The sequence below is a fragment of the Cytobacillus sp. FSL W8-0315 genome (assembly GCF_038002905.1).
Classification (GTDB): Bacteria; Bacillota; Bacilli; order Bacillales; family Cytobacillaceae; genus Cytobacillus; species Cytobacillus pseudoceanisediminis.
Window position 1 is genome coordinate 1 of the sequence record NZ_JBBOOC010000001.1, and the last position, 57671, is coordinate 57671.

Sequence of the window (57671 nt, forward strand, 5' to 3'; positions counted from 1 at the left end):
CTTTTGTTTAATAAGAAAAAGCTGCCTGGTACGGCAGCTGGATCTTAAAGTAATGCACCCTATTGTTGAATAAGCAATGTTTACTTCATAATCATAAAAAGCATATCTATTGTTTGTTATACCTTTCTTTACTGAGACCACATTCGACTATTAAAAGTAACTTGTAATATGAAAAGAATGTGCTCCAACAATTACTTAAAGAATCTTTGTTATATAAATCAAGCCGTTTTTCTTTATAGATATATTGACAGGAATTAATTTATATCATAAATTATACATATAAAAACTATGCATAGATTTACTATGCATTTGGAAGGTGGACTGTTTATGAAGATAAGCAAAGAATTGCTAAAGGGTAGTACCACTACTCTTATTTTGAGTTTGCTTAATTCTAAACCAATGTACGGCTATGAAATTATCAAAGAACTGGAATCGAAGTCTAATGGAATTTTTAGTTTTAAGGAAGGCACAATCTATCCCATCCTTCACAGCCTTGAGGAAAAAGAATTAATTGTATCTTACTGGGGCGAAGGGAACGGAAAGAGAAAGAGGAAATATTACAAGATTAATAACCAGGGCAAAGAATTTATTCAAGAAAAAAAAGAAGAATGGTCCGTTTTCAAGAATGCTGTTGACGAAGTTTTAAGTGGGGAGAAAATCGTATGGGATTAGATAATAAGTTTGAAATGTATATTAGAGATTTGTGTAAACGGATAAAAAATAAGGATGTACATGCCCATATAAAACTGGAAATTAACGATCACCTTCATACGCTCAAAGAGGAGGCCATGAGTACAGGACTTTCAGAAGAAGAGGCTATAGATCAAGCATTGGCACGTATGGGAGATGCAGTAGTTTTGGGAAAGCAGCTTAACAAAACACACAAAGCCCCTATGGATGTGAAAACCTTGTTGCCAGTGCTGACAGCTTCTCTATTTGGGCTACTGGTTATGTATTATTTGCAATTCCATTCGGCTTTTACAGAGCTTCAAGAACTGAAAGTTTTCAATAAAAGTCTTAGCTTCTACTCGTTGGGTGTCGTGCTCATGCTAAGCCTATTTATGTTTGATTACAGAAGATTGATGAAATACTCCAAGCACTTCTATGCGGCAACAATCCTCATACTTTTATTGACCGTTCTCATTGGTGTTAGAGTCGATGATGTGCCATTTTTAAATGTAGGCTTTGCCACTATTAATTTCACCGAAATCACTCCATTCCTTTTGGTCATTGCCTTTGCTGGAATGTTTCATTCCTGGGATTGGAATGATAATCGAAAGTCTTGGTTTGGATTAGGTATTATGTCAATACCAATTTTACTAATGGCGACTACAGGAGCCTTCGCAGCTACTATTATTAGCATCATTGTATGCGCTGTAATCATGCATACGTCAAGGTCCAGCCTTAAACAAACTATAACATTCGCAGTTGTTGCTTCTATATGGCCCATCTGGAATCTGCTGTCTCTTTCTCAGAGATACTCCATGGTAAACTCCTATGCAGATCTTAAAATAGGTGAGGCTTATTTTATAGGAAGTGCCCTTCAGGTGACCCCAAGTTTCATTTCTGAGGTCCATACAGATTTTATCTTGGCGTACATCATCTATTCGTTTGGGTGGCTAGCCGCAATCATGGCTTTAGCTCTGGTTATATTTTTTATTTGTAGAATATCGATTACCGCCAAAAGTGTGAATCCCCCTTATGGAAAATTGCTAATTACAGGATTGGCAGCAGTCTTTTCAGCTCAGTTTATACTAAGCCTACTGATGAATCTCGGTTTATCTCCACTGAGTGGTGTACCCGTACCATTCATGAGTTATGGAGGTTCACATTTATTGCTGGAGATGATATCCGCTGGACTGATTCTAAGCGTATATAGAAGACGAAAAACCAAGGAGACAGTTTCCTTGACTCACGGTCCGCAAAGTAATTAAAAGCAACCCATAATGGATTCAATGCTGCAAGAAGCCATTACTAAAAATCTCAGACTATTTGCCAGTCTGAGATTTTTTAATGGAGTACTTTATTAGTGATAAAAAAGTGCCAGATCCTTTATACTCAAATTGTTCTTACCGATGCGGTCTTTAATTACCTCTTCCACGAACTGCTACATCTTTTAATAAATTCATTATAAAATGTGTTTGTCCTTCTTGAATTAAACCAGCTAATAGGAGTCAAGAACTTCTTATTAAAAATTTTTCTCTTCCGTGTTATACTTTGGAAGGCACGCCAAATAACCCTCCAAATACCTTTTGGAAGGTTTTTCATTAGCTGCTTTTTCTTGTTGATTAAGCCATATCTAGGAACTGCTCATTCCTTTTTAGGATTGCATAAATCCAGTGTAAAAGCTTGTTTACACAAGCTATCATCGCTACTTTTGAAGGCTTTCCTTCATTTCGTTTCCGATCATAATACTCTTTTAGCTTCTTGTTCCTCGAGCTTCTTATACCGCATAATACGGCCATATATAAAGCGTGCCGTAATCGGCTTGAACCTCGTTTGGTAATATGATTTATCGTAGCGGTGAACTTACCTGATGAATGGACACTTGGATCAATTCCTGCGTAAGCCACAAGTTTTTTAGGGTGATTAAACCGGTCAATTTCCCCGATTTCAGAAATAATCGTTGCCGCGATTTTTTCTCCTATACCGGGAATTGATTGGATTATCTTACATTCTTCAATTTCTTCTGCCAGGACATCTATCTGCCTCTCCAAGCTTGATAGGTGTTCTTGGTATTGAAGAAGCATATTGATATACATATCCAAACTGAACAACTGGCTTTCATAAACACCTTGTTGGAATGGATTCCGCTTAGCTGAAGCCATTAATTTGTGTGCCTTCTCCCTCATCCAACTTGGGGATCGTTTAATACGCATTTCCTTAATTCGTGCCAAAATCTTTGCTTCTCCTGCCATCAGTACATCTTCGGATGTTGGAAACTCCTTTAATATTTTAAGAGAAACTTTCGAAAATAAATCCCCGAAGACTCCCCTGTATTCAGGAAATATCTGATCAAGAAGAGTATGAAACTGAAGTTTTGCCTGGATGTAAAGGTTCGTAACGGTTTCGTATTGCCTTGACAATGTTCTCAGGTTTAGAAGTCTCAGTCCTCTTTTCTTATATGGCTCAAATTCTTCCTTGTAGTAAAGAACACAAAGGTGATATGCATCAACTGCATCAGTCTTTACCTTTCTAAGGCTTGTTTTCTTAGCTTGATAAGAAATGATGGGATTTACCAAGATGTATAGATACTGACTTCCCTCAAGACATTGAATAATCGGTGTATGGTAATGTCCTGTAGATTCAAGAATAACTGCTGGCCTAGCCCCAGTATGTCCCTCTATCTCTCTCAAAAAAGAAATAAGCGAATCTAAATCCTCCTTGGTATGCTTTACACTGAAACTTTTCCCGAACGGCTTGTCTTTATCTAAAAAGGCTTGAACCTCACTTTCTCCTTTGGCTACATCTAGGCCAATGACTGGATTCATTAATATCTCTCCCTTAGTTTTACTCACCAGTAACCCCTATACCTTCCTGTAGTTCCATAGCTTCGCTTGTTATACGAGATCATTTGTCCCAACCAGCCTCAAACATCATTCTACAAGTAGGGGGCGAACAGTTTAGTTGACGAGATCTAACTCCCACGCACCCGTACGTTCTACCCTGGCTACTGAAATAATAGGTCCTATAAAAAAAAGAGCAACCAGTAAAAACTGGTTAACTCTATAATACGAACGCACCCGTTACTTGAAGTACGATAGTTCACATACTACGACTAAAAATCCTTATTCCTTAATGGACACCGCCAACATTTTGAAAATTTTGTATGTAAATCAAATATCAAAAAAAAGTCCACCTCTATTAACATAGAAGTGGATTTGTTTTTATATCGATTTTTTATACCTTTTCTTTTCATTCAAAAAATCCTTATAGACTAAAACAGCAACAAAAATAAAATTTAGACTAACAACCCGGAAGATTATCTCTAAACTAATCCATTCAGCTAGAATCCCTAATACAAATGCGCTAACTCCAACACCAACGTCAAAACTGGAAAGAAAGGTCGCATTGGCTGCGCCACTTTTTTCTTGACTTACCTTTTGAACCGTCCATGTTTGTAAACATGGCATAACAGTTCCATATCCTGCACCAAATAAAATCGCTGCAATAATAAGGGAAAGATTATTTGTCGTATAAGACAGCACTACAAGTGACAAAAATCCTAGCAATGCTGACACAACGATGATAGACCAAGGTCCTTTTTTATCATACCATTTTCCAGTAAACGGACGTAGTAAAGTTGAGACAGTCGCATTTATAAGGAAGAATAGAAAAATATGATCCAATCCCTTTTGTTTTCCAAAAAGAACTAAAAAAGTAATAATCGCTCCAAAACCAAGTGTTGTGATAACGGTCAGTAATGCTGGGAACCATGCGTCTTTTTCAAAAATCGCTTCAAAAAATTGAAATAGTTGCTTCTCATGTTTAACAGGAGTAGGTGAATATACAAATTGAAGCGCAATTACTGCCAATAGACTGAGTGCTACTGATGACCAGATTAAAATATTGAAGGAAAAAGCGTCATATATAAGGATACCTATACTCGGCGCAATGATAGCTCCGACCGTTGTTGAAATAGAAAAATACCCTATACCTTCTCCTAACCGTGTCTTAGGAATTAAATCAACTACAATTGTACTATTGGCTGTAGTTGATACTCCCCACGCTGCGCCATGGAAAAGGCGTAACAAGAGTAAAAGCCAAATAATATTTAGAAAAGGATACAGCATTGTAATAAACATTAAAGCTGCACTTGCAATAATGGCAAGGCTTTTCCGTTGGTTATCAATTAAATAGTACCCTATAAAAGGTCTGATTAGAACAGCACCTAGTGTAAATAATGTTGTCATAAGACCTACCTGAATGGAAGATGCATTCATGCTTAACAAATAGGCTGGTAAAATAGGGATCAACATTTCAAACCCTATAAATACTAAAAAGTTACTTATAAATAAAAATAGAAATGATTTATTAAAGAATTTTTGTTTTTTCATATTATTATTCCTCGCTTCTAATTATTTTTCTAAATTAGAAGCGGTTGGAACACTGAAACGTTCCTATATTGCCTAAGTTTTTTAAACAAATGTCTCACCCTTTCTGAAACTTTTTTATTGGGATTACACGAATTATGGTTTTTTCGGTATTTGGTAGTCCCTTAAGTGAACCTCACTTTTTCATAAATTTCATCCAACAAAGAGGCTGTATACACAAATTCATCTCAATTCTTCACCTGTAAAATGCAAAAAGACGCCATATAAAATCTGCGTCTAGTTTTTGCTTAGTATTTAAATCAAAATGCCAACCAATTCAAGGGTTTTCTACACATTCTAAAATAAAAAGACAAAAAGCTTCCGGTAGCTGGTCTCTATATGAAGTTTGCTTAAAAAAGGACAGACTGGTCCCATTGAACTTAAATCTCCTAGATGTAAATATGACTTTACTTCTGTTGCAATTCTACTGAAAACAGTTCCCATGACTTTTTGCCTCCTTTCTTAATACAAGTAAATAGATTTAGGTATTATAATATATGTTGATAAAAAAAGCAAATCCATCTGAGGATCTTTTATTCGCAGTACTATTCACCTTCAATTTTTACTAATCCTTCTTCAACTAACCTGCCGGCGTTTGTTAAACAAGAAAAAAGATCGCTCCAGCGATCCATTAACTTCTTGCATCTGTTAGCCTAATAAATACATACCTCTAATTTTGAAACTAACTCTTTGTATTTAGCAAAAAAATCTCTTGTCGGCAGAACAGCAAAATATGAAGAGACTTGAGCATCGGCTAGTAAACATTCATCATAAATTAAACTAATATTCAATTCCTTTTGTGGTTTTATTCTTTTTTGAACTAGCAAGTTTGCCAAATCCCAATATAGCTTTTGCCCCATTTCATCAATAGATCTTTCTATTGAAAAACGACCTGCAAAGCTGTTCCACCACACTTCGAATGTTTTATAAGTCTCATTAAAATCCATTAAAGTATCTGCATCAATTACAAATAACCTTTGATAAAATAAATCCTTTTCTTCATAAAATATTTTTACATCAATTTTATTATCATCAGAAATTCTTTGTGAAACCTCATTCCACAGTTCTTTATATTTTAATTCAAAGTCTTCTTTAAACATCATTTTTGTTGATAAATAAGGGAATTTTAAATCCTCTTGATTTCGATTTTGATTGAGAAAAATATTTTGTAGGTATATCAAAAAGTTCAAAGCAAAGGATGTATCTGTCTTCATAATTAATGAATTTTCCATAATTCACACTCCTTTTGATTAATGTCATTATTTCAACACTTAGGGAAATACTCAAACATTTCTTCTTTAACTAACCTGCCCCTTTTGTTCAATAAAGAAAAAGACTGGCAAACAGCAGCCAGTCCTTAAGCTCTTACACCCTTTAGATCAAGTAGTTACTTTCTGGCATTGTTATATACTTCTTTTATCAATGGATATATTGTTTTAAAATTGTATACTAAGTCATCTACTGTTTTTATTGGTCTAACGAACCCCACATTGTATACTCCCCATCTCTCGTTGTCAGGTTCAATACACGTAGATATATATGGCTTTTCAGCCAATTCCCATATAATACCTGCCCTGCTACCATTAGGTGCTTGAACAAAGCCATCAAACGTACAGCCTACTACTTCATCAAAATCAAAGTGATCAGTTATTTCACCATATATAAACCCATCTGTTTCTGTCTCCCAAATTAGGGGATGCCTGTAATACACCCTACTAGCAATCATTTGCCTTATTCGGTTCCAAATATTTATTTTCATCACAATTCCCCCATTCGGAACTTCCTTTTGATTTAATATTGTCTTAGCTAACCTGCCCCGTTTCTACAATGAGAAAATTCAAGATAGAAAGGCATTAATCGTTCCTATGTCAATGCCCCCGCTCTCGGTTGAAGCACCTTGAAATCAAATATCACAATTCTCTAAATCAATTTCGTACTCTTTAGGAATATGATTTAACAATTTTATTGTGCTATTGATTTTATTATCGTTTGTAATTACGGTGTATCCAACTTCACGTATTTCAATTAACGCTGCTACCTTATCCCAATAAAGATTAGGGAACTCAGTTGGATGATCCCAATGCACATCTGGATATAAGTCATCATAAAGGATGTTTTCACCTTGGAACATAAACGAACCAAAACCATTACAAGCAAACCACTCACAATATTCGGTTATTAGTTTTAATTGAGCATTAGAATCTACTTTAAGAATCACCCACTTACTTTTTTTATAAATATGATATTCGATTTGAAGCTGTTCCATCTTTCCTGTTTCTTCATCATCAATAAACACCGTTGGTAAAACAAAGAATAAAGGAAACTTGAAAGTACCTTTTATAAAGTTATAAGTAAACCCTTCAAAATCTCTTAACATAACTCCAATACTCAAAACTGCGATATCTTTCTCTCTATACTTAGTTGAGTTAATTATACTTTTATGACTATATTGAATGAATACCGACATTTACATCACTTCCTACCATTACGTTAATCACTCATGCTATTTTTTCATTTATTGAATTATACTGCACCGTATTATTCAATAACTACAAAAAAGACGTTAATCCCTCATGGATCAACGCACCTATTTTCAATAAGAGAATCCCTGAGAGGTTTTTATCTGCTCGGTATCCTCTTCCAATACTCGACATCACGCGAAAGCATATTTGAACAACCCGTAGTACAGAGGTCCGACCATGACAATAAATGTAACTAACATCCAGATTCTCCTCACCACAACCGGCATTTCCTCCAGGAGTTCTTCCCCTTCATAACCTTTTAGAAGCATCGTGAACGATAAATCCCAAACAAAGGCTGCCACGGATACAAACTTCCAGACAGTAGGACTCAGGATAGCTGTTTCCGTTACGTATCCGAAAAGACCAATCCAAGTTATGATGGATACGACGAAATCTATTTTGGAAAGCTTTGTCTTATATTGTCCTCTTATTAAAAAAGTGAGAGATGCTGTCGCTAGCAACCCCAAATAAATTGTCCATAAAACGTCAACCATATATACTCCTCATTTTTTCATATTATTTTGATATTTGTTTGCCTTGCTGTCACGTCCCTCCGCTATTATAGCTAATCAGGCTCATAAACAATATATTAAATTTTATCCATATTCTAAGCATGTCTAGAGAGGGAATGGATATCACAATAAGGATTATTGGGTTGTCCTTATTCAACTAAATGCCCTGTTAGTTTATAAAGAAAAAAAACTGCTCGATTAGCAGTTAATTTTGACAAAAGTACCCTTTAGCTTACGGTGAACCCTTCGCAACTTTCTTATATTTTACTAAAAAAGGCGAGAACAAAGAACCAATAATCGCAGTGGCGATACATATAACAATTGTAGTAAAAACATTACTGAAAGGAGATGCAAACAAACCATATATCCACATTGGTATTATTGTAAAAGAGACGCAAATAAACCTAGAAGGAAATGCTATCTTATATTCTGTGCCGCATCTGTCGCAGTTTATTGTGCTGTAAAACCAATTAGCTCTAAAAATTTTAATCCACTTAAATGGATTGTTGCAAGTATCGCATTTTTGTATTGTAATCACCCCTATATTTCTTTTTAAAAATATATATTCTCAAGTCTTATTCCAATGTCCTACCTTATTTCACTAACCTGCCCCTGTAGTTCAACAAAAAAATAGCCGCCTAGTTCGGCAGCAGTCCTTGTACATAGGGCATTCCATAGCTCAATAAAATCTCAGATTAACTTTGGTGTAGTAGATATTGGTGATTTTTGTTTTTGCCATTCGGTCGGTCCCTCATTAGGTTCTATTTCGAAAAATAGTCTCCACTTTGTTTATCAAAAATAATGATGTTACTATCATTTGGGGAAATTAATTCATACCGAAATTGTTCTTTCTGTGATGTTTTAAATTGATTGGATTGTATAGATTGTAAAATAAACCAAGAACCTACAAGAATACATAATCCTAAGAAGATAATAGAATAAGACATAAGATTTTTATTCCTATGCTGCCCCTTTAAAAAAATAATAAATTCATTATAACATTTTACTTTTATTCTTCTTGCACTAAACTGCCCCTTTTATGGAATAAGAAAAACTGACTGATAAAGAGCTGCTAATCCTAGCTGGATCTTCAACTCTTTCACCCGTTAGCTAAAACACATCGACTTTAAAATGATAAAAATGTTAACCTATGTACTTAGAGAATAAAATACGGTCTTGTCCTTTTCCAGCATAATCCGTTCCTAAAGTAAGAGAAAACCCATTGACTTGTGATATGCAACCGAACCTTCGTTAACTGGAGAAGTGATACATTTAACTGTATCGCACCCTAAATTACGAACTTTTAAAAAGAATAAATTATATAATTCTCTTGCTAATCCTTTATTTCTAAGTTCAGGATTAATACCAACAAAATGTATATAAGCTTCGTTAGGATGAGTTTGAGAGACAAATCCAATAAGGAAAGCCGACAAACTTTTGTCTTCATCTTCAACTATAAAACACGTCGATTGGAAATGTTCGAAGAATAATCGAGGCAACAAATGTTTCATTTCCCGACCTCCCCACCACTCATTTATAACATCTATTACTTTAATATAATCATTTTCAATAACATTCCGAGTAACCATTTTAAGACATCCTCTTTCATTAATATTTATATTATCTTCTCCAATTAAACTGCCCCTTTAGTACAAGAAGAATAAGAGGGCATCCCAACCTAATCTCTTTTCCACCAAGCTCCAGATAGTTGAGGATCTTTTATGTTTAATCTCTTTCTTCCTTGGCTTTATTTATTATTTTTTGGATAAATGGTGCTTTTGCTTTGGTATAAGAAATTCGGTCAAAACGATATTTAGCTGCTAGATTAACTTTTAACTGTTGATATTCTTTTAATGCATTGGGATAAGTTCTTAAATAATCTCTAAACAATATTTGATTGTTCAGTGTTCACCTTCAAACTCATAGAAATGTAAATGATGTGTACCTGCTCTCCATTCTCCCTTTCTAAAGAATCGTCTTTCAGCAAACTCTTTATGGTATACAAATTCATATCCAAGTTTCTCTAAAGGTTCAATAAATTCCATAACTGTCTTTAAATCCTTTAGTCCGATTGCAATATCTAAAATTGGCTTAGCCCCTAAACCCTTAATAGATGTGCTTCCTATGTGTTCAATAGATATTACTTTGTCATTCAAAATCTCCTTTAATTTAACTTTTTCCGCTTCAAATTCTTTTGCCCAATTTGAATTATAACCTTCTATCGATATTTCCTTTTCCATTCTTTTTCTCCTCGGTAATTAAGATATAACTCTTCAACAAACCTGCCCCTCGTATATTATGTTTAACTCCTTAAATACCATTCTCTTTTTCATCTTTTCTATCAATATAAGGTGGTCTGTTTGGACGTCTCGAGATATTTCTAGATAATGGTCTTAGGATCATTTGGGACAATTCTTCCTGCCCCTGTAGCTTGACTACATCTAAAGACTGTTTCTCAGTGTACGTGCGGCACTTCATACTCGCAGGCTGAGCGCACTGCCTCTCGAACTCAGGTGACAAGCAGCCCTGAGGCGGCTTTCGATGCAGATGCAGTTCTGATACACGAGGTTGATGATCGGCGTCCATACTAGAGATATCTCGAGGCGTCCAAGGAAATACCCAATGATTCCACAATGAAAGGAGGGTAACCCCCATGCGATTATTTGTTGGTTTAGACGTAAGTTCGTTTGACATGAAAGGCTGTATCCTTGATCAGGAAGGATCAAAAGTGGATACCTTCACGGTATCAAATGACCTTCCAGGAGCCACAGTTTTGAAGGAACGAATCCTCGGCCTTGCGAAAGGACGTAAAGTTGAAAGCGTTAAGATCGGTTTGGAGTCCACTTCGGTCTATAGCTTCCATCCTTCTATGTTCCTTCATTATGATGAAGACCTTAAGGTCTTTGACACTCAAGTGTTCGTCATTAATCCGAAACAGATTGCCAACTTCAAGAAAAGCTATTCGGATATGAATAAGACGGATGAAATTGATGCATTCGTGATTGCCGATTATGTCCGATTCGGCCGTAACCAGATGTCCATTGTCAAGGAGAGCCAGTATGTCGCACTCCAACAGTTGACCCGTTCACGTTATCACTTGGTTAAGATGATGACAAAGGAGAAACAGCACTTTCTCCAACATCTGAATTTCAAGTGCAGCAACTTTTCCCATGAGGTGGACTCTTCCGCCTTCGGAAATGCGATGATGGACCTCTTCCTCGAAAGATACAGCCTGGAAGAACTGGCCCAGATGCCTTTAGATGAATTGGCTGCGTTCCTTCAGGAACACGGGAAGAATCGTTTCTCTGATCCCGATAAAGTAGCTACTTCCATCCAACGGGCAGTCCGCTCTTCCTACCGCTTAGATAAAGTGGTAGAAGACTCAATGGATCTCCTTTTAGGTACTTCCATTGAGCTGATCCGTTCCTTTCAGAAACAGATCAAGGAAATCGACAAAGCCATTACCCGTCTAATGACAGGCCTTTCCCAGACCTTGGAGACTATACCGGGCATCGGACCTGTATATGCCGCAGGCATTATTGCCGAAATCGGCCAGATTGAACGTTTTGAAGATGAAAGCAAGATTGCCAAATATGCAGGTCTATACTGGCGGAAACACCAGTCTGGCCGCTTTACAGCTGAAGACACTTCTCTTTCGCGACAAGGAAACGAATATCTGCGCTACTACCTCGTTGAAGCCGCCAACTCGGTTAGGAGACAGATTCCCGAATATCGCGAGTTTTACCAAAAGAAATGTCTTGAAGTTCCAAAACATCAACACAAACGTGCCCTCGTCCTAACAGCAAGAAAACTCGTGCGATTGGTGGATGCGCTGCTTCGCAAACGCCAAGTCTTTGCGCAAGAAAGGTGCGTGAAGATCTGACAAATATACTTTGTCAGCGCAAGCCTTCCTGATTTCCAGTAAATTACATTTATTTACTGGTGTAGTTCCTTACGGTCTTTTTTAGTCACAAGTAAATTGAAAACTAAACATCTTTAAACTTTTGGAGTTGACATATTACCGCAGGTCTTTAGTTTAAAAGGGATTTAATATAAAATGCACCAATCCTTCTTATGGATATCAACGCACCGCTCTTTTAATAAAATGTATTTTTCTCGACAAAAATTGTTTCCTTGGTACTTTTAATAATAATGTCGAAATGCTTACTGTATGGATGCATAAATACTTCGTACTGAATACGTCGCTCATTGTGAGATTGATTTAAATAATCAATGTCTGTTCCTCTTTCCTCTATATCTCGACCCAATCGTCTTTCAAGTTCTGTATCGCCATCAGTATAAAAATAAATTAGTAAATCAAATAGCTTAGGATTAGCAAAAGCAACACTCATACCTTCTATAATGGTTAATTTATTTTGTGAAGAGAGTATTTTACTTTTTAAATAATGTGTATCAATCGTACGTAAATTCATATTTTCCTTTAGCATCAGTACATCTCTTTCTAAGGAAGGTACATGATGTGCCGCGGGATGGCATGCTGTCATTTTAAAATGATGTATTGTTTCTTTATATTTATAGTTAATTACTGCGAATTTCCGAATTGATGAACTCACTATGTATGGGTCCGTATTAAGATAGTTTACATCGTACTTTAACTCTTCCATTAATTTATGTGCAAAAGTCGTTTTTCCAGCAGCTCCATGGCCAGAAATTCCAATAATCAGCTTCTTCTCCGAGTTCTCGATCCAGTGTTTGATTTCTTGAATTAATTTAATCATCATTAACTCTCATTTCTCTATTTTAATTATGTCCATTTGAAGAGAGCGTCTTCTTCATCTCGCAAATACGCCCCCCTTTCCTGTTCCACAAACCTGCCCCGTTAGTTTAAAAAGAAAAGCTGCCCGGATTGGCAGCTGGTATTAAGGTCAGATTTCTGAAGGTAAAATTCTTTGGCACTACATTGCATTAAATCTCTTTTACCATTTTTAGAACTTCCGTTTCGTAGTTTAAATGCTTATAGAAATTTACCGCACGATCATTCTTGGCAAAGACATTCAGGATGATTTGATGGTACCCTTTTTGATGAGCCCATTCTTCTGCCTTCTCCATAAGTCTCTTACCGACCCCCTTGCCTTCACCTTTAGATGAAACTGCAATGGCTACAATGTTTCCTTGTTCTATACCACTTAGAAAATCTTTATGTGGCTTTACTTCTATGAAACCTAATAATTCACCTGTCTCTTCCTCTGCCACAAAGATCTCTGTACCAGGGGCAGGATCGTTTAGTGATTCTTTAGCTATTTTTAATTGTGTCTCTTCCATTTTTTCAGGATCACGCCAGCCCATTAGGTTGGATTCAGCAAATCGTGTTGAAAGACTTACAAGAAAATCTTTATCTGTCTCTTTATATGGTCTGATATTCATAGTATTCCCCTTTTATTATTGAAGTTTTTAACCGTCAAGGTTAATAATTCTTCTCTCTATAAAACAATCCCTTTTTTCACTAACCCGCTCGTTAGTCGAATAAGAAAAAGCGATCCTCCATTATTGAAGAATCGCACCGTTAGCTGAAGAACAATTCCTTTTAGGGATAATGTAAATGATTCGGCCCTGTTCCCAGAAATCCTTTCTTAACTAACCTGCCCCTTTAGTTGAACAAGAAATCATTCTTTAACCACTTTCCCTATTATTTCTTCTCGACTTTAAGAACCTTTATTTTGGCAGGATGTGATTCCAATACTTCACCGAACCAAACCTTCATTTTTTGACCTTCTTTATACGGGGAAAAAGAAAATGGAACACTATCTAATTTATAAATTCCTCCATAGCTTCGGATGAATTCTTGATTTGATTGTTCCTTAGCAGTTTTAACATCAAAATCTTCATCTGTAATCAAATACCATACTCCTTCTTTATTTAGGATGTATCCTTCTACTGTCATTTTTTCATTTGCACCGATTTTATTAACGAGGTCACCAAGGATAATAATTACAAATAGAATTACCAAAAGTATCACTAGTTTTTTCATAGCTAACCCATTTATTCACTCCCTTGATTTCAATTATATGAGTATTTCAACTCCTATCCTTAGATTCCTCTTTTACTAAACAGCCTCTTTATTTTAATACTTCATCTTCATTATTTTCATAACAACTTATTATAAAGGGGACCTTCAGTTCTGAAATTGGTTCAAAAGCCACGTTGCATTGTCCTTCGAAATATACGGCAATGTCTAAATAATTGTCTTCTGCACCACATTGTATTATGGTACTTATACCCGCACCAACTTTTTTCACTATCCACTTCAAACCTGCTTCTCCGTCATCACTACTAGACAAACTTTTCGGTGGACAAAAAATTGCACACTCAAAATCTTTTCAAGATAGTATCCAACCTGTTTTCTTGTCTAATAATGCAGGTGAGAAAATTTCCCCATGCATTACAAATTTATACGTCCATTCGAATTGTCATTTATTTTCCCCAAAGTATAATTCTGAGGTTAAAAATTCTATATTAGTTGAAGTAATCCTTTTTCAACTAAATGCCCCGTTTGTTTAACAAGAAAGGCTTTGTTAAATAGTATTGTTGTTTTTCAGGCAAAAAATATGGGAACGTCTGATTTGGACGTTCCCGTTTTTATTCCGTTAAAGGACCCGTTAATGAAATAAGGTAATTTATTGTAATCTTACCAGTGTACTTGAAGTTTATTACCATTTGGGTCATAAAAGTGGAAAAAGGCATGACCATTATCTTCTTTTATATCCTCGACCTTAACTTGATTATCAATTAAGTGTTGATGAAATTTAGGTAATTCTGGACTTGTAAAGCCAATGCTAAATTCTTGTTCATTATCAATTGTAAAATGTGCAAATGTTTCATCTTCAGTAGGAACTAAGATAAGTAAGAAAGGTCCTTCATTTACTTTTAAAATTGCAAGTTCCTCAGTATTGTTTAGTAACTGGAGCCCTAATATATCTCTATACCATTGTGCAGACAGTTCTATATCTTTTACGGGAATTCTAATATAATGTACTTGATCAATAAATGATTTACCCATAGCCTTCTCTCCTTTATTTAATCCGGTAAATCAAATAGTTCCCTTTCTATATACCTTTTTCCTTCCGCTTATTGAATTAACCTGCCCCTTTACCTGAATAAGAAAAAGCCACCTTACTTGGCAGCTGTTCTTGAAATAAAACTCACCATTAGATTAATAAAGTATCTAAATTGATTAAAACATTCTGTTTTAGATAATTATACTGTTTATCATTAGTATCTTTATATGCTTCTTCTCTATTTGAAGGAATATCCATATATAAGATGTCTTCTATAAATTGAGAAGCTGTAAAGTCCTGTCGTCTTCCATTAATCATATTATAAAAATGCCATCCATCAGGTAATTTAGTTTTCTTTATTTCTCCACCTAATAGATCATTTACTACTAATGTGGTTACACCACATTGCCCCTTTGCAGGATTATACTTACTCCATTTTGAACTTGATTCTAAAGACCAAGATTTAGACAAAGCATTCATTATTTTTTCTATTTTAAACGTGTTATTCTCCATAAAAGTCCCTTCTCTTACATCTAAATACTTATCTTAATTCTAATTAACCAGACCTGCCCCGTTAGTATAACAAGAACCAGAACTACCGTAGATAACCTCCATTATTAATATCGAACGTTGCGCCTGTATAATGTTTGGCATTATCTGATAATAAGAAGATAACAGTATCAGCCACATCTTCAGGCAGGACAGGCGTGTCGATGAGTTGATGACCTAAATACTCCTCTTTTCTCCAATTAGGTATCATACATCATTGGCATATTAACCATCGTAGGAGCAACAGCATTAACCCGGATGTATGGTGAGAAATTCATGGCACAGCTTTTAGTTAAACCTAGTATAGCAGCTTTTGATAACCCATAAATTGCATCTGAGCTGCCCTCCATGCCTGACACTGAAGACATATTTATGATGATTCCCTTACGATGGCTTTGGAACAATTTTTTGCCGAACATTTGTGAGAAATAAATAAATCCCTTAACGTTTATATCTAAGACTTTATCAATTTCATCTACTTGATAATCCAATATATTTTTCGCCAAATAAATCCCCGCATTATTAACTAAACCATCTACATCAGAATGTTCTGCTTCAACATATACAAAAAATTTAGCGACCTCTTCATAGTTACTTACATCTAATTGATATGTATGTAGATCAGAGCGATCATCCATTGACCGTTTCATGTCATATAAGGAATGTTCATTAATATCGCATGCAATAACTGAAGCACCCTCATGTAGGCATTGCTTGACAACTTCTTTTCCTATCCCAGAGGCCGCACCTGTTACGATTATTTTTCTATTTTTGAGCACTTATCAAAACTCCTCACTCTATTTATTACTCCAATTAACTAAGTTTTATCAAGAGCGTTACTCTTTTACCTTATTGTACTAACCTCCCCTTTTGTTAATTAAGAAAAAAGCCGCCTGATCAGCAGCTGAACTAATTATTCTCAATTAACTTTTTTATCGCACAGACTACCACTTCCGGTTCATCATTTTGTATATAGTGAGCACTGTTTTCAGCAATTACCAATTCTCCATCAGAGGATATTTCAAGAATTTCTTTCTGCATTTCATTCCATAAATTTTGCGATTCCACAGAATAATGAGCTTTCTTACCCGCTGAAAGAACAATTAATGGTACATTTAATTTTTGTCTAGTGTCTTTCAACTGCTTTAGGCTTTCCATAAATTCATCATAATTTCCTTCGTAAACGAATTGCTTGTTATATGCTTGTTGAAAATCTTGTGACATAGTAGGGAGAAATCGTTCTCTGTAATCTTCGGGAGTAGAGTCAATCAAGACTAGTCCACAAACTTCATTTGGATATTCTGTAGCAAACATCCGCATATTTACTCCACCAAATGAATGACCTGCTAATATGTAGGGAGGTTTAATCTTGGCTTCACTAAGCAGTTCCTTTAATTCTTTTACCATTTCACGGCTGGTTCTGGGATTAGAACTTGATTCACTTTTCCCAAGTCCAGCTCTATCATAAATTAGTACACTAGAGAGCATTGAAATCTCCCTTAATACTGAATTCCAGGCCTTAGAAAAGTCTCCATATCCAGCATCCATTATGACTGTTGGCTTTCCTTTATTTTCTCCCACCAATTTAGCATATAGTTTACATTTACTTATATGTATAAACATCTCCTTATCCATTGGTTCATTCCTCTCGTTTTGCCAACTATCCTTAGTTAAAATTTAACATTATTAAAAACTCTTATTCAAAAAACCTGCCCCGTTTGTTCAATTAAAAAAAGCCGCCAATTGGCAGCTGAATCTTAAAAGTAAGGCAACCGTTTGTTTAAGTACATTAATTCACAAACTCAAAAATATTTTCAGTTATTAAAGGAATACTAATTGATTGCCACTTTGCCAAATAAGTAACTAGATAATGAAGAAACCTCGCTAACTTTACTTTCTAACAGTATATTATGTTCTAATCAGAAGGAAATTCAATAAAAAATATATCGTGTCACTCGAAAACTTCTAATTCATCGAATAAACAGTAATATCTACCGTAACATAACAAAATCAAATTAAGTATTCCTCTAATTTACTGGTTACTGAACTATTAAGTGAAATGACATCTATATCTTCAGTGAGTAGCTTTAAGCAATTATTAAAGTTGTTATAATTACAATAGAATTCCTCATTCTTGGCGTCTTTTGCAAATGGATTGTCGTTCCTTGCTAATTACAGAAAGACAATATATAAGTAAAATGAAATAACTATCCCGTTAACAGAGCTGGCTGTAATGTGCTGATAGATAGAGAGGTGTAATAGGAATGACTATAAATTCTCGTATTAGAATACCGGATGGACTTTGGAGGGGGCTAAAAAAACTTGGAATTAATGCTCATGATTTGGTTCGGAAATCAAAATTGCCTCTTACTGTAATAACTGAACAAGTTGTCACTGTTGACCAATATTACGCATTATGGCAAGCATATTCCGATATCATCGGTGACATGGAAGTTGGAATGCTGCAACTTCCGACAGTATTTGAAACAACGCAGTATCCCCCGTCTGTACTGGCAGCTTACCATGCCCGCGATTATCGGGATGCTCTTGAAAGAATGGCTCGGTACAAAGAAATGTGTCCACCTGAAAAATTACGCATTATGGAGGAAGACACAAATTGTGTAATTGAACTGGAATGGTTTGATACGGAGCATGCGGGACCACCCCTACTTGTTGGGACCACTCTCGCGTTTTTATTGGAACTTGGACGACGAGGCACCGGTTATTCTATAAAAGCGGAATTAGTGGAATTTACACATTCATTTGGTCAAGTACAGGCGCTTGAAGAATACTTTGGCTGCCCTATCCACATTGGAGCAGAACGTAATAGTCTTACATTGCAAAGTGATGACCTTAATCGCCCTTTTACTTCCTACAACGCTGACTTACTGGAGATCTTAACACCAGTATTGGAGCAAACATTAGAGGAACAGCGACACAGTCACTCCATAACAGAGATAGTTAAGTGGATATTGAAACGCAATTTAACAGGAGAACGACTCGACATACAAGATATAGCAAGTGAGCTCGGCATGAGCGAACGAACCTTACAGCGCCAGCTTACTAATGAAGAGACCAGTTTTAAGGAGCTGCTAAAGGAAGCCCGTCATGAACAGTCAAGACAGTACTTGGCTAATCCTAATCTAGATATTAAAGAAGTGGCATTTCTTGTTGGATATAAAGATCAGAGCTCGTTTTATCGAGCCTTCCGTAGCTGGGAAGGTATGACCCCATTAAATTGGCGCGCTGAATATGCACTTATAAACGAACTAAGTTGATAACCAGCTTAAAGGAGAAATGTATCTTGGAAATGGAATTATTGAAAAAAACCGCTTTAGTAACAGGCTCTACAAAAGGCATAGGTAAAGCAATAGCGAAAGAATTGGCTAAAGAAGGAGTTAATATTCTCATAAATGGACGCAATTATGAGGAGGTAGAACGAACTGTACAGGAAATCAAATCAGAATTCCCGCTAACTTCTCCTCAAAATGCTGCAGCCGATATTGTGGATGTTCAACAAAGAGAGGAATTATTTAAAAAATTCCCGAATGTAGACATTTTAGTTAACAATATGGGTATTTACGAAATCATGCAATACGAGGATGTTACGGATGAACTATGGCAAAAATACTTCGAAACTAACGTATTAGCCGCAAATGGATTATGTAAACATTATCTGCCAAAAATGCTGGACAATAATGATGGCCGCATCATCTTTATTGCAAGTGAAGAAGCAGTAATGCCCTCCGGACAAATGCCTCAGTATTGTATGACAAAATCAATGCTGCTATCATTGGCAAAAAGCTTGTCTATACTAACAAAAGGAACAGAAGTTACCGTCAATACGATTATGCCGGGACCAACACTTTCTGAAAATGTCCAGGATATAATTGAGGGTATTTACAGAAATGAAAACATAACCTTTTCAGAAAAAGAAAAACAATTCATGGTCAATAATCTGCCACAATCTGAAATACAGCGATTTATCAGACCGTTTGAAATAGGAAGACTAGTTGCATTCTTATGCAGTCCCTATGCATCTGCATTTAAAGGCTCACCAATCCGTATGGATGGAGGAATGGTCCCGACCATTTTTTAATTTAAAAAGCTGCCAGGAGGAGAATTTTAATATTATAACATAGGTTACGAGTGGCCTATTTAATTTGTTATAACTCTCGTGCAGTACTTACCTTAGAAGTAAACTTCCGAATTTATATGAGCTTTCAAAGTTCACGGCAAAGTTCGGAGCGTTTACTTTTACTAACCCTTTACCTAAAAAAAGGCCTCGTATGGATTCTTTCAATGCCTTTATAATGGTTTCGCAGCGTACCTCCTAACGCAATTTCTCCCCAGTGATACTCATTTAATTTGTTATAACCATATCATTAGACGTTTTCTAAATATAAATATTATTCTATTTTCTTCTCGAGTGCTAAAATTCCCATAATTCGCTCTCCGTAATATTGAGGTATCTATTCCTACTTTCACTGGATATAACATTATCCTTCTTGTGCTAAACTGTCCGTTTTGTTGAATAAAAAAAGCTGCCCAATTCGGCAGCTGATCTCGAATATAAGCACCCTTAAGTTGAATCACCACCTTCTCCGTCTTTTGCCATTTCCAAATAAGCGGCGGTCATCATTTTAAGGCTATTTAACTTCTGACTCATCTAAGGCAATGATCTTTTCTTTTGTTTTTCTAAATCCAACATAAATTATCTCTTTAGTTCTAATTGAAAGTATAATAAGTTCGCTATAAAGGGTAGCGTCAGGAAAACAACGTTAAGGAATTTTCAATATTAAAAAACCTAATTTTTCAGCATTAAATGAGAAATTAGGTTTTTTTATTAATAGAAAAAGACTTATAAGTATTTATCACGAATCACTTTCATATGGTGTAACTCGTGCCCGGCAATGCCATATGCAATGGTACCTACCGAAACTGGGCTGTTCATTACAGTTCCATTACGAACCCACGCTGCATCATCAATGGTTGAAATAAGGCTTAAGGTGTTGGAGCGTATCGTGTCTAAACCAGCTAGTAACTGCTCCCAGGATAATTTGTTGAAGTTTGCCGCAGAAACGTATTGATCCTGATCCATTGCTGGGAGTGGTACACTTTCATTTCGTGCAATGGCAAGCATTCGATACGACATCACACGTTCCGAGTCGGTCATATGCCCAATCACTTCTTTTAAAGTCCATTTCCCTGATGCGTACGCCTTCCTTGCTGACACCTCTGATACGCTGCTTAAGAGGGTAATGGTCTTAGTTCGTTGCTTACTAAGTATTTCTTCAATATCTCCATCTGGCACAAGACTAACATACCTATCCTGCTCTGGATTTTCAATAAATAATGGTCGTGGACGCACAAGAATCCTCCCCATCGGAATAGTTATTTATGGTTCTAGGCTAATATTCGACTGTCAAAAAGATATGTCCTTTATTTTTGATATTTAATTTCATTACCGCAAAATAATTGCAAATTAAACAACTTTATTATCTCTGTACAAATGATTTATGCAGTTAACATAATAATAATAGATTAATTCACTTTTTATTCCACTAACCTGCCCGGTTAGTCGAATAAGAAAAAAGAGCTGCCGATCCAAATTGATCTTCAACTCTTGCACCCTTTAGTTGACCAAGGGCGATTCAAATTATTTGCTCATTATACACGCTAATTGGGTGTATTTTCTCTTGTAATAAGTTATTAATTATTTGCTTTATTACACTGGGTTCTCGCAGGTCTTTGTTTTGAAATGTTACAAGTTCATTTACTTTTATCCACTTGCTTTCAGAAATTACATTTTCTTCGAGATTTAGGGAGCCCCCTGTAACCTCACCAACAAAATGAAATAAAATAACTTGATCGTTTGTACTACTAACAAAATTATATACTCCAGTAGTTCCAATCAGTTTTACTTCAAACCCTGTTTCCTCTTTAACTTCCCTCTGAGCTGAATAAATAATGTCCTCACCGTTTTCGATATGACCACCTGGAAAGTTCCACTTATCAATAGCAGTAGGTTTATTCTCTTTTATAATCAAGACTTTATCGTCATTAAAAATTGACACACTTGCTACTAGAACAATTCCATCTTGCGACATTTGATTCTCCCCATTTCCCTTTTATAGTTACAGTGATTTCTTTACCTGTTTTGCTTTCTTTCACTAACCTGCTTCTATAGTTCAATAAAGCAACTATATCGAGTTAATAACCGAAGTCCATGCTGAAGAAGTTGGTTCAATAATTTTAAAGTGGTCTATATCTGGGAGAATAACTATCTTTACATTTTCCCCCTTTTCAACAGCACTTTTGTAATAATCCTTACTTAATTCTACTGGAACATGTTGATCCATTTCACCATGTATTAATACTTGTTCAACATTCATTGGCAATAATTCAGCTGGAGAAGATAATTTATAACGCTTAGGGACTTCTTCAGGGGACCCTCTAATAGTGCAGCTATGTGACTCTTTATTTTCCTTTGTTCATGTATATTCCACATCTTTACTAAGTCTGTAACTCCTGCTAAGCTAATCACTTTTTGAATAGAAACACTAAGTGGCAGCTGGATCTTAAGGTAATGTACCCGTTTTGTTTAAGTGCATTTTTCACAATCTATTCAACCTTGACTCGTTAGAAAATAGTAATTTTTACCGCCACTATATCTGTTTACTCAGTATTTATTGTGATTTAGTTGTTTATTATTGGAATCAATTTTTTATTTTCTATTGGTGAAGATAGTACTATTAATGTGGTTGAATCTCCGTAGGTACCCATCTCGTTAATTGCAACCTCTAGCGACTGAAGTGTTTCAGTAACTACTTTTACCAAAAAGTTATATTCACCGCTTATTCTATGTAATTCTACTACTTCATTTGATTTATTACAGAAGTCCACAAAGTTTTCACAGCTCTTAGTATGGAATAACAGAAAGGTTGTTATAGGTTTGTTTATTTTTTCTGGCCTTACAATAGCACGATAGTGATCAATAATTCCCTTTTCCTCCATTCTTCGTACTCTCTCGGTAACTGCCGGCTGAGAGAGAGCTACCTCTTTCCCCAGTTCCGTCATGGATATTCTTCCTTTCTCCTGTAATACCAAAAGAATTTCTTTATCCAGTTTATCCATAATGATCCCCACCTTTAATTTCTAAGTAAAATATTTAAAATAAAATTAATTTAAAACTAATTAAGACATTTTAACTGAAATTTTCTATATAACTTCTTTTTAAAATTATATAAGATTATTTACGAAGTTAATACTTCTATAAAGGAGTTAAGGCAAATTGGAAAACACTGAGTTATTAAAATCAATTAATATCGGTAACTGGTACTTGAAAACAAAAATTGTGATGGCTCCAATGACACGAAGTTTTGCAAATAACAATACAGGTACTGTTGGTAATGATATTGTCACCTACTATCGCAAAAGAGCTAAAGATGGTATTGGTCTCATTATTACAGAAGGTATTAACCCTTCCCCTAGAGGCAAAGGAACTTTTGGTGTTCCTGGCCTATACACAACAAGCCAAGTAGATGCTTGGAGGAAAGTAACTGAAGCTGTTCATGAGGAAGGAGGAAATATTGTGGCACAGCTTTGGCATGTAGGAAGATTAACACATCACGAACTGACTGGAGGACTCCCACCACAAGCACCTTCCGTTATAAAGGCTGATGGTTTAGTTCACCGATTGAGAAAACCTTATGAGACACCTGAAGAAATGTCTTTGAATGATATAAAAAATGTCATCCAAGAATATGCTATGGCTGCTAGAAACGCAATTAAGGCTGGATTTGATGGAGTTGAAATACATGGAGCTCATGGTTACTTAATTGATCAATTTAATTCTGAAGTTACCAATAAACGGACTGATGAGTATGGTGGGGATATATTGAACAGGTTATTATTTATGAAGGAAGTATTACATGCGGTTATTCAAGAGGTCGGCCAAGATAGAACTATTATTAGATTTTCTGAAATAAAAGATGATATCCCCGGTTATAAGTGGACCAATCCTGAAGTGAATATAAAGGCTTTAGTTCAAGTGTTTAAAGAAGTGGGAATTCAAATTATACACCCCTCAACAAATAATTTTACTGAAAAAATGGCTAGTGGCATGACTTTTCATCAACTAGTGAGGAAACATTGGGATGGTATTATTATTGGGGTGGGAAATCTAAATACAGAGATTGCTTCTAAGGCGATTAAGGATGGTACAATTGACCTTGCTGCCTTTGGACGCCCTCTACTAGCTAATCCTGATTTTGTTCATAAGATAAAAGAAGGACACCCTATTAAACCCTATCAAGCAGCAATAGATTTAAAATACTTGAAATAGGAAACCTTAATCATTTCGTTGGGCTACTATTATTGTTCAGCGAAATGGTTATTATACTATAAACAAATTTATTAAAATTTTTCTTGTTCAGTAAAAGGAACCGTTATGTAAAAGATTTGGTTAAATAAGAAAAAGCTGCCTTACTTGGCAGCTAATCTTGAGCATAAGCACCATTAGATTAAGTACAAGTATTGACAAAGTCGTTAAAGAGATAAAAAAAGGCAGCTTCTCTGCATCTATCTATATTCTCAAAAACCATTGCTGCAGTGGCCGGTTCTTTTTTAACGGGTTTTCTTTGTCTTAGGAATTAGGAGAGGAGTTTTCCGCTATAGAGTCAGAACTTCTATTTTTCAGAATTTCATTGATTTCGCCAACATCGCCTTTGGCATTTATTATTTCAAATACCTGATTCAGTCCTTCGCTAGTTTCCTGCTCATTGTCTTTCATTCGAATCCCTCCTTTTAGAATTCATTCATTATAGGTTTTCCAACTTTACCTTTTATATCCAGAGCGAATACTATTTTTCAACTCACTTCACAATAGAAACCCATAATTGCTTTGGAAGTTACCTGCCCATTTATAAATAGGAATGAAGATGTTTGTCTTTATTGCTGCACTCTTTGTATTTAATTATTAATAATGAAAATGCTCCTACTACTAAGGAAGATAAAAGCACCCTTATCATATCGGCTCTAGATGCAGATCATAATGAATTTGATTTATTTTTCTGTATTTTTATGGATGCAGGAGGGAAAATGCTATCAAAGCAAATTGCTAACAAAGATTTGGAACAATATAGATATGCCATAACTAAAAGAACTTTGGAGGAAATTGTGGCAGAGCTGTTCTATTTCAAAATATGATTAGCTTAAGAATACCTTTTCTATAAATAATTCCTGGCAATTCCCAAACATCTCCATTTCAATTTAAAATTGTTTTTCTCCATATGCTTTAATAATCCTGTAAAATCTCACCCATAAACTTTGGACCACCAAATAAATAACAAAAGAATAATAGCTGTTATATCCATTCTGATAGTGAAAGATCCCTATGTACTCAGAAAATAGCTCTATCCCAACACTTATAAACGCCCATCCCAAAATGAATAACAGAGATAAATTTGGCTTTATATTAAAGAAGTCATATATATAAAAGAATAGATAGCTGAATGGTGCATACATCACATGAGATAAAAAATCCATCAATTGAAAGGAAGAATTATCATTAATATCATAATAACTAACTGGCAGCACACTTAAAATGTGATCGAAAAAGAAACCAGTAAACACGCCACATAAAAGGTACACACAGGTTGTCTTATTTGTAAAACGTTTTGGCAGTTTTAACACCACTAAAGTTCCAACAATGAGCGAAATGACGATAAACCACTCATTAGCATTAAAATTATGATCATAATAACGAATTCCATTCATGTTTTTTTAAATTCTCCTTTTTCCAGGCAAACAAACCAGCGGGCTATCAACCATACTAAGGCAATAGATACCACATACATAAGAGCAGAGTACAATTGATTCCACCTTTGGAAAGTAATGAGGCCAGCCCACAAATATATCCGGTCTCCCAAGCATAGGGAGATTACGATTGTGGCTGATAAAACCCATCGCCATTTTGCTTTCATGTGCGAATTTAGTATGCATGCTGACAAAAGAATTTGAAAAGGTATCACAATAAAGCGGCAAATATAAATCGCGAAAGACCCTTCCACACTTCGGGTGACTGGAACCCAGTGCAGATTGACATCAAGTATGGTGAATTGGGTAATAGTTAATATTCCGATGATGAAGTACAAAAAAACCATCTCAGTAAGAGTAAATCCTTTGGGAACAATAGCGAATACAATCATTACTAACCAGGCAAACATTGCTAAAACAGCGATTGACATAGTGATCATCCTTTAAATAGCTGTCAGATACATGTATTATTCCCAAAAGCCATACCAACATTTACAAATATAAAAAAACAAGAGCGATACACTCTATTCCCTCCTTTACTAGCCTGCCCCTTTAATTAGACAAGAAAAATAGCCGCCTATTGGCAGCTTGATGTAAAAGTTTAATTCCATGTCTTGTAAGTTGTTATGATTTACGTTTGTGTTTTTCAATAATTATTTTTTTGTTAAGTATTCTAACTTCTCCAACCATAAGCAACCTCATATCCTCTACAATATAATTCGCTAACTCTTCATCAGTAATGTCGTTACCATCAATATCAAGACGAAAATCCTGTCCTTGTAATCCACCGCCATTAGTAAATTCGATTTCAAAGTCGAATATCACTCTTTTATCCATTTTTATCCACCTCGTCTTAGTCTCGGGTTATTATATATATTCTTGTTTAATGAAACCATTACCTTCTTGAACTGCCTGCACCATTTGTACAATAAAAAAAGCCGCCAATTGGCAGCTGGAACTCTATATTAATGCACCCGTTCGTAATATACGAGGCGAATAGGGGCCGTGGAGAGAAAGGATTTCTGACGGACTTTATTAGGAGAAGACCTTTTTAACTATACTGCACCATTTAATGCGAAGAAAGCCCCTCTCCGGCGAGGGGGCTCTCAAAATCATAGCAGTAATTAGGATAACTTGTCTCTATCAGCTGCAGCTGGAGGTTGTTCAAACCATCCTTTCTCAATCATAATTCTTGCAGCATTCTCAACAAAATATGAATTTTTCATAATGGCCTTCAAATAAACCATCCCGATATCATGCCGGCCATTTACAGCCACAGAATTTCCGAAGGATCTAACTTTTATTGAAAACATATCCATCTTATGAAAGAGCATTAACTTATCAGAAAAAGGTGAAAAAGTGGTATTAGTTATTAAGTCATCCAGATAAGGTGGGGAAGGCAAATCTTCATCATGCAGTTTTTGCTTATAATTCTCAATATTATTTGTGGTAAGATCTTTTCCTCGTTCGAACAATTTGCGTATCTTTTCATCCTTTGCTACTTGTGCGAATGCCATAATGAGTGCTTTACTTGTTACATTATTTTCTATGTTATCGTAAAGATGTGTGATTTCCATAGCATGCAAAGGGCGTTTATTTCCAAGATAGCCGTTTAAAAAATCCTTATGAACAAATTCCACTTTTTCTGGAACTGGAATCAATGGGGGTTTACTTATTAGCCCTTTATGCATTAATATTTCTTTGATTTGCTCCATCAAATCCATGGTGGAATCCATACAATGCCTAAAAAATTCTTTTACGTCCTCTCTAAACACAAGAGGTATTGCAATACTGTAAATACTCAATCCAGCTTTTGATGCATACTTCAAGTAGTGGACATAGAATTCATCCAAAAACAGTCTGGGAGCACCTAAATTCACATCCTCTTCCGTAAAACCCTTAGGGATGGGAAATCCATCTTTCTCGAAAATACCTTTAATGGTTTTCATGAATTCTTCTGATAGTTGTAAGGCATTTTCTAATAAGGTCTTAATATGTTTATCATCAACATGCTGCAGAAAGTATTTTAAAATAAATGATGCCATGCTATTTCCCATATAAGTAGCCCAAAGCTTTCCCATTTCTGCTGATGTTAGTTTTTCGGAGGTGTTTGTTTTGTAAGAACTTAATTTAATGGGTTTAATCTTTTTCATGTGAACACCTCCTTTTTTATTTAATATTTCCTCCCTTTAAATTCATATACTTACTAATATCCATTTCGTTTTTTTAGACATAAAAAGCCCTTCTCAAATGAGAAGGGCTTCCTCCTTTTATTTTTATAACAGTTATTAATTCACCTTACCTTTATTATCTGCTTCGTTTTTTTCAGTTTCCAATCGGCATACTTGCCTTTTATTAGTACCCCTTCAAAAAATCCACCCTATTAGGTATGGCATCATTATTTTCGATTCTCTTTAATGTATCCCAAAAGCATGAGATCGCTTCATTCAGCTCTGTCACAGCCGATATATGAGGAGTGATGATGATATCGTCTCTTCCCCATAACTCGGAAGTCCCTGGCAGCGGTTCTGTTTCAAGAACATCTAACACAGCATAACGGACTTTTTTGGAATTGAGCGCTTCAATAAGGGATTGCTCGTCCACTGTTTGGCCTCTGCCGACATTGATGAAGACCGCTCCGTTTAAATGACTGAAAAACTCACGATTAAATAGCTTACTTGTTTCTTTTGTCAAAGGCAATGTGCTGATAATCCAATCTGCCTCTGCAGCCAGCGTGCTTCCAGTGCTGGTTTTTGCCACCTTTTCGAAATACTCCTTTGGTTTCCCGCTTTGCGAGACACCATAGACGGCGGATCCAAAGCTTGAAAATACTCTGGCCGCCTCCTGCCCAATCTCCCCTGTACCATAGATAACAATCGTTTGATCCTTCATCATTTTCGGAGTTTTTGGAGCCCATTCCTTCTCCCTTTGTTTTCCTTCAAAGTAGTGGTGAGCTTGAAGATCTCTTAAAATATAGCTTAAACAATACTCGCTTATTCTTTGTCCAAACGAGCAAACAGTTCTGGTTAGAAGAATCTCATGTTCCTTCCATCCATCAATTTCCAAATAATTATTTACACCCGCATTAAAGGAATGTACCCATTTCATATCGGCCAAGCGGAAGCCACGACACGGCTTGGAACCGACATAGGCATCTGCCCATGATAAATCCTCTTCTGTAATATCAGCAACCTGCTTAAAACGAAAGCTCTGAGATGTATTAGCTGGCAGCTGTTCCTGGAATTCCTTTTCATAGCTTCCTGCAACCAATATATTATGTATGTTCATTCGACTTCCCCCACCCTCTATGATATTTGCCCCCTGCGATTTTAAGTCATTAGACATTATTTTTCACGCTATATAGTTAAAGACTTTCCCATGATTAACAGATAGTGCAGTGCAATTATAGTGTTCGGATTATCTAATACTTCCTTACTCGTTCTGTTGAAGGTAAATAGAAGAAGCCTGCAGGCTCATCCTCACTTAAAATGACAATCCGATGCTGGCCTTCTGTCACTTAAACGCAGCGTGGCCATGCAATGAACTGTTCTTTTAAACTTATGTAATCCTTTTTCATAAACATTGCTGCTCCTTGATTTTTTTATTTCATTTTAACACGAGAACTTACATCCGTTATCTTGTTCCGATTTGTTCCCTGCCTAATTTGGTACTAATAGCCAGTTCTAATCATATTCTTATAAAAGAAAAAAAATGAAGGGGTGCAAAGTCAATTGATAAAAGTTAAGGTTGGTTTACGGCCCATTGCCAGTAAGATAAATTTACCTACTGTTTTGAAAACAGCTATACTTCCTGGTGATTCCAAGGAAAGGCTATTTATTGCAACCCAGGTAGGAGAGGTCTTTTACATAAGAGACTCAAGCATAAGGACTTTTTTAGATATTCGCCCCCGAATCCTAAAACTAGGTGCTTCTGGTGGCGGATATGATGAACGGGGATTGCTGGGACTAGCCTTTCATCCCGAATTTTATTATAACGGTCTGTTTTATCTTCATTATTCAGCAGCCGGAGCACAAGGACCGGGTGCACTTTCTGAATCGTTTAATCCTGACCCTTGTGATCCTAAAACTTTAAACCTAAGGTGGATGAATAGGGAAACACAATATGACCATATTGATACAATCGAAGAATGGATTATACAATCCAATGGCGGGCCCCAAAAACGAAGGACTTTACTTAACTTAAGAAGGCCATTTTCAAATCATAATGGGGTCAATAGTTTAAATTTTTCACCAGAAACAGGCAGACTTGTTTTAACAACCGGAGATGGCGGATCAGGCTATGATCCATTTAACTTAAGCCAGGATGATCTGGAGATTGCCGGTAAAATAATTGAAATTGATGTAGATAAGAATACTTACATCATGAATCCCCCTATTGTCACACGCTTTAATGAACTTCCCGCAGCGATTCAGGAAACCCTCACGGTAATGGCCAAAGGGGTTCGCAATATTCCAGGTATTTCATTTCAAAGATTTTATAATCAGTATATTAAATATGCAGGAAATGTCGGCCAGGATTTGGCCGAGTCGATTTATTCATTTGTTCATTATAAACCCATACCGGTTACTCAGCTTATTCAAGCATCTTTGATGAATTCTGAACCTGACAAGGAAGGATTTATAAACTTTGGCTGGCGGGGCTGGGAAGGTGATTTTCCTGCTTCGATTATAAGAGACTGCACTAATAATCAGAATTTGGATGAGAAGACAATGGCTTTTTACAATGAAGCAGCAGCACTTTCAGCGAGTCGTCTTCAGCCTTTAACTAGTTATTTTCATAAAGATCCCAGACCCGATAAGTTTGGAGGAACTGCACTGACAGGAGTGCAAGTCTATATGGGGAAAAAATCCCTGCTTTAACAGGAAGCGTTGTGTTTACCGATCTTGCCCGGAAAGAATCACAGCCTCAGGTTAGAGGGGCTTTAGCTTATACCATCATTAGACCTAATGGTAAACAAAATGACTTTAGTGTGATACAAACCGATTATAATTTTGGGTCGCAATCAGCCTATTATGTTAATTTGGGGACGAATCTGAAACAGACCAGATTATATTTAGGGGTTTATGGCTCTATGAAAGTGACTGATTTACATCAAGGCACTGTTTTTGAAATAGTTCCATAAGTATAATGATAGAATTATGCTTAATCTGATAAATATCTTATATGGATTGCCATCTAAATGAAAACCACTACATGATCATCATTTTTAATCTTTTAATAATGATTAAAGCAATCTCAACCCATAACCAGCTATAAAGGAAAACAAATAAAAAGATACCTCCCGCTGAAAGAAATGAAAAGGAATCAGAGACGGCTGGACCTAAAACTGGAAAGTGAAAAATAAATAGTAAACCCATAATTCCTAGCATTAAAAGGATTGCACCAGCAGCAATAATACTTATTCTCATCCTGAAAAAGGAAAAAGATACTCCGATGCCAAGCCCTAACAATCCTGTAGTAAAAGGAAAAATAATTAGTTCAGATGGCTGCAGGATCAATAACAACATAATTGTCAGAGAATAGGACATTACTCCAAATGGAATGGAAAACATGGAACATAACAGAATAGGTGCAGTGGCAAGCGGACTTAAAAAATATCCTATACCTGGCAAGAGGCCTCCAGCAGCCTGCAGAATAGCAGCAATACAGGTAAAAATAGACACTAGAATGAGCTTCATTGTTTTTTTATATTTATTCAATATTTTTTGAAATAGATAAACCTCATCCGTGATAGGCTTTAAAAAATACACCTGTTCACCTCTTCTATAATGGTTATATGTTACCCTACATTATATTTGCATTTTATAGAGGCGGAACAACTTTTTATGATCCATTTGCAGAGGAAAGTTAGCTGTTATGGTGCTATCTGGATAATACTATGCAAATACCTGCAACCATAAAAAAACAAGGGCCTTATTGGCCCCGGTTATTATTTGACTATTACGTTTCCAACCATTCCTTCCTGGAAATGGTACCGGCATATCAGTTCATATGTACCGGGCTGTTTTGGCTTCACGGAGATACTCGTTTCTTTTCCTGGCTGAATCTCGGCGTCAATTCCGAGCTTTTCTACTGTAAAGGTGTGCTCCTTCTTACCTTTATTTTTCAATATTAATGTTGTGGATGTTCCATTCGGAATAGTGATGACCTTCGGATTAAAGTAATCATCGTTCAACTCGACCTCAATCGATTTCCCCTTAGTTGAAACATCGGATTCGGCAAATACGCCGAATGAGCCTGGAGTTGACAAAACCACAAGCATTGCAAACACAAAGGCCAATCCTGTTACCCGCTTTTTCACAGACATTCGCAATCCCTCCTTTCCTAAACCTATTTTTTTCTGATTCACAAAATTTTATCACCATAAATTATGTTCAAAAGTGCTTTCTAAAACTGTGAATAGACCAAGATCACTGCAGAAATCCACACTTTAAATAATTTGCTGCCGCTCCTCATAAACGGCTGGGCTCCCAAATCAGCTGGTTCTTTTACGTGCTGGGTGAAGGCTGCTCAAGAGTGTCCTGTGAATTCTCAGTTTGAACGAACATGTTCGCGGTTGGCATTTGTACTTGACTCTTATGAAATAAAGACATTAGTTCAAATCTTACCTGCCTGGACGTTTCAAAATACTCTTCAGGCTTAACCAGGCCAACAATACAAAATTCGTACCCGACATGTTTATGGTTTGGATTTAAGTCTGTAATCCCGATATATTGAAAGGGTTCAACAGCCTCGTCCCCTAGCCTATACAGGCTATGAACTAATTTTTCATTGCAGATCACACTTGCTTTCTCTAACAATTCCTTTATTCTTGCTGGATCTTCCTGATAACTTACCGTAATCCGTTCAATAACCCGCATCCAGCCTTTATTAAAATTTTGTATCGCTCTAATCTCTCCATGCGGGATCGTAAGGAGTTTTCCCGACCATTCCCGAATTTGCATAAAGCGAATACTTATCTCCTCAATGGTACCTGAACTTGTCCCGTTGAAAGTAACAAAATCACCGACACGAAACTCTTTATCCGTTAATCTTGCGAACCCCAAAATAACGTCTTTTAGCATCTGCTGTGCTGCAAAACCGATGACCACACCGGCAATCCCTGCACCTGCAAGAATGCCTTTTATATCAACAAATTGACTTATTAGATAAATAACAAGGCTAATCGCAATTCCATACCTAAAAATGGATCGGGTCACACCTTGTATCGTCTGTTCTACCTCTTCATCAAAGAAATTAGACTTCCTAAAGAACCAATCAATCATACGGTTTATGGCAAATGAAAAGGTGATGAGAACCAAAGCAAATAGAGTAAATCTTAAAAGTAAAAACTCCCTTATATAATTAAAAAATTCCTCTGTAAAAGTTAGCAGGTCCATCCCAGCCACTCCTTAAAAAGGAACATATCAAGGATCATCTGTTACCTTCTCCTTAAATATCGTTTCCTTAACATATATTTTCTTTATCATTCCCCATTCATCTTCAATAATTTGGCCCAAATAAAAAAGACACGTCCTGTGGAAACGTGACCGTAATGTCAATAATACAGTTAAGCTGCTTACTGTCAGCACAATAGAAAATCGGCCTAAGATGGCAGCTGGATCTGTTTTTTATAGTCATTGCAAATAATGTAGTAGTTAATATCTATATATAATACTGGCTCAAGAATTAATTATTGTTTCAGCCCTTCATTCAACAAAGACAGCTTAAGTATCCTAATAAACCTGCCCCTTTTAACAGGAAAACACCTTAAGACCTTTTTATGATTCATCTATGAATACCGCTCACCCTTGTTCATCTTATCTGCCCTGAAGCTTAATGGTGTCTCCACTCTTGCAGAAACGCCACTGTTTGATTAAGTGAGATACTCACTATATTGCCCTCCCGTAATAATAACTAAACTCTTAATGTATAGGGGACACCGAAATACGCCTTCTTTATAAGAAAGGCGCACTATATTAATTTCCCATATTAAATGCTTCACTATAGATTTTACGCAGCTTAATTGAGTTATCGTCCCACTTAATTGGTTCACCATTGACGATTTGGACCAATACATCCAGACACCTATGCCATCCTGCCGCTGTATTAACTGCCCATGAATCATCTTTAAAAGTATGGGTAAAGATCATTCGACATCCTTTCCCCTCTTCCTGCAATGAAATGTTTATCAGATCATCAACTTCACGGAAACCAAATAAATATGGCTTTTCTAATTCTGTAATGATACCCTCATATGTCGTTCCTTCCCCATCATCGAAGGCAATTTTTCCACCCAGTCTGAGATCCATCTCCCCTTTTGCAAAAGGGTACCATTGAGAGAAGGAATTGGGATTTGTAATGACAAGGAAAACATCTTCTGGATTATGGGAAAAAAATCGCTCAAATCTTAAAGCATAACTGCCATTTGACTCATGTAATGCACCAATTTCATTCATCCCTTCATCCTCCTTCTTCTAATCCTTGAGGTATTGCTAAAACAAATAAAATTAAAAATTTGTATAGGTTCAGAAAAAACATCACTATATTCAGAATTGTTTCTTTTACAAAACATTTTTTTAACTAAAAAAACAATAATCATAAAGTGTTCAACAATCTTGCCCTTTAGTATAAAAAGAACAAAACTGCCTGATCAGCAGCAGTTCTTGAAAAACCTGCCAGTGAAGCTTTTATTCTTTAAATGAAAGCCCTTCCTCTTTTAAGGAAGTTCTCATAATAGGTAAGGAAGCTGGTCCAATACCATGAATTTTTAATATTTCTTTTTCAGTGAACTTTGACAGTTTTTTCAAAGTGTCTATTCCTTCGTGAACCAATGCATTCCTTGCAGGAGCGCTGAGCTTCGAAAGGAAGCCACTTTTAGGCTTATTCTCTTTATCACAGATAGGACAGCTTTTACACTCACTGCTTTTGTAAAACTTATGTCCCTTTTCACAAACCCTTAAACTTTTATCTGCTGTCAAAATAATTCCTCCAAACAGTTTCTGATCCAGTATCATATATTATTAATTGTATATTAGATATATAAACTCGACAAAAACTATGAATGGCACTTTTCAACAAATCTGGCCAAGAAAATGAAGGATAACCTTTGTACCTTTACGGCCACTTCTTCGGGTCGTAAGCAAGACTGGAAAACCAGTAGAGAAATCTCCAATCATGGAGACGATGAATTTTACCCAAGTTTTACACCTGACCCAAAATAATAAACCAGAATAGCAGGACCTCCTATATGATCTCAGACAATGATGAGGTTTCCTTCATACGAGAGAAACTGGATGATCCGCCAATGGGTTAGCTAAATATTAAAATGATAGCCTCCTTATGTCTGTATGGAGGCTGTTTAATTAAAAACCAATTAAAGAGGAACGTTTTCAAAATGTTCAACTGCAGGAAACGGATCATAAAAATGATGCAGCTGTCTTTTCCATTCCTGATACTCTTTCGATTGTCTAAACCCAACTGTATGGGCCTCTAATGATTCCCACTTCACAAGTAATAGATATTTCCCCTTAATTTCCATACATCTCTGCAGCTCGTGAGATATGTACCCTTTCATGGAAGCAATAATTTTTGATGCCTCACGGAATGCTTGTTCATATTCTTCCTCCATCCCTTCTTTTACTTGTAGCATTACTGCTTCTAAAATCATGTAAATTATCCCCTTTCCCTGATTGTTCATTTACTGTATAGTTCCGATTTCTGATTAATGATTACAAGAGAATGTTCTAATTATTTTCCATACTTCATTTATTAAAGGAATGCAGCCCATTAGGATAATAATACAGGTGATTCCTCCATTATAGAAGACTCACCCCTTATGTTGATCAAAGTGAAAATTTCAACTTTCATTAAACCATTTGCGTAATTGATTTATATGAGCCTGATGATACCTGCTATGGTCTGCTATATGCCATATACCCCATTGGATTGTTGCTTGGTTTCCATTTTCATATTCAATTATTCGAGTTAATTGCAAATCTGTTAACTGCTGACATAACGTCTTAATCATATCCATAACGTCATCGTATTCTTTAAGCAGCACATCCAGGGGGATTCCATCAAACTGCGGTAATCGGTTGTCTTCATCCAATATTGGTCCATATTTATTCTCCAGATTTAACGGCATTATCTCACCCTTTATTCTAAACACCCAGTTCAGGTCGACCAAAGCTAGATGTCTAAGCAATTGGGCTGTGCTGTTATAATTCTGTTTAGGGCCTTTATAATCCAACTCCCTTTGGGACATACCTCCCACGATAGACTTCAGCCGTCGATAATTCCCATCCACCATAGAATAGAGCAGCCCTACAATAGGTTCCATTGTTAGCTCGCCTTTTAAATCTAAAATCATTCAATAATACACCTCTCGTTCTGTTTTTCATAATTTGTTAATATTGGAAATTAATAGACTCACATATTATATTAACCAACCTGTCCCGGTTGTACAAAAGAGAAGGCCATTTGGAAACAGATTACGATATACGATCAAATTATTGATTTACTAAAAAAAAGCAACATCCCAACCGAAGTTGACATGTTGCCAGTTTAATAAATATTGTTTATCCAGCTTCCTGAACATCCTCTTTGCTTTGCTTTTCCTTCCGATTCATTCTAATCTGACCTAGTCCGAGCTGTTTTGCTTCCTGTTTTAAAGATTTTAGCAAGCTGACTGTCATTAACACTAAAATGACTGAGAATGGAAGAGCTGCGATGATCATGGTGTTTTGAAGAGCCTGCAGGCCCCCAGAATAAAGGAGAGCAATCGCAATAATCGAGAGAAGAACTCCCCAAGTTACTTTTATGGGTGTACTTGGATTTTGCGATCCATTCGTTGTCATCATCCCTAGAACAAATGTACCAGAGTCAGCTGATGTCACAAAGAACGTAACAATGATCAAAATGGCTAACAGAGATATTGCCATGCTGAGCGGAAACCCTTCTAACACGCCAAAAAGAGATTCCTCGGGAGATAATGACGAAATCGAAAGCAGCCCTGTAGATTCAGTGAAAATGGCTGTCCCCCCAAAAGTTGTAAACCAAAGGAATCCTATTAGTGACGGAACGAGAAGGACACCTACAATAAACTCACGAATTGTTCGGCCCTTTGAGACTCTGGCAATAAACACACCAACAAATGGAGACCAGGCAATCCACCATGCCCAATAAAAAATCGTCCATCCATTAATCCAGCTGCGTCCCTCTTCATTCAGGGGTGCTATCCTAAAACTCATGTCAATGAAGTTTTGCATATAAGTCCCGATCGTATCGGTGAATAAATTAAGGATAAAAAGTGTCGGTCCAAAGCTAAAGACAATCAAGAAAAGGACAGCCGCAAGCCCCATATTCAAATTGCTTAGCACTTTAATTCCCTTACTTAGACCTGTTAAAGCCGAAATCATAAACAAGACTGTCACAATGAGGATAATAATGGTTTGGTTTGTTATCGTACTAGGTACATCAAAAAGGTAGGACAGTCCCCCGTTGATTTGCATGGCACCAAATCCCAAAGAGGTAGATACCCCTAAAACCGTAGCAATAACCGCAATGACATCAATTGCCTTCCCGACTGCCCCATCCGCATGTTTTCCAATCAGCGGCCGTAAGGTTCGGCTTATTAAACTCAGCTCCCCTTTTCTGAAAGTAAAATAAGCCAGAGCCATCGCAATCGAACCATAGATAGCCCATGCATGGACCCCATAATGAAAGAAGGTAAATCTCATTGCATCCTTAATTCCCTGATCAGTACCCTCTTGGCCTGTAGGAGAACTTATCATGTAATGGCTAATGGGTTCAAATGTTCCATAGAAAATTAACCCAATCCCGATACCTGCACTAAAAAGCATCGCAAGCCAAGTTGGACGGGAAAACTCAGGCTTATCCTCCTGCTTCCCGAGCTTTATCCGGCCAACTGGACTTACTAATAAATAGAAGCAGACGAACACAAATAGCGAAACAATCACTAGGTAATACCACCCAAACGAATCCGTAATCACGCCTTGTGTACTGCTCGTGACCTTTTCTAACGACGCTGGCATTGTAATTCCCATAAGAACAAGACCAGCCATTATTGCTAATGATACATAAAAAACAGTTGAAGCATTTTTCATATAAAGTTTTAACTCCCATCTTTGATATATTCGCAGTGGGTTACTTCGAATGGTGAACAAATAAAAATGCAAAACAAACAAAAATATTTTTTGTGAAGTATTACGAAACGCACCCTTAAAAAATTTGCGAAAATTCATTTATTATTATCTTCGTCATTCTTACTAACATAAAATCACCATTGTCCATCTTTTGGGTATTGGAAAAATAGATAGATAGATAAATACGGCAGAGGTATTTTGGTTGTGAATTATTTTACAGGCTTGTTGGGGAATATTTAAATTTTAACAAAATGCGCTAAACCAATCACATACAAAAAAGAGGCTTATTTGGGATTCTAGACTTTCATTCCCTGCTCAGAAAGATTCTATAGGACATAATCTTAATATAACTCCCGAATCCTCTAATAGAGTCCATATTTCAAGAGAGAACAGTTTTCAACGGTTTAAAATCCTGATTTCACACGGCTTAAAACCCTCCTGTCTCCTTCAATACTTTCAAAAGTGATTTTATTGGGAGCACTATAAATAATGTTTGAAGTATTTTTTGCAGATAAGGAAATAATGGATATCGGAATTTCACTATCATTTCCAACTGCCGCTTTTTAACTTAATTAAGAAAAGCCCGCTTTTATGAAAAAATTGGGCTCTTCTTTTCTTATCATTATTTAACAATATACCGGCACCTTACCTTTAATGATGGCCAGTTATTGGGTGAGGAAACTTATGGGTCTTCCGGGATTTTTTTACATTCCTCTTTCTTGCAGTGTCTATGCTGTATGAATGCACGTGTGAAAGATGGGCCTCTTTCTGATTGAGTATTCCCGCTCATCCAAATTTCAAACTCCATGATGTACCCCCGACTTTGTCGATATTGTTGAGGTTCAGATTGAATGCAGGAATGGAGTAGTTATTGAGGCTTACATACAATAAACTATACAGGATTGTGACACAGCATCTTGTTTCCGTCAGACTGTCAGCATTGAATCATTTGCTAATTCCCGATGCAATACATCTCCCATACGCTTCATCCCTTCAATGATTTTCTCTTTAGGCATATTAGAGTAATTTAAACGCAATGTATTTGTTTGTGTTCCATTTGGGAAAAAGGAAGCACCAGGTACACAAGCAACATTGTTTTTCAGGCACTCTGTAAATATATGTGCTGAATCAATGCCCTCTGGAAGCTCAACCCAAATAAATAATCCGCCTTCCGGCTTACTGTAAGATATATTATTGGGGAAAAATTCTTCAATGCAAGATAACATAGCTGTGCATCTTTCTTTATAAACAGCTTTTATTTTATGAATGTGCTCTTCGATATCGTAAAGCTCCATATACTTTGCCGTAATTCTTTGAGCAAAACTATCAGTGTGCAAGTCAGCTGTTTGCTTGAAAGCAACATACTTATCAATGAAAAATGGGTGTGCACAAATCCATCCAAGCCGAAGACCGGGAGTGAAAATCTTCGAGAAAGTGCTTAAATAAATGACTCTGCCTTCTGTGTCAAAATGTTTTACTGGAGGGAGTTCCTTTCCAGCAAATCTTACAGCACCGTAGGGATTATCCTCAACAATCAGCACATCATATTGATTAGCAAGCTCAATCATTCTTTTTCGCCTTTCGAGTTTTAAGGTCCGGCCAGTAGGGTTTTGGAAATCAGGAATCGTATAAATAAATTTTGCATTGGGATGCTCCTGCAGCCTTTTCTCCAGCTCTTCCATCAGCATTCCATCATCATCCATTGCCACTTCAATAAATTGGGCCTTATATGACTTGAATACATTAATGGCAGCTAGATAAGTCGGACTTTCGCAAATAATAGTATCTCCCTCATTGATAAATAATCTTCCAGTAAGGTCGATTGCCTGCTGGGATCCTGATGTAATAAGAACATTTTCAAGGCTAGAGTCAATCCCAGCCATTTTCATTCTCTGACAAATAGCATCTCTCAAAGGAATATATCCTTCAGTCGTACTATATTGAAGGGCAGCCGCACCTTCTTCGTTCAATACAGCACTGCAAGCATCCTTTAAAGGGTCTACAGGAAACAGCTCTGGAGCTGGCAGTCCTCCCGCAAAAGAGATTACTTCTGGTCTTTCTGTTACTTTTAATATTTCACGTGTCTCAGAAGATGTTACAAATCGAGCTCTCTCAGCAAATTTATGTTCCATTTATAAACATTCCTTTTATATTTTTTGGAGTTAATGATCATACTGAAAATTCAGTCACTTATACTTATACTTTTCTCTTTTTGATGGATACCTGCCCAAAAAACAATGGGAATCAACAGTAATGAAAGAATAGCACCAGAAATTGAAAGGGCTGCAAAGCTGGAATATGCTACAACTATTCCCGACACACCTCCTCCTAATGCTCCTGATAAAGCAATCCATACATCGATAGAACCCTGCGTCTTAGCCCGAGTAGAAGCGTGAGTTGAATCTACAAGAATGGCCGTTCCGCTAATTAAGCCAAAATTCCAGCCAAGTCCGAGTAAAACAAGGGCTAAATTGAGTGCGGCCATTGAATCAGCAGGTCCCGCTGCAGCCAGAATGCCAGAAGCAAGCAGCGTAATAGCAGAAGCAATAGCCATAGGAGCACGGCCAATTTTATCAACAAGGAAACCAGTAAGTAACGAAGGCAAAAACATCGCACCTATATGAAATCCAATGACAAGCCCAACTTCATTCAAAGCATGGCCATGGTGTCCCATATGAATGGGTGTCATCGTCATAATGGCCATCATCACAAATTGAGTTAAAACCATTACGCCAGCTCCTGCAAAAATGCCTCGCCTTTTTATCGATGCCAAATTAGAACTTTTCTCTAAATGATTCGTTTTATTTCGTGCATCTGATATTGCTTTTGCCACAATAAAGGGATCAGGACGGAGGAACATAAATAGAATGAAACCAGCAAGTATATACGCTGCAGCCGCTAATATAAAGGGACCGGCTAAAGCAGGAACTCCTATGGATATAGCAAAATCCCCCATTACATCCACCAGGTTTGGCCCGGCAACAGCTCCGAATGTGGTGGAGACCATGGCCATGCTAATAGCCTTTGCCCTTTGTGCCGGGTTTGCCATGTCAGTTCCAGCGTAGCGTGCTTGTAAGTTTGTAGCCGTTCCAGCTCCGTAGATGAGCAGTGAAATAAATAATAGCAGAATGCTGTTTGTTAATGATGAAACCACTACCCCAATGGCACCGATGCCTCCAGCCAAAAATCCGGCGGCAAGTCCAGGACGGCGGCCAAACCGCTGAGAAAGCCGTCCTACCAGCAGCGCAGCCCCTGCTGACCCTAAAGTAAATAACGCCGTTGGAATTCCAGTTACACTATCTGTCCCCATCATGTTTTGCGCCAAAAGTGCCCCTACTGTTATCCCGGCTGCAAGTCCTGCTCCACCAAAAATCTGGGATATGACAATGACAATTAATGTTCTTTTGTATAGTTGCTGCTGTTTTTCTGAAGAATTTATGCAGCTCTGCAGCCAAGCAGATTGGGGGGCTAAAACTTTTTCACTATTTTTAACCGGCAAAATCTAACCTCCCTTATTTTCATAATATTCCAACTAGATTTCAATCATCTTAACACGTGCAAAAAAGCCATACAATATTATAATTGTATGGCAAACAATATTAGATAAGACTGTCTAACAGTCGTTTAAGGATAATCAATCCTCTCTCAAGCTCTTCAAGCGTTTCCGGGGCACAAACAGAAACTCTTACTGCCCTCTCCGGACAACTGTTTCCTACTACAAACCGTTCTGCTGCAAATACCTGAATTCCTTGCTGTTTAGCTAACGCTTCAAATTCAGCCCCTGTAATCTTGCCTGGCAATAGCAGCCAGCGAAAGATGCCTGTTTCAGCACCTAAGCACGTAAAGTCTGCCAGGTACCTGTTTACAAGTTGATTTCTGCGAATCGTCTGCTCCTGATGGCCCTCAATCAAGGCTTCAAATTGATTTGATACAATTGTACGTGCTGCCAGTTCTGCCAATAATGGCGAAACGGAAACATTCAAATTATAAAGTGCCCTTGAAATTGGCTCCTTGAATTGACTCGGCACTGCAGCATAGGCCAGCCGCAGACCCGGTGCAAACGATTTGGATAAACTTGCAATATAGATGACCTGTTCAGGTGCAAATGATGCGACTGCCGGCAGTGGTTCTTTGCTGAGAAGATGGTATGAAGCATCTTCGATAATGAACTGATTATACTTTTTGGCAATGGCTGCGATCATTTTTCGAGTCTCAACCGACATAAAGGAAGCTGTTGGATTATGATAATCCGGAATCAAGTAAATGCCTTTAATATTTTCAGTTTTACACGCATATTCAAAAGACGCTGGACACATTTCATAGTTCTCTGTTTTTATTGGCACCAGCTGCACACTAAGCATTGCTGCAGCCGTTTTTAAGCCAGGGTATGTATGCTGGTCTACTCCAATGCGGTCTCCGGGCATACATAGACTTGCCAGTGCAGCAGCAATGGCATTTTGACCCCCATTCGCAAATAAAATGTGATCAGCGGTAGTTTCTAACCCGCCTCTGCGGATTAGCTTTACCGCTGCATCCTTTTGCCAATGGCTTTCTCCTCCCCTGCCATAACCAAACCATTTTTCATAATCTGTCTCCTGCAGCATACTTTTCAGCTGGAGCATCAGCGGCTCGAAAGAAGCATTATCCGGAAGTGTTGCCCCCATTTCAATTAAGTGCTTCGGCTTTGTATCTTCTAGTAAATACGCATTCGATAACGCACCATACGATACAAAAGTGCCGCTTCCGACCGTTGCACTTAATAAGCCCTTTAACTCACAAACTTTAAATGCTTTTGAAATAGTGCTCAAATTTAAATCTAAATAATCAGCCAATTCCCGCTGTGGAGGGAGCTTGGTTCCGGGCAATAGCACTCCGTTTAAAATATCCTGTTCCAATTGCCCTGCCAGCGCTTGATAAATGGGCTTTTCTGTTTTATCAATGGATGGCTTCCAGGTCATAGGATAGTTTTCAAAAGAATTAGTCGGCATGGTACGCACCCTTTTTTGTACAAGTTTTCAATGAGCTGTTTCTCCAATTATAACCCTTGTTCCACTCCACTGCCCATTTCATTTAAAAAAGAAAAATTTTAGTTTTTATTCTTCAAATACCTTTCCCAATCGCTTAGATACATCATAGATTTATCTTCAGGCTTAGATGGTAATTTACAGATAAACTCCAATGAGTTTCCATCTGGGTCATGAAAATAAACCATTGCATGTGTCTGGTCTGGCATTACAATGGGTTCAAGAGGTTTAAAGCCGAATTCTTCACGCATTTCAATGCCGCGCTTTTCCAGCCACGTTTTGGCATTCTTTAGATCTTCTAAATCTACTCTAAATGCAATATGTCTGATGGATGGATGATAAGAAAATTGTACTTGTTCACATTCCCATAACCCAAGCCAGCTTTCATTCTTAACGATCCAAAAAAATGCAGTTTTCTCATATTTTATGGCTAATTCCATTCCCAAGCCCCTGTAAAACTCAATTGACTTGCTGATATTACTTACCGGTAAATGTGCTTCGTACAGTCCTTTAATCATTTTTTCACTCCTGTCCTTCATTTTCTTAGCATTAATATACCAGTAACGGATCCATATTTCGTCCACAATATGGATGATATTTTCTACTGCTTTAAACGTATTGACCTCTTAAGGACTTTCCAAAACAAAAAAGCTGCCCCGCATGATTGTGCGGGACAGCCCATACCTATTCGATTACTTCCACACGCACGCTTTTTCGCCCCCATTGGAGGGCATCGCTGCGATTAGGAATAAACACATCTATTGAACTTCCATTTATGCCGCCGCCTATGTCCGCTGCTATCGCAACTCCATAGCCTTCAACTTTTACGATAGATCCTAGCGGAATGACACTGGGATCGACAGCAATCACTTTCGCATCAGGGTACTTATTTAAATCCAGACCCATCCGTGTCACACCTGAACAGCCCTCACAATCTGCCGTGTACGCTGTGCTTTCCACAGTCAATGTTTTACCGGCTGCTGAACCGCGCTTGGCCTTTCGGTCCAGCTCTGCTCTTGTTCTCGGGCCGGCAATTCCGTCTGCAGTTAGACCTCGCTGTTTTTGAAAACTCTTGACGGCGCTCACTGTGCCATTTCCATAAATTCCATCTAAATTAGATTCATAGTGACCTGTTTGTTTCAATTGATATTGAATTTGGATGACCTGCTTCCCAATGTCTCCATATCTCAGCACTTTTAACGCATGGCTTGTTTGCGATCCTGCAATTCCATCAACCTTCAGATGGCGCTTACGCTGAAAATCCTTGACGGCTTCCACTGTGATAGATCCATAGTATCCTGTCGATGTATGGTACGGGAAAACCCCTTTTGTCATCAGGTAATCCTGCAATTCGGCCACATCTGACCCTGATGATCCATTGGCAAGTGTCCGATCTCCAAGCGCCGCTTCTGTAAATGAAGGAGCGGCAAGCATGAGAACTCCAGCCGCAAAAACCATTAGCATGTTTCTACATCTCTTTAACATAAAAAATCCTCCCCAATTTCTTTTTACATAAAAGAATTCGGGAGGAGATGACATTATTCGTGTATAGAAAGCAGAATCACAACGTTCGGCCCTGTATAATCCATTAATTTGAAATAATGTGTTCTATTTTGTCTGAGTAAATATTACGCGACATAATGAGAAAAAAGATCATAAAAAGTGCCTTTTTTTCAAGCTAATTCTGCGCTATTTGAATAAGGTTGCCGCATGTATCATCGAAGACAGCCAATGTGACATCGCCCATTACTGTCGGCTCAATCGTAAACTTCACTCCCAGTTTTATTAATCGGTTATATTCTTCGTGAACATCAGCAACGCCAAACATTGTTGCCGGAATTCCTTCTGCAAATATCTTCTTTTGGTATTCTTTGGCGGCCGGATGTGCATTCGGTTCCAGCAATAGTTCCGTACCTTCTTGATCTTCTGGAGAAACAAGGGCGATCCACCTGTGTTCCCCGACTGGAATGTCATGCTTTTTTACAAACCCCAGCGTTTCTGTATAAAATTTTAATGCCTTATCCTGATCCTGGACGAAAATACTGGTAACAATTACTTTCATCATGTTTTTGCCTCCTTTGATATTTGTGACGGATGATTCTGTACTAACCATCTGAGCCCCAGCAAAACAAGCCCGCACATTAGTTAGAATACCTATTCCGCCTTTAGTAAATTACTCTAGCCATCCTTTCAGCAAATTTTTAAGTGGCTGGTTATTGAAAATAATTACGCGATATTTTCCCTTTCGTTCGGATTTTATAAGCTCTGCATCTTCCAATACAGAAAGATGTTTAGCTATTGCCTGCCGCGAAATGGAAAGATCGTGCTTCATAATGAGACGAGCCGTTAATTCATACAGCGTCATCTCTTTACGTTCGGACAGTTCGTCCAATATAAGCCGCCGAGTCGAATCACCAAGTGCTTTGAATATAGCGTCTTTGTCCCAATTCATATTTCGATTATAAGCAACCTTGTGGTTACTTGTCAACACAAGCAACTTAAGGGTTGCGTAATGGTGGTGCCGTATCAAACTCGACGGTAAGCACCAATGTTGTACCATATGGGTTTTCTGGCTCAAACGGCTCAAGGATATTACGGAACAGGCCTAGCCGAATCCAAGCGAACAGACTTGGCCTTAGCTTATGAAGAAGCCAATCTAAAGACATTGGGAATCACCAGAAAATGGTTCGGTATCATGGCGAAAAACAAGTGGTTTGAACAGCCGCCACTTGCTCCCAATAGAAAAGAGCTTGCTCAGGATAAATAAGTTATCCCCCTCATTTGTGTGAGCGATGTTCCCCCAGTCAATGTTTTACCGGCAGCTGAGCCGGGCTTGACCTTTCGACCAGCTCGGCTCTCTTTTTATTAATCTCCGCCCCCGCCGCAGCTTGAACAGGAACTGCAGGATGAGCAGGAACTGCAGGAGCTGCCCGACCCGCAGCTTGTACTGCTTGATAAAAGCTTGCTGCTGATTTTCATGTAACTGGAAAAATCATCATAATGAAAATAGGACACAGATAAAAAAGGAACAAGCATTGCGTTATAATTTTGCTGATTTTTTCTTTTTCTCATCATTTCTTGTATAGCGCTTTTTTCGTAATTTTTTACTTTCTTTGCTGTTTTTTTCATGGCAGAAATAAGTGAGATCACAGTAGCCATATACTTGCTATCACTTTTAAAATAGAGCTCTATTAGTTCATTTTCCGGCAAACGTTTAAACTCATCAATTATATTTGGAGGTACAGGGAATCTGTAAAATCCCTTATAAAGATGGATATTTTCATTTCTTATGAAAAAGAGCTCACCATACACCCAATCAAAAAATCCGCGTAAATCAGGTTCAGGCGACTTTTTTAGATTCGGACTATGATGAAGAGTGCTTCCTAAATATTCTTTTGAAAAATCATCATATTCACGGGTAAACATGAGCATCTGATGCCACAAATCATCAACCTTTTCGCTGAACATAGGGGACTCTTTTAAAAGAGAAGTCAAAATAAAGTAGCGTTTTAAATCCAGCAAACGCCAGCTGTACTCATTTTCTTTTAGTTTAATTTCTTTCATTACCCTCTCTTCTACGTTCCCCATATAAGTTTTACTAAGAGATCTCTCCAGGTGATCACTTAGCTTTTTTAACCCTTTAATCGGCTTTATATCTAATGATTTTGGAGATAAACCAAATTTAAATGAGACCTTTTTTCGCAAAAATAAAATAAACCAGATAACCACTGGAAGCATGAGTAACCAGACCATGTAATCCCCCCTTATACATTTCTTTATTACTATTACGAATTTCATTGTCGAGGGTTCCATATTTTTCAATTTTTATATTCATTAGTCCAAAAGAAAAGCCGCCTTCACGGCAGCGCCCAATATAAGAACTATTTAAGATAATATTACACCCGCATAATCCCCTCTTAGTACTTGTTTCTCATTCTGGTTCGAACAAAGGAAAGAGGCCGCAATGGCCATTCTGTTATGGACATTAAATCGCACCTTCAAGAGTATGTCGAACTCTCTGATTGCCAATGTAAAAGTTGTTCCTGGCGTATATGGATTTGTGAAGAAGGCAGGTCAAATGATACTTGAAGGGAAGGGACTAAGGGAAGTTGAATAAGTCCTGCCTTTTCTATCTTTCGTACAGGCCCGAAAACAACTATTGGTTCTCCATCGAATATTCAAATGATTTTGGTTCTATATCGTATAGGTTTTAAAAAAAATTAAAGGCTGTCCATAAAAGACCGTAACTTAACGATCTTCAGGGACAGCCTCCATCACTTTTGCTATATTCTTTCCTGTTTTGGAACAAAGACGGCAGGTGAAGCACTTATTGCAATGAATCTCTTTTACGGAAGTCTCCTTGCTTTCTTCTTTTAATTTGAGTGGACTAGTGGCAGTCATTAAAAGAACACCCTTTCTATTGGACACAGGTTGAAATTTTTCAATTCATTTGATAAACAGGGAGAGAAATTGTCTCTATCCCCCTCCCTGTTCTTTAAAAAAAGCGAGATTAATTCACAGTCTTACTTTCCTTTGTCTCTATTGCTTTAGATGGGCTTTCTCTTTCACATTTTTCGTTTCTTCATTCTCTTCAGCACCATTTGCTAAGTCACGGGTCGCTTTCTTGAATTCCTTCAACGTATTGCCAAAAGCTCGTCCAATTTCCGGAAGCTTTGAAGGTCCAAATATAATTAACGCAATCACCAGGATTAAAATGAGCCCGGGTATCCCGATATTCTGCAGCATCCTGCACCTCCGTAATCTGGATGGCTATTATCCTCCAGAGAATTCCCATTAAAACTCATATAAATTTAGCACTTATAGAATTGGCATTCCATGACGCTCTAATGCAGCTGCTTCCAGTATGCTCATTCCTTGCTCTTCGGCAAGTGATGCGACTTTGCCGGACACAATCGGGCCGAGGCCGGCAGGCGGAGCAGCATGTCCCATGGCCCTTTGGCGGGCAGAGTTTCGCCTCGCAAATGGTCCCCAAATCGCAAATGTGATACCTGGGGTTTGAATATTTACAAAGAACGTATTTCCATCAGGGGAGAATGCCGGTCCGGCAAATTCAGAGCCATTCATTGTGTTCTCAGCAAAGGTATAAACCTTTCCCTCAGGTGTCAGGCCAATGATTCTGTCATTCCCGCCGCCATCTTCAGCAATCCAAAGGTCACCCCAGGGACTCATACAAATATTGTCTGGCATTTCCAAATCATTTTTATCAGTGGATTCATAAAAAAGTTCTAATGTATTTGTGGCAGGAAAGTAGCGGTAAACACGGCCAAGGCTGCCATCCCCGGCACTCGTATCGTCAAACCAGAACACACCAGCAGAAAAGAACGCACCTTCTAAGCGGCTAAACTGAATACAGCCTTTGTCTTTGGCATCCTGCTGTGCGCGTTCTGGATTGATTTCCTTCCACACGACGCCAAATTTTTGTCCTTTTTCAAACGAACTTGCTTTAGATGCCGGAAGTTCATCGATTGCCAATGCCTCCAATTTCCCTCCTTTTTGAAGGGAGCCGAGAGTCTGGGTACGGTCATTTGGAGTAAACCGATAAAGGAAGCTTGGGCTCGCATCTTCTGTCAGATACCATATCCCTGTTGCAGGGTCGACTGCACAGGCTTCATGAGAGAAGTAACCCATATCACGGATTGGGGTTTTCGACATTTCGTTTTCCGGATCAAGCGGGTTGACTTCAAAAACAAAGCCATGTCCCAATTCCCGTGTCTCTTCACATGTTAACCAAGTCCCCCAGGTTGTGGAGCCACCGGCACAGTTGCGGATTGTACCAGAACTTGTCACATACTCCTGAATAACCTCTCGGTTCGAACCAACGACTAATGCGGTTGTACCTCCTGCAGCACCTTTGCTCCAAGGATTTTTTCCGTTTACAGGGTATTGAGAATTTGTGCTGTTTTCATGATTCCGTACAAGAATGGTCGTGTTTTTCTCTCCTCTATAAGCAGCCATTCCATCTAGCATGGCAGGCACGAGGTCCCCGTTTGACATTTTATCGCCCGTTTTGGATATAATTTTGTAATGGAACCCTCTAGGAAGATCTAATATTCCGTTTGGATCTTTTACTAATGGGCCATAGCCGCCAAAACCACTAGTTGGATTGTTGCCTGGTGCTGCAGCTAATGTCTTTGTGATGCCGCCTAAAGAATAGACACCCGACGCTCCTAACGCAACTGCTAACGTACCTGCTCCTCCAGCTTTTAAAAAGTCCCGTCTGTTCATGCCGCTATTGTTCAATCTCATCCGCCTCCTGATAAATAATTTGATGACTTATGATCCTTTGCTTCCGTGTCCACTATCATAAGTTATCAGACTATTCTTAAATGAATATTAAATATATGTAAGGCTTTAGTAAAAACCTATTAAAAATATCGATTAATTTTTCATTGATGAACTGGTTAGGATCTTGAAATAGGCGTTAAAAAGATTCTCATTTTCATAGATTTAGGATCTAATTTAAAAGACTTATAATTAAAAAAGGACAGCGAAACTTTGACCTGCTTTTGTCAGCACTTTATTCATATGGGATCTATCTGTAGTTTGGGGGATTATTGGAGAATGGCTTCAAAACTATAAGCTACTTTTTGTACGATCATTCGAAAAAAAAAGTGTCTTGAAAGCCAGCCTTTCAAGACACCTTACAATGATTAACTTATCATTCACACATCACATTGTACTGATATCAATTACAAATCGATACTTCACATCTGAAGCTAATACTCGTTCGTAAGCATCATCTATTTGATCAGCTGTAATGACTTCAATCTTTGGAACGATGTTATGTTTTGCACAGAAATTCAGCATTTCCTGAGTCTCACGGATGCCTCCAATCATTGAACCCGCAAAGGAACGGCGATGGCCGATGAGTGAGAACACATTGACTGACAATGGCTCTGCAGGAGCACCCACGTTAACCAATGTTCCGTCAAGCGTGAGCAGTGAGAAGTAAGCATCTATGTCGATTTTCGCACTTACCGTGTTAATAATTAAGTCAAACGTTCCGGCAAGTTTTTTGAAAGTTTCCGGGTCGCTTGTGGCAAAGTAATGATCTGCTCCGAATTTCAGGCCGTCTTCTTTTTTATTCAATGTTTGCGAAAGGACTGTCACTTCTGCACCCATGGCATGTGCAATTTTGACAGCCATATGGCCAAGGCCGCCCATACCGACAACCGCTACTTTCTTGCCCGGCCCAGCTTCCCAATGATTTAGCGGCGAATAAGTAGTAATACCCGCACAAAGCAGCGGGGCTGCAGCATCAAGCTCAATGCTATCAGGAATTCTGAGTACGAACTCTTCCTGTACTACAATATGCGTAGAATAGCCGCCTTGAGTAGGCTCGCCGTATTTGTCCACACCCGCATAGGTTTGGATATTTCCTTTGAGGCAGTATTGTTCTTCTCCTTTACGGCAGTTTTCACACTCACCGCAGGAGTCAACCATACATCCGACTCCTACCCGGTCTCCTGCCTTGTACTTTGTCACCTCAGCTCCTACTTCCGCAACAATTCCTGCAATCTCATGCCCGGGTACGAGCGGATAGTTCACAGGCCCCCACTCCCCGTGAGCAGTATGAATATCGGAGTGGCAAATGCCGGCATATTTAATTTCAATCAGAACATCATGCAAATCCAGATCACGCCTATTAATTTCAGCCGCTCTAAACGGCTTGTCGGGACCATCAACAGCCCGCGCTTTAGCAGTTATCATAAATAAGACCTCCTGTGTTTTTTAAGAGAATGATAGATTTAAAATAGTACTCAATTATGTCCCATCATTTATCTCTTTTCACAACCATGTTAAGGCTTATAGTTAACTCTAGGTCAAGCGATAAATTTAAAATTTTTTTCATGCTCATTAAAGTGACTTTGACATTTACAAAATACCATGGTAATCTCACATCATACCTTATAGTTAACTCTAGGTCTATATCTATAAGAATAGGAGATAAATAATGAAGACATACACGATCAGTGAAGTGGCAAAGGAATTGAATCTGACAGTATATACCCTCCGCTACTACGATAAGGAAGGTCTGATGCCTTTTGTAGAACGGACCCCCAGCGGAAACCGCTTGTTTAAAGAATCCGACCTTAGCGCTCTAAAAGTAATAGAATGCCTGAAAGCCACCGGGATGCCTATAAAGGAGATTAAAAATTTCATTGATTGGTGTTCTGAAGGGGATGCCACACTGCAGCAAAGATATGACATGTTTCTGGAGCGAAGAGCAAATGTAGAAGCACAAATGGAAGAACTAAGAAAAACAATGGAAGTCATCGAGCATAAATGCCTATACTACAAGACTGCACTGGAAGCCGGAACGGAAGATATTCATAAAGAAGATAAAATAGAGATTAATAGCTGACAGAAAGCCGCCTGTATTTAATACAGATGGCTTTCTTTTTAACTAAAAAAGGTCTAATAAAAATCACAGTACACACTCCAGTCATGTTTTTCTTGATTATAGAAAAAATAGAAACTGCCACTATCTGCAATGTTGAAATGGGCCTTTTCATCAGAACTTAATTGAAATACAAAGGGGTACTCTTCTCCAAAAGAAATTCCATCTTGAGCAAAAGCAGGATACTTTTAATCTTTCATCACTATAGAGATTGAATGAAAATTCCTGTTAGGTTAATTGGCAGCTATATTTCAGTTTTTATTAACTGATTAATTGACCTCTGCCAATCCGTTTCAAAAATTTATAGAATGTCTCCCGCTTTTTCCCCATTTGTGAGTAGACAGATATAATCTTTTCTACAACAGCGTACAGTTCTTCTGGCGTAAGATTCTCCACCAACAAGGAACCAACCTCAGCTTCTTTGCCTTTTGCTTTGCCTCCAACATATAAATTGTAATGCTCTCTAATTTTCATAATACCTATATCGCTTAACAGGGGCTCACCGCAGCCAATAGGGCAGCCAGTATACGCAACCTTTAAGGTAAAGGGAACAGGCTTGCCGGCTATACGGCGATTTATCTCTTTTGCTACTGGCATTCCCTCTTCCTCTTCCCCTTTGCAAAAATTACAGGTCCTCAAGCTTTTAACAAAGGATCCAACTGGATAACATGCTAACCCGACATGCTGGAATTCCGCTATAATCTCTTCCTTTTTATTTTCTGGTATTTCTATATAGAGTTGTTGAAAAGTTGTTAGCTCAAGTTCTTCATCTTCATCCATATACTTTGAAATCATCAATAGTTGTTTAGAGGAGAGTTTTGCACCAAATCCAATTCCTCCGTTTATAGCTAGTTTTATTTTTTTTGAATCATTCTCCATTTTTTTCTCCCCTTTACACTCCTTTATTTACCCTACCAATGGAGGGTATAATAAATGGTTAAAAGTATAACTTCCTCAGTATCTAGCTGCAGGAAATATCTAATTTTATATTTTTAGTATCTTCTTTATTTCACCTATATTTTGTTCAAACCCAATAAGGACCTTAGGCTTACTCATCCAACCTAATAAGGATTTATTTTTAAACACAAAAGCTGGAACAATTCTAGTACCCGTAATTTTAATTAGATCTTCCTCTTTATGCGGTTGTTTTGTTAAATTGTATTCAATATAGGATATTTTATTTTGGGAAAGAAACTCTTTCCCCGCCTGGCAGTCTGTTCATGTAGGTCTTGTATAAAGCTCAAGCTGAACTTTTGTCATAATAATCACTTCTCCTTTTTTGTTTATTTAACTTCTATAACGAATGGGTAGACATTCACTTGTCCTTCAAATTTGAATTCAGCCCAAATCTTATAAATGCCCGGCTTATCAAATTTCGTGTTAAATACTGTTTTATCATCTGCCACAGGGTGAACATGGATATATTTTTCTCCATCTTCATCCAAGACAACAACATGGCCTAAGGCGCCTAAATGAGGCTCAGGTTTTGCATCCTTCAAATCAAAATTAAGAGTTACCTCTTTGTTGACCTCAAAGGATTCAGCAGTTAATTCAACCGTTTTACCATTGATAGTCTTTGTAAAATCCCTATCGGCAGCGAGATCGTTATTACCGTGTTCATGATGCGCTTCACTAGCATGGAATTCAATAGGCATTACTGAATATTGAAGACCTTTTGGTTTTATATCAACGAACGCTTTATATGAATTACCCTCTAAACTTACTTTCTGTTTGTAGATTCCATCTCCCATTTTCTCTGGATGTAAATGATGGTACTCTTGTAAGTCTAAACCTACGACAATAAAGTGCATGTATTTTTCATGGGAAACTTCCAGTTCCGGAACATGGTTATTTTTATCTTTTAACTCAATGGTGATTTCTCCGTTAGCGTAGGATACTTTTGGTGTAACTTCGCTAATAGCATTTGTACTATGGTCCCCGTGGTCGTGGTTCATATTTTCTCCCTCCTGATTAGTAGTTTTTTGATTAGCGTGTTCCTCAGTTTTTGGATTTATACTTGCATACACATTGTAGCCTGCGATAACTGCCCCAAGGTACACGATAGCCGAAAGCGTCCAAATCAAAATACCTTTTTTCAAAGTAGGTCCCTCCTTCTTAAGCTTTTAACTTAATCCTTTGAAGCCTTAGTGCGTTAAGAACAACCGATACAGAACTAAACGCCATCGCTGCCCCCGCTAACCAAGGAGCTAAGAAACCAGCTGCTGCGATTGGAATTCCTATGACGTTATAGGCAAGTGCCCAGAATAGATTTTGTTTAATATTCGTGATTGTTTTCTTACTCATGAAAATCGCATCTGCAATACTCGATAAATCGCCTCGGATGAGGGTGATGTCGGCTGCTTCCATTGCCACATCGGTACCTGTACCAATCGCCATACCGATATCAGCTGTCGCAAGTGCAGGGGCATCGTTGATTCCATCCCCAACCATGGCCACTTTTTTACCAGCTTGCTGAAGCTTTTTTACTTCTTCAGCCTTGCCTTCTGGTAAAACCTCCGCAATGACTTTCTTAATTCCAACTTGGTCCGCAATAGCTTTTGCTGTTTGGGTATTATCCCCTGTGATCATTACTACTTCTAAGCCCATTTTGTGTAAGCGGGCAATGGCTTCTTTAGATGTATCCTTAATGGTATCAGCAACGGCAACCATACCTGCATAGCTGCCATCAATTGCTACTAACATAGCTGTCTTTCCTTGCTTCTCCAAGTTCTCCATTTTGGACAATACTTCTTGAACATTGACACTATATTTAGCCATGAGTCTTCGTGTCCCGATTAATAACTGCTTACCTTTCACCGTTGACTGGATACCGAAACCAGGGATAGCTTCAAATGCCTCCGATGACCCAAGATTAATTCCTTTTTCTTTGATCCCTTCCACAATGGCTTCTGCAAGTGGATGTTCAGAGTTTCTTTCCGCTGTGCCAACCAGCGTAAGAAATTCGTTTTCATCGATTCCTTCTGCTAAAATGACATCCGTTAAGGACGGCTTACCATTTGTAACTGTCCCTGTTTTATCCAGGATAATCGTATCTAAACGATGTGTTGTTTCAAGGTGTTCCCCACCTTTAAATAAAATCCCAAATTCAGCTGCACGGCCTGAACCGGCCATAATCGAAGTTGGTGTTGCAAGACCAAGGGCACAAGGGCAAGCAATAACTAGTACAGCAATGAATTTTTCAAGAGCATCTGCAAAATCTCCGGGATTGATATAGAAAAACCACACAAGGAAAGCAATAATCGCTATACCAACTACAATCGGTACAAAAATACCTGAAATTACGTCTGCCAAACGCTGGATTGGTGCTTTAGAGCCTTGGGCTTCTTCAACTACCTTAATGATTTGAGCTAAAGCTGTATCTTTTCCAACCTTTGTTGCTTTAATTTTCAAGAATCCATTTTTATTAATTGTTGAACCAATAACGCTATCTCCAATCGTTTTATCAATTGGAATACTTTCACCCGTTAACATTGATTCATCAAGGGCTGATCTTCCTTCCACAATCTCACCATCTACCGGTACCTTTTCACCAGGTTTCACATAAACAATATCCCCTTCTAAAACTTCTTGGATTGGGATAAACATTTCTTGGCCATCACGAACGACTGTTGCATTTTTCGCCTGAAGTCCCATTAACTTCTTAATCGCCTCAGATGAGCGGCCTTTCGCCTTCGCTTCAAACAGTTTACCTAATAGAATTAAGGTAATAAGAACAGCACTCGTTTCATAATAGAGCTCAACCATGTGGCCATCGGAGCCTATCGATGCAAAGCTTAGATACAAACTATAGAAATATGCAGCTGATGTACCAAGAGCAACTAGCACATCCATATTTGCACTCTTGTTTCTTAACGCCTTATAGGCCCCAACATAAAACTGTTTGCCAACCACAAATTGAACTGGTGTCGCCAGGGCTAGCTGTACCCAAGGATTCATAAACATGTCGGGCAGCCAAATGAATGACGTAAATTCAAAATGACTAACCATTGCCCACAATAGCGGGAATGATAAAATGGCAGAGAAAAGAAACTTTCCTTGCTGCTTTTCTATCTCTTTTTGTCGATGGTCAACCTGTTCCCCTGCATTTTCTTTCTTTTGTTCAAGGTTATAGCCTAACTTTTTAATTGCCTCTTTCATTTCAGGGATAGAGACTTGCTCAGGATTATATTCAACCAGAACAGTTTCTATTGCATAGTTAACCCCTGCTTTTTCAACTCCATCCAACTTATTTAAGCGTTTTTCAATTTTATTGGCACAGGCTGCACAGGTCATTCCTGTAATATCAAACTCCACTTTCTCGCTTACAACGTTATACCCTAAGGATTCGACTTTCTCCTTAAATTTTGCTAAGCCAGTTTTATCTGGATCATATTTGATGTTTGTTTTCTCAAGGGCAAAGTTCACGTTGGCGTCTTCGACTCCATCGATTTTTTTCAATCCTTTTTCAATTCTTGTTGCACAAGCAGCACATGTCATTCCAGCGATTTGAAGGGTTGCTTCCTTCTGGCTCATATTTTTCACTCCTATCGTCCTCATACTCCAGTGGGGTATGTTTTTTTCCGAAAACAGATCGCGCTGAAAAGGGCACGATCTGTTTCATTTTTATTTAACAACTACATAAACTTAGGCTGGTTGTTCGATATCATATCCTTGTTCTTCAATAACATCTGTAATTTCGTTCAAGCTTACTGTATTTGAATCAAATGTCACATCCACCTTACCTTCTGAAAGATGAACCTTGACAGACTCAACACCCTTTAACTTCCCTACATTACCTTCAATTGAATTGACACAATGCCCACAAGACATTCCTTGAACGTTAAGTGTTACTTGTTCCATAAAAAATTCCTCCTTAATCATTTTTTATACTATACCTCCGCTGGGTATAAAATAAACAAAAAATTTTATTTAGTAATTTTAGAAATGGTCGTTAAAAACTCCTTCACAATGTCTGGATCTTCTTCCTTCAACCTTGTAATGACACACGTGTTTATATGACTCTCTAACAAAACTCGGGAAACGGAATCTAATGCAGCCTGAGCAGCTGTGATTTGATGCAAAATATCATCACAATAAGTTTGCTTAATCATCATATTTTTTATTCCTTTAATTTGCCCTTCTATTCTGTTCATCCTTTTAATGAGCTTTTCCTGTAAAATATTCGGATAATTACCTGTGCCTTTTTCTTGACTGCTACAACAGGATTCCTTTGAAAACACCAGTAGTTCTGCCAATCATTCCACCCCTTTCATTTTTTTGTTTATGTGATTAATTTTTATTACGCTTTAAATTTACCATACCCATGATGGGTATGTCAATATATAAAAAATAAAACCAGCAATCGAGTGCTGGCTTTTGTTATTGTGACTTAGAAAATCGTTTAAATACATCCATTAATTCCTGAATCGCTTCTTCTCCATTACCATCTTTAATAGCATCTGAAACACAATGTCTTGTATGATTTTCCAGCAGATGAAGCCCAACATTATTCATGGCTGAATTAATTGCAGATATTTGAGTTAGGATATCTACACAATACCGGTCATTTTCAATCATATTTTGAATGCCGCGTACTTGCCCTTCAATCCTTTTTAATCGAGTGACTAACTTATCCTTTTCTTTTGTTGACCTATGGGTCAACTTTTCTTCTTCAGAATTATGCATAAACTCTCTCCTTCTTATACATTAAAGTATACTCGTCTGGGGTATGATATATTGTACCATATATTATTTAAAGTTCTATTTAAGAGAAATTTTAAGTCTGTGTTTTTCATTTGAAGATATCTCGACTGTCGGTGCAAAAGAATAATACCAGTAATAGGGAAGGGTTAACATTTTTTAAATAATTCGTTTTTGAACAAAAATTCCCAGTTAGTTGAAAAAGAAAAAAGCTGCTCGATTCGCAGCTAATTTTGTATATAAGCACCCATTAATTCAATACCTTTACCAATTCAATTTCATCTCTGATCGGAATACCATCATTTCCAATTAAGGGTATCTCGGGTTTTAACTTTCTTGCTCTCTCCACCGCATTATTAATAATTTTGGACAGGATAAATCCTCGTTTCTGATAAAACTTTAGTGCTAATAAATTATCGTTTGTTGTTATGAGTTTAAGGATTTTGCAATTATTCTTTATTGCAAGATTTTCTACTTCTTGAACTAACGATGTACCTATCCCCTTACCTTCTTCCATACTATCTAATGATATAATTTCGCATTCCTTATCTTTAATTATGTATGTGATTAAGCCAATGATATTGTCTTCTTCATTTACAACAGTAATACCATCTAATGCACTACAATCATAAATTCCACTGGATGTAACCATTTCTGGGCTTCCCCATTGCAACTTAAAAAACTCTGTTATTTTATTTCTCGGTAAATCCTCAACTGCGTAAGTGTTCATTATAAGCCACCTCAAATGTTATAAAATCTTTTTCCCCTCTTGTGTAAAATGAAAAAAACAACTGGCTGGCAGCTCTTGAATCTTTCACATAAAGTCATCATGTAGAGCCTGCCTATT

General features: G+C 37.6%; 64 protein-coding genes and 5 pseudogenes (1 of these 69 running past the window's edge). 11 read left to right on the plus strand and 58 right to left on the minus strand.

Annotation, left to right across the window (positions count from 1 at the left end; genetic code table 11):
* The first annotated feature begins 327 nt into the window (after window positions 1–327).
* Window positions 328–672 carry a PadR family transcriptional regulator gene (locus MKY20_RS00005; RefSeq protein ID WP_009335271.1) on the plus strand — a complete coding sequence of 115 codons (345 nt, stop codon included), beginning with the start codon at window positions 328–330 and terminating at the stop codon, window positions 670–672.
* Window positions 663–1934, plus strand: coding sequence for an FtsW/RodA/SpoVE family cell cycle protein (locus MKY20_RS00010; RefSeq protein WP_340999890.1), 1272 nt, complete (start codon window positions 663–665; stop codon window positions 1932–1934). The genes MKY20_RS00005 and MKY20_RS00010 overlap by 10 nt, the downstream gene beginning before the upstream one ends.
* 354 nt (window positions 1935–2288) lie before the next feature.
* Here the strand turns inward: MKY20_RS00010 and MKY20_RS00015 are convergent, their stop codons facing one another.
* From MKY20_RS00015 to MKY20_RS00055, 10 genes and pseudogenes are all read right to left on the minus strand, one after another.
* Window positions 2289–3491 carry an IS110 family transposase gene (locus MKY20_RS00015; RefSeq protein WP_009336795.1) on the minus strand — a complete coding sequence of 401 codons (1203 nt, stop codon included), beginning with the start codon at window positions 3489–3491 and terminating at the stop codon, window positions 2289–2291.
* Window positions 3492–3887: 396 nt separating this feature from the next.
* Window positions 3888–5057: an MFS transporter gene (locus tag MKY20_RS00020; protein ID WP_340999892.1), complete on the minus strand. Its 1170-nt coding sequence runs from the start codon at window positions 5055–5057 to the stop codon at window positions 3888–3890.
* Between the two features lie 689 nt (window positions 5058–5746).
* On the minus strand, window positions 5747–6325 hold the full coding sequence (locus tag MKY20_RS00025; RefSeq protein WP_340999893.1) for a hypothetical protein: 579 nt from the start codon (window positions 6323–6325) through the stop codon (window positions 5747–5749).
* Window positions 6326–6480: 155 nt separating this feature from the next.
* Window positions 6481–6852 carry a 3-deoxy-8-phosphooctulonate synthase gene (locus tag MKY20_RS00030; protein ID WP_340999895.1) on the minus strand — a complete coding sequence of 124 codons (372 nt, stop codon included), beginning with the start codon at window positions 6850–6852 and terminating at the stop codon, window positions 6481–6483.
* A 144-nt stretch (window positions 6853–6996) separates the two neighbouring features.
* Window positions 6997–7560 carry a hypothetical protein gene (locus tag MKY20_RS00035; RefSeq protein WP_340999896.1) on the minus strand — a complete coding sequence of 188 codons (564 nt, stop codon included), beginning with the start codon at window positions 7558–7560 and terminating at the stop codon, window positions 6997–6999.
* A gap of 186 nt (window positions 7561–7746) precedes the next feature.
* Window positions 7747–8109 carry a hypothetical protein gene (locus MKY20_RS00040; protein ID WP_256816841.1) on the minus strand — a complete coding sequence of 121 codons (363 nt, stop codon included), beginning with the start codon at window positions 8107–8109 and terminating at the stop codon, window positions 7747–7749.
* 250 nt (window positions 8110–8359) lie between these two features.
* Window positions 8360–8665 carry a TIGR04104 family putative zinc finger protein gene (locus tag MKY20_RS28645; RefSeq protein ID WP_159865337.1) on the minus strand — a complete coding sequence of 102 codons (306 nt, stop codon included), beginning with the start codon at window positions 8663–8665 and terminating at the stop codon, window positions 8360–8362.
* A 605-nt stretch (window positions 8666–9270) separates the two neighbouring features.
* Window positions 9271–9716, minus strand: a pseudogene (locus MKY20_RS00045) (GNAT family N-acetyltransferase).
* Between the two features lie 136 nt (window positions 9717–9852).
* On the minus strand, window positions 9853–10017 hold the full coding sequence (locus MKY20_RS00050; protein WP_340999901.1) for a GrpB family protein: 165 nt from the start codon (window positions 10015–10017) through the stop codon (window positions 9853–9855).
* Between the two features lie 11 nt (window positions 10018–10028).
* Window positions 10029–10367 (minus strand): GrpB family protein, encoded by a 339-nt coding sequence (locus MKY20_RS00055; RefSeq protein ID WP_340999902.1) that lies wholly within the window; start codon window positions 10365–10367, stop codon window positions 10029–10031.
* Between the two features lie 413 nt (window positions 10368–10780).
* Here MKY20_RS00055 and MKY20_RS00060 point away from each other — a divergent pair, with 413 nt between their 5' ends.
* Window positions 10781–12010, plus strand: a complete 1230-nt coding sequence (locus MKY20_RS00060) for an IS110 family transposase (RefSeq protein ID WP_009333976.1) — start codon at window positions 10781–10783, stop codon at window positions 12008–12010.
* Between the two features lie 214 nt (window positions 12011–12224).
* On the opposite strand, the gene MKY20_RS00065 is transcribed toward MKY20_RS00060, so the two are convergent.
* The 8 genes and pseudogenes from MKY20_RS00065 to MKY20_RS00100 all read right to left on the minus strand — a co-directional run bounded on the left by MKY20_RS00065 (window position 12225) and on the right by MKY20_RS00100 (window position 17327).
* A complete protein-coding gene (locus MKY20_RS00065) occupies window positions 12225–12866 on the minus strand; it encodes a uridine kinase family protein (RefSeq protein ID WP_034297389.1) in 642 nt (213 codons plus the stop codon).
* A 187-nt stretch (window positions 12867–13053) separates the two neighbouring features.
* A complete protein-coding gene (locus MKY20_RS00070) occupies window positions 13054–13512 on the minus strand; it encodes a GNAT family N-acetyltransferase (RefSeq protein WP_340999906.1) in 459 nt (152 codons plus the stop codon).
* A 262-nt stretch (window positions 13513–13774) separates the two neighbouring features.
* Entirely contained in the window at window positions 13775–14116 is a 342-nt protein-coding gene (locus MKY20_RS00075; protein WP_340999908.1) for a DUF3221 domain-containing protein, read from the minus strand.
* A gap of 88 nt (window positions 14117–14204) precedes the next feature.
* Window positions 14205–14396 carry a hypothetical protein gene (locus MKY20_RS00080; RefSeq protein WP_034297392.1) on the minus strand — a complete coding sequence of 64 codons (192 nt, stop codon included), beginning with the start codon at window positions 14394–14396 and terminating at the stop codon, window positions 14205–14207.
* A gap of 377 nt (window positions 14397–14773) precedes the next feature.
* Window positions 14774–15145, minus strand: a complete 372-nt coding sequence (locus MKY20_RS00085) for a VOC family protein (protein WP_340999911.1) — start codon at window positions 15143–15145, stop codon at window positions 14774–14776.
* A gap of 148 nt (window positions 15146–15293) precedes the next feature.
* Window positions 15294–15656: a YunG family protein gene (locus MKY20_RS00090; protein WP_340999913.1), complete on the minus strand. Its 363-nt coding sequence runs from the start codon at window positions 15654–15656 to the stop codon at window positions 15294–15296.
* Window positions 15657–15738: 82 nt separating this feature from the next.
* Window positions 15739–16471, minus strand: a pseudogene (locus MKY20_RS00095) (SDR family NAD(P)-dependent oxidoreductase).
* 130 nt (window positions 16472–16601) lie between these two features.
* Window positions 16602–17327 (minus strand): alpha/beta fold hydrolase, encoded by a 726-nt coding sequence (locus MKY20_RS00100; protein WP_009335280.1) that lies wholly within the window; start codon window positions 17325–17327, stop codon window positions 16602–16604.
* 629 nt (window positions 17328–17956) lie between these two features.
* Between MKY20_RS00100 and MKY20_RS00105 the strand changes: the two genes are divergently transcribed.
* Window positions 17957–18970: a helix-turn-helix transcriptional regulator gene (locus MKY20_RS00105; RefSeq protein ID WP_009335281.1), complete on the plus strand. Its 1014-nt coding sequence runs from the start codon at window positions 17957–17959 to the stop codon at window positions 18968–18970.
* Window positions 18971–19002: 32 nt separating this feature from the next.
* On the plus strand, window positions 19003–19791 hold the full coding sequence (locus MKY20_RS00110) for an SDR family NAD(P)-dependent oxidoreductase (protein WP_374940685.1): 789 nt from the start codon (window positions 19003–19005) through the stop codon (window positions 19789–19791).
* A gap of 762 nt (window positions 19792–20553) precedes the next feature.
* Here the strand turns inward: MKY20_RS00110 and MKY20_RS00115 are convergent.
* The 4 genes from MKY20_RS00115 to MKY20_RS00130 form a co-directional block, all read right to left on the minus strand.
* Complete coding sequence (locus MKY20_RS00115; RefSeq protein WP_071157454.1) at window positions 20554–21063, minus strand: DinB family protein; 510 nt, start codon at window positions 21061–21063, stop codon at window positions 20554–20556.
* A 283-nt stretch (window positions 21064–21346) separates the two neighbouring features.
* Window positions 21347–21802, minus strand: coding sequence for an NUDIX hydrolase (locus MKY20_RS00120; RefSeq protein WP_009335284.1), 456 nt, complete (start codon window positions 21800–21802; stop codon window positions 21347–21349).
* Between the two features lie 93 nt (window positions 21803–21895).
* Window positions 21896–22087, minus strand: a complete 192-nt coding sequence (locus MKY20_RS00125; protein ID WP_251174106.1) for an alpha/beta hydrolase family protein — start codon at window positions 22085–22087, stop codon at window positions 21896–21898.
* A 304-nt stretch (window positions 22088–22391) separates the two neighbouring features.
* Window positions 22392–22829, minus strand: coding sequence for an Lrp/AsnC family transcriptional regulator (locus tag MKY20_RS00130; protein WP_071157452.1), 438 nt, complete (start codon window positions 22827–22829; stop codon window positions 22392–22394).
* Window positions 22830–22986: 157 nt separating this feature from the next.
* On the opposite strand from MKY20_RS00130, the gene MKY20_RS00135 reads away from it, so the two are divergent.
* Window positions 22987–24039: an alkene reductase gene (locus MKY20_RS00135; RefSeq protein ID WP_009335286.1), complete on the plus strand. Its 1053-nt coding sequence runs from the start codon at window positions 22987–22989 to the stop codon at window positions 24037–24039.
* Between the two features lie 300 nt (window positions 24040–24339).
* Here MKY20_RS00135 and MKY20_RS00140 read toward each other — a convergent pair whose 3' ends face one another.
* The gene (locus MKY20_RS00140) at window positions 24340–24486 is read right to left on the minus strand and encodes a hypothetical protein (protein ID WP_251174107.1); all 147 of its coding nucleotides are present in this window, start codon (window positions 24484–24486) and stop codon (window positions 24340–24342) included.
* A 152-nt stretch (window positions 24487–24638) separates the two neighbouring features.
* Between MKY20_RS00140 and MKY20_RS00145 the strand changes: the two genes are divergently transcribed.
* Window positions 24639–24902, plus strand: a complete 264-nt coding sequence (locus tag MKY20_RS00145; protein WP_251174108.1) for a hypothetical protein — start codon at window positions 24639–24641, stop codon at window positions 24900–24902.
* A 63-nt stretch (window positions 24903–24965) separates the two neighbouring features.
* On the opposite strand, the gene MKY20_RS00150 is transcribed toward MKY20_RS00145, so the two are convergent.
* The 6 genes and pseudogenes from MKY20_RS00150 to MKY20_RS00175 form a co-directional block, all read right to left on the minus strand.
* A complete protein-coding gene (locus tag MKY20_RS00150) occupies window positions 24966–25472 on the minus strand; it encodes a hypothetical protein (protein ID WP_009335288.1) in 507 nt (168 codons plus the stop codon).
* Entirely contained in the window at window positions 25469–25942 is a 474-nt protein-coding gene (locus MKY20_RS00155) for a hypothetical protein (protein ID WP_251174109.1), read from the minus strand. The genes MKY20_RS00150 and MKY20_RS00155 overlap by 4 nt, the downstream gene beginning before the upstream one ends.
* Before the next feature lie 193 nt (window positions 25943–26135).
* A complete protein-coding gene (locus MKY20_RS00160; protein ID WP_192908159.1) occupies window positions 26136–26348 on the minus strand; it encodes a cyclase in 213 nt (70 codons plus the stop codon).
* 287 nt (window positions 26349–26635) lie between these two features.
* On the minus strand, window positions 26636–27664 hold the full coding sequence (locus tag MKY20_RS00165; protein ID WP_217034620.1) for a DUF3231 family protein: 1029 nt from the start codon (window positions 27662–27664) through the stop codon (window positions 26636–26638).
* A gap of 202 nt (window positions 27665–27866) precedes the next feature.
* Window positions 27867–28799 carry a D-2-hydroxyacid dehydrogenase gene (locus MKY20_RS00170; RefSeq protein WP_251174110.1) on the minus strand — a complete coding sequence of 311 codons (933 nt, stop codon included), beginning with the start codon at window positions 28797–28799 and terminating at the stop codon, window positions 27867–27869.
* Window positions 28800–28935: 136 nt separating this feature from the next.
* Window positions 28936–29028 (minus strand): annotated as a pseudogene (locus tag MKY20_RS00175) (GNAT family N-acetyltransferase); the annotation flags it as partial.
* Between the two features lie 214 nt (window positions 29029–29242).
* On the opposite strand from MKY20_RS00175, the pseudogene MKY20_RS00180 reads away from it, so the two are divergent.
* Window positions 29243–30654 (plus strand): annotated as a pseudogene (locus MKY20_RS00180) (PQQ-dependent sugar dehydrogenase).
* Window positions 30655–30721: 67 nt separating this feature from the next.
* Here MKY20_RS00180 and MKY20_RS00185 read toward each other — a convergent pair.
* The 16 genes from MKY20_RS00185 to MKY20_RS00260 all read right to left on the minus strand — a co-directional run bounded on the left by MKY20_RS00185 (window position 30722) and on the right by MKY20_RS00260 (window position 45154).
* The gene (locus tag MKY20_RS00185) at window positions 30722–31282 is read right to left on the minus strand and encodes a hypothetical protein (protein WP_251174111.1); all 561 of its coding nucleotides are present in this window, start codon (window positions 31280–31282) and stop codon (window positions 30722–30724) included.
* 179 nt (window positions 31283–31461) lie between these two features.
* A complete protein-coding gene (locus MKY20_RS00190) occupies window positions 31462–31839 on the minus strand; it encodes a cupredoxin domain-containing protein (RefSeq protein WP_009335296.1) in 378 nt (125 codons plus the stop codon).
* Window positions 31840–32020: 181 nt separating this feature from the next.
* Window positions 32021–32911: a mechanosensitive ion channel family protein gene (locus MKY20_RS00195; RefSeq protein ID WP_217026138.1), complete on the minus strand. Its 891-nt coding sequence runs from the start codon at window positions 32909–32911 to the stop codon at window positions 32021–32023.
* Between the two features lie 579 nt (window positions 32912–33490).
* The gene (locus MKY20_RS00200; protein ID WP_071157443.1) at window positions 33491–33970 is read right to left on the minus strand and encodes an SRPBCC family protein; all 480 of its coding nucleotides are present in this window, start codon (window positions 33968–33970) and stop codon (window positions 33491–33493) included.
* Window positions 33971–34201: 231 nt separating this feature from the next.
* Complete coding sequence (locus MKY20_RS00205) at window positions 34202–34528, minus strand: RNA polymerase alpha subunit C-terminal domain-containing protein (protein WP_374940680.1); 327 nt, start codon at window positions 34526–34528, stop codon at window positions 34202–34204.
* 359 nt (window positions 34529–34887) lie between these two features.
* Entirely contained in the window at window positions 34888–35181 is a 294-nt protein-coding gene (locus MKY20_RS00210; RefSeq protein WP_009335300.1) for an antibiotic biosynthesis monooxygenase family protein, read from the minus strand.
* A gap of 189 nt (window positions 35182–35370) precedes the next feature.
* A complete protein-coding gene (locus tag MKY20_RS00215; protein ID WP_019379525.1) occupies window positions 35371–35883 on the minus strand; it encodes a DinB family protein in 513 nt (170 codons plus the stop codon).
* A gap of 208 nt (window positions 35884–36091) precedes the next feature.
* Window positions 36092–37639: a glycine betaine uptake BCCT transporter gene (locus MKY20_RS00220; protein WP_251174112.1), complete on the minus strand. Its 1548-nt coding sequence runs from the start codon at window positions 37637–37639 to the stop codon at window positions 36092–36094.
* Window positions 37640–38360: 721 nt separating this feature from the next.
* The gene (locus MKY20_RS00225) at window positions 38361–38486 is read right to left on the minus strand and encodes a hypothetical protein (RefSeq protein ID WP_340999940.1); all 126 of its coding nucleotides are present in this window, start codon (window positions 38484–38486) and stop codon (window positions 38361–38363) included.
* A gap of 118 nt (window positions 38487–38604) precedes the next feature.
* On the minus strand, window positions 38605–39810 hold the full coding sequence (locus MKY20_RS00230) for an aminotransferase-like domain-containing protein (RefSeq protein ID WP_217026140.1): 1206 nt from the start codon (window positions 39808–39810) through the stop codon (window positions 38605–38607).
* 50 nt (window positions 39811–39860) lie between these two features.
* Window positions 39861–41177, minus strand: a complete 1317-nt coding sequence (locus tag MKY20_RS00235) for an MFS transporter (protein ID WP_251267365.1) — start codon at window positions 41175–41177, stop codon at window positions 39861–39863.
* A 100-nt stretch (window positions 41178–41277) separates the two neighbouring features.
* Window positions 41278–42666: an aminotransferase-like domain-containing protein gene (locus MKY20_RS00240; protein WP_217026142.1), complete on the minus strand. Its 1389-nt coding sequence runs from the start codon at window positions 42664–42666 to the stop codon at window positions 41278–41280.
* Window positions 42667–42764: 98 nt separating this feature from the next.
* The gene (locus tag MKY20_RS00245) at window positions 42765–43220 is read right to left on the minus strand and encodes a VOC family protein (RefSeq protein WP_251157285.1); all 456 of its coding nucleotides are present in this window, start codon (window positions 43218–43220) and stop codon (window positions 42765–42767) included.
* Window positions 43221–43386: 166 nt separating this feature from the next.
* Window positions 43387–44187 (minus strand): peptidoglycan-binding protein, encoded by an 801-nt coding sequence (locus MKY20_RS00250; protein ID WP_251267364.1) that lies wholly within the window; start codon window positions 44185–44187, stop codon window positions 43387–43389.
* Between the two features lie 193 nt (window positions 44188–44380).
* Window positions 44381–44764: a VOC family protein gene (locus MKY20_RS00255; RefSeq protein ID WP_026041539.1), complete on the minus strand. Its 384-nt coding sequence runs from the start codon at window positions 44762–44764 to the stop codon at window positions 44381–44383.
* Between the two features lie 111 nt (window positions 44765–44875).
* Window positions 44876–45154 (minus strand): ArsR/SmtB family transcription factor, encoded by a 279-nt coding sequence (locus tag MKY20_RS00260; RefSeq protein ID WP_009335310.1) that lies wholly within the window; start codon window positions 45152–45154, stop codon window positions 44876–44878.
* Window positions 45155–45250: 96 nt separating this feature from the next.
* On the opposite strand from MKY20_RS00260, the gene MKY20_RS00265 reads away from it, so the two are divergent.
* Window positions 45251–45469: a DUF3231 family protein gene (locus tag MKY20_RS00265; RefSeq protein ID WP_009335311.1), complete on the plus strand. Its 219-nt coding sequence runs from the start codon at window positions 45251–45253 to the stop codon at window positions 45467–45469.
* Between the two features lie 98 nt (window positions 45470–45567).
* Here the strand turns inward: MKY20_RS00265 and MKY20_RS00270 are convergent, their stop codons facing one another.
* A complete protein-coding gene (locus tag MKY20_RS00270; RefSeq protein WP_192908143.1) occupies window positions 45568–46455 on the minus strand; it encodes a hypothetical protein in 888 nt (295 codons plus the stop codon).
* A gap of 211 nt (window positions 46456–46666) precedes the next feature.
* Between MKY20_RS00270 and MKY20_RS00275 the strand changes: the two genes are divergently transcribed.
* Window positions 46667–46819, plus strand: a complete 153-nt coding sequence (locus MKY20_RS00275; protein ID WP_009335315.1) for a hypothetical protein — start codon at window positions 46667–46669, stop codon at window positions 46817–46819.
* A gap of 422 nt (window positions 46820–47241) precedes the next feature.
* On the opposite strand, the gene tatA is transcribed toward MKY20_RS00275, so the two are convergent.
* From tatA to MKY20_RS00290, 3 genes are all read right to left on the minus strand, one after another.
* Entirely contained in the window at window positions 47242–47448 is a 207-nt protein-coding gene (tatA, locus tag MKY20_RS00280) for a twin-arginine translocase TatA/TatE family subunit (protein WP_251174115.1), read from the minus strand.
* A gap of 72 nt (window positions 47449–47520) precedes the next feature.
* Window positions 47521–48969 (minus strand): alkaline phosphatase PhoX, encoded by a 1449-nt coding sequence (locus tag MKY20_RS00285; RefSeq protein WP_251267363.1) that lies wholly within the window; start codon window positions 48967–48969, stop codon window positions 47521–47523.
* Between the two features lie 423 nt (window positions 48970–49392).
* The gene (locus MKY20_RS00290; protein ID WP_251174117.1) at window positions 49393–50433 is read right to left on the minus strand and encodes an NAD(P)-dependent alcohol dehydrogenase; all 1041 of its coding nucleotides are present in this window, start codon (window positions 50431–50433) and stop codon (window positions 49393–49395) included.
* Between the two features lie 244 nt (window positions 50434–50677).
* Between MKY20_RS00290 and MKY20_RS00295 the strand changes: the two genes are divergently transcribed.
* Entirely contained in the window at window positions 50678–51088 is a 411-nt protein-coding gene (locus MKY20_RS00295; RefSeq protein ID WP_009335319.1) for a MerR family transcriptional regulator, read from the plus strand.
* A gap of 297 nt (window positions 51089–51385) precedes the next feature.
* Here the strand turns inward: MKY20_RS00295 and MKY20_RS00300 are convergent, their stop codons facing one another.
* The 9 genes and pseudogenes from MKY20_RS00300 to MKY20_RS00340 all read right to left on the minus strand — a co-directional run.
* A complete protein-coding gene (locus tag MKY20_RS00300) occupies window positions 51386–52003 on the minus strand; it encodes a nitrite reductase (RefSeq protein WP_251174118.1) in 618 nt (205 codons plus the stop codon).
* A gap of 105 nt (window positions 52004–52108) precedes the next feature.
* Window positions 52109–52327 (minus strand): annotated as a pseudogene (locus tag MKY20_RS00305) (glutaredoxin family protein); the annotation flags it as partial.
* Between the two features lie 80 nt (window positions 52328–52407).
* Window positions 52408–53223 (minus strand): hypothetical protein, encoded by an 816-nt coding sequence (locus MKY20_RS00310; RefSeq protein ID WP_251174119.1) that lies wholly within the window; start codon window positions 53221–53223, stop codon window positions 52408–52410.
* A gap of 16 nt (window positions 53224–53239) precedes the next feature.
* Window positions 53240–55657: a heavy metal translocating P-type ATPase gene (locus tag MKY20_RS00315; protein WP_071157427.1), complete on the minus strand. Its 2418-nt coding sequence runs from the start codon at window positions 55655–55657 to the stop codon at window positions 53240–53242.
* Window positions 55658–55768: 111 nt separating this feature from the next.
* The gene (gene copZ / locus MKY20_RS00320; protein WP_071157425.1) at window positions 55769–55984 is read right to left on the minus strand and encodes a copper chaperone CopZ; all 216 of its coding nucleotides are present in this window, start codon (window positions 55982–55984) and stop codon (window positions 55769–55771) included.
* Window positions 55985–56049: 65 nt separating this feature from the next.
* Window positions 56050–56379: a metal-sensitive transcriptional regulator gene (locus MKY20_RS00325; RefSeq protein ID WP_251174120.1), complete on the minus strand. Its 330-nt coding sequence runs from the start codon at window positions 56377–56379 to the stop codon at window positions 56050–56052.
* Between the two features lie 124 nt (window positions 56380–56503).
* Complete coding sequence (locus tag MKY20_RS00330; RefSeq protein ID WP_009335325.1) at window positions 56504–56809, minus strand: metal-sensing transcriptional repressor; 306 nt, start codon at window positions 56807–56809, stop codon at window positions 56504–56506.
* Between the two features lie 265 nt (window positions 56810–57074).
* Window positions 57075–57554: a GNAT family N-acetyltransferase gene (locus MKY20_RS00335; RefSeq protein WP_009335326.1), complete on the minus strand. Its 480-nt coding sequence runs from the start codon at window positions 57552–57554 to the stop codon at window positions 57075–57077.
* Between the two features lie 84 nt (window positions 57555–57638).
* On the minus strand, window positions 57639–57671 hold the 3' end of the coding sequence (locus MKY20_RS00340; protein ID WP_009335327.1) for a GNAT family N-acetyltransferase. It continues 525 nt past the right edge of the window; only the last 33 of its 558 coding nucleotides appear in the window; its start codon lies beyond the right edge, outside the window; the stop codon is at window positions 57639–57641.

Coding starts and splice junctions, on each gene's coding strand:
- MKY20_RS00005 (WP_009335271.1), top strand. CDS start 328: ATGAAGATAAGCAAAGAATTGCTAAAGGGTAGTACCACTACTCTTATT.
- MKY20_RS00010 (WP_340999890.1), top strand. CDS start 663: ATGGGATTAGATAATAAGTTTGAAATGTATATTAGAGATTTGTGTAAA.
- MKY20_RS00015 (WP_009336795.1), bottom strand. CDS start 3,491: ATGAATCCAGTCATTGGCCTAGATGTAGCCAAAGGAGAAAGTGAGGTT.
- MKY20_RS00020 (WP_340999892.1), bottom strand. CDS start 5,057: ATGAAAAAACAAAAATTCTTTAATAAATCATTTCTATTTTTATTTATA.
- MKY20_RS00025 (WP_340999893.1), bottom strand. CDS start 6,325: ATGGAAAATTCATTAATTATGAAGACAGATACATCCTTTGCTTTGAAC.
- MKY20_RS00030 (WP_340999895.1), bottom strand. CDS start 6,852: ATGAAAATAAATATTTGGAACCGAATAAGGCAAATGATTGCTAGTAGG.
- MKY20_RS00035 (WP_340999896.1), bottom strand. CDS start 7,560: ATGTCGGTATTCATTCAATATAGTCATAAAAGTATAATTAACTCAACT.
- MKY20_RS00040 (WP_256816841.1), bottom strand. CDS start 8,109: ATGGTTGACGTTTTATGGACAATTTATTTGGGGTTGCTAGCGACAGCA.
- MKY20_RS00055 (WP_340999902.1), bottom strand. CDS start 10,367: ATGGAAAAGGAAATATCGATAGAAGGTTATAATTCAAATTGGGCAAAA.
- MKY20_RS00060 (WP_009333976.1), top strand. CDS start 10,781: ATGCGATTATTTGTTGGTTTAGACGTAAGTTCGTTTGACATGAAAGGC.
- MKY20_RS00065 (WP_034297389.1), bottom strand. CDS start 12,866: ATGATTAAATTAATTCAAGAAATCAAACACTGGATCGAGAACTCGGAG.
- MKY20_RS00070 (WP_340999906.1), bottom strand. CDS start 13,512: ATGAATATCAGACCATATAAAGAGACAGATAAAGATTTTCTTGTAAGT.
- MKY20_RS00075 (WP_340999908.1), bottom strand. CDS start 14,116: ATGAAAAAACTAGTGATACTTTTGGTAATTCTATTTGTAATTATTATC.
- MKY20_RS00085 (WP_340999911.1), bottom strand. CDS start 15,145: ATGGGTAAATCATTTATTGATCAAGTACATTATATTAGAATTCCCGTA.
- MKY20_RS00090 (WP_340999913.1), bottom strand. CDS start 15,656: ATGGAGAATAACACGTTTAAAATAGAAAAAATAATGAATGCTTTGTCT.
- MKY20_RS00100 (WP_009335280.1), bottom strand. CDS start 17,327: ATGGATAAGGAGATGTTTATACATATAAGTAAATGTAAACTATATGCT.
- MKY20_RS00105 (WP_009335281.1), top strand. CDS start 17,957: ATGACTATAAATTCTCGTATTAGAATACCGGATGGACTTTGGAGGGGG.
- MKY20_RS00110 (WP_374940685.1), top strand. CDS start 19,003: ATGGAATTATTGAAAAAAACCGCTTTAGTAACAGGCTCTACAAAAGGC.
- MKY20_RS00120 (WP_009335284.1), bottom strand. CDS start 21,802: ATGTCGCAAGATGGAATTGTTCTAGTAGCAAGTGTGTCAATTTTTAAT.
- MKY20_RS00125 (WP_251174106.1), bottom strand. CDS start 22,087: ATGAATGTTGAACAAGTATTAATACATGGTGAAATGGATCAACATGTT.
- MKY20_RS00130 (WP_071157452.1), bottom strand. CDS start 22,829: ATGGATAAACTGGATAAAGAAATTCTTTTGGTATTACAGGAGAAAGGA.
- MKY20_RS00140 (WP_251174107.1), bottom strand. CDS start 24,486: ATGAAAGACAATGAGCAGGAAACTAGCGAAGGACTGAATCAGGTATTT.
- MKY20_RS00150 (WP_009335288.1), bottom strand. CDS start 25,472: ATGAATGGAATTCGTTATTATGATCATAATTTTAATGCTAATGAGTGG.
- MKY20_RS00155 (WP_251174109.1), bottom strand. CDS start 25,942: ATGTCAATCGCTGTTTTAGCAATGTTTGCCTGGTTAGTAATGATTGTA.
- MKY20_RS00160 (WP_192908159.1), bottom strand. CDS start 26,348: ATGGATAAAAGAGTGATATTCGACTTTGAAATCGAATTTACTAATGGC.
- MKY20_RS00165 (WP_217034620.1), bottom strand. CDS start 27,664: ATGAAAAAGATTAAACCCATTAAATTAAGTTCTTACAAAACAAACACC.
- MKY20_RS00170 (WP_251174110.1), bottom strand. CDS start 28,799: ATGAACATACATAATATATTGGTTGCAGGAAGCTATGAAAAGGAATTC.
- MKY20_RS00190 (WP_009335296.1), bottom strand. CDS start 31,839: ATGTCTGTGAAAAAGCGGGTAACAGGATTGGCCTTTGTGTTTGCAATG.
- MKY20_RS00195 (WP_217026138.1), bottom strand. CDS start 32,911: ATGGACCTGCTAACTTTTACAGAGGAATTTTTTAATTATATAAGGGAG.
- MKY20_RS00200 (WP_071157443.1), bottom strand. CDS start 33,970: ATGAATGAAATTGGTGCATTACATGAGTCAAATGGCAGTTATGCTTTA.
- MKY20_RS00205 (WP_374940680.1), bottom strand. CDS start 34,528: ATGATACTGGATCAGAAACTGTTTGGAGGAATTATTTTGACAGCAGAT.
- MKY20_RS00210 (WP_009335300.1), bottom strand. CDS start 35,181: ATGATTTTAGAAGCAGTAATGCTACAAGTAAAAGAAGGGATGGAGGAA.
- MKY20_RS00215 (WP_019379525.1), bottom strand. CDS start 35,883: ATGATTTTAGATTTAAAAGGCGAGCTAACAATGGAACCTATTGTAGGG.
- MKY20_RS00220 (WP_251174112.1), bottom strand. CDS start 37,639: ATGAAAAATGCTTCAACTGTTTTTTATGTATCATTAGCAATAATGGCT.
- MKY20_RS00225 (WP_340999940.1), bottom strand. CDS start 38,486: ATGGAGTTTGAAATTTGGATGAGCGGGAATACTCAATCAGAAAGAGGC.
- MKY20_RS00230 (WP_217026140.1), bottom strand. CDS start 39,810: ATGGAACATAAATTTGCTGAGAGAGCTCGATTTGTAACATCTTCTGAG.
- MKY20_RS00240 (WP_217026142.1), bottom strand. CDS start 42,666: ATGCCGACTAATTCTTTTGAAAACTATCCTATGACCTGGAAGCCATCC.
- MKY20_RS00245 (WP_251157285.1), bottom strand. CDS start 43,220: ATGATTAAAGGACTGTACGAAGCACATTTACCGGTAAGTAATATCAGC.
- MKY20_RS00250 (WP_251267364.1), bottom strand. CDS start 44,187: ATGTTAAAGAGATGTAGAAACATGCTAATGGTTTTTGCGGCTGGAGTT.
- MKY20_RS00255 (WP_026041539.1), bottom strand. CDS start 44,764: ATGAAAGTAATTGTTACCAGTATTTTCGTCCAGGATCAGGATAAGGCA.
- MKY20_RS00260 (WP_009335310.1), bottom strand. CDS start 45,154: ATGAATTGGGACAAAGACGCTATATTCAAAGCACTTGGTGATTCGACT.
- MKY20_RS00265 (WP_009335311.1), top strand. CDS start 45,251: ATGTTGTACCATATGGGTTTTCTGGCTCAAACGGCTCAAGGATATTAC.
- MKY20_RS00270 (WP_192908143.1), bottom strand. CDS start 46,455: ATGGTCTGGTTACTCATGCTTCCAGTGGTTATCTGGTTTATTTTATTT.
- MKY20_RS00275 (WP_009335315.1), top strand. CDS start 46,667: ATGGCCATTCTGTTATGGACATTAAATCGCACCTTCAAGAGTATGTCG.
- tatA (WP_251174115.1), bottom strand. CDS start 47,448: ATGCTGCAGAATATCGGGATACCCGGGCTCATTTTAATCCTGGTGATT.
- MKY20_RS00285 (WP_251267363.1), bottom strand. CDS start 48,969: ATGAGATTGAACAATAGCGGCATGAACAGACGGGACTTTTTAAAAGCT.
- MKY20_RS00290 (WP_251174117.1), bottom strand. CDS start 50,433: ATGATAACTGCTAAAGCGCGGGCTGTTGATGGTCCCGACAAGCCGTTT.
- MKY20_RS00295 (WP_009335319.1), top strand. CDS start 50,678: ATGAAGACATACACGATCAGTGAAGTGGCAAAGGAATTGAATCTGACA.
- MKY20_RS00300 (WP_251174118.1), bottom strand. CDS start 52,003: ATGGAGAATGATTCAAAAAAAATAAAACTAGCTATAAACGGAGGAATT.
- MKY20_RS00315 (WP_071157427.1), bottom strand. CDS start 55,657: ATGAGCCAGAAGGAAGCAACCCTTCAAATCGCTGGAATGACATGTGCT.
- copZ (WP_071157425.1), bottom strand. CDS start 55,984: ATGGAACAAGTAACACTTAACGTTCAAGGAATGTCTTGTGGGCATTGT.
- MKY20_RS00330 (WP_009335325.1), bottom strand. CDS start 56,809: ATGCATAATTCTGAAGAAGAAAAGTTGACCCATAGGTCAACAAAAGAA.
- MKY20_RS00335 (WP_009335326.1), bottom strand. CDS start 57,554: ATGAACACTTACGCAGTTGAGGATTTACCGAGAAATAAAATAACAGAG.